This window comes from Halopseudomonas yangmingensis (assembly GCF_900114825.1).
Lineage (GTDB): Bacteria > Pseudomonadota > Gammaproteobacteria > Pseudomonadales > Pseudomonadaceae > Halopseudomonas > Halopseudomonas yangmingensis.
Genome location: NZ_FOUI01000001.1, coordinates 396992 through 452207, shown reverse-complemented (window position 1 = coordinate 452207; position 55216 = coordinate 396992). Strand labels below are relative to the sequence as shown.

At 60.6% G+C, this 55216-nt stretch carries 61 protein-coding genes and 1 tRNA gene (2 of these 62 cut by a window edge); 28 read left to right on the top strand and 34 right to left on the bottom strand.

What is annotated here, in order from left to right; all coding sequences use genetic code 11:
• Together BMZ23_RS02245 and BMZ23_RS02240 are read left to right on the top strand one after the other, a co-directional pair.
• Nucleotides 1-173 carry the final stretch of a type I secretion system permease/ATPase gene (locus BMZ23_RS02245; protein ID WP_281242295.1) on the top strand. It extends 1993 nt beyond the left edge of the window, so 173 of the gene's 2166 nt are visible here — the last part of the coding sequence; its start codon lies beyond the left edge, outside the window; it ends in the stop codon at nt 171-173.
• On the top strand, nt 157-1542 hold the full coding sequence (locus BMZ23_RS02240; RefSeq protein ID WP_093472060.1) for an HlyD family type I secretion periplasmic adaptor subunit: 1386 nt from the start codon (nt 157-159) through the stop codon (nt 1540-1542). Before BMZ23_RS02245 ends, BMZ23_RS02240 begins: the two co-directional genes overlap by 17 nt.
• On the opposite strand, the gene BMZ23_RS02235 is transcribed toward BMZ23_RS02240, so the two are convergent.
• The 7 genes from BMZ23_RS02235 to BMZ23_RS02205 form a co-directional block, all read right to left on the bottom strand.
• Nucleotides 1543-1875, bottom strand: coding sequence for a DUF6122 family protein (locus BMZ23_RS02235; protein WP_245748086.1), 333 nt, complete (start codon nt 1873-1875; stop codon nt 1543-1545).
• Nucleotides 1869-2501: a DsbA family protein gene (locus BMZ23_RS02230; RefSeq protein ID WP_093472057.1), complete on the bottom strand. Its 633-nt coding sequence runs from the start codon at nt 2499-2501 to the stop codon at nt 1869-1871. The genes BMZ23_RS02235 and BMZ23_RS02230 overlap by 7 nt, the downstream gene beginning before the upstream one ends.
• A gap of 13 nt (nt 2502-2514) precedes the next feature.
• Nucleotides 2515-3453 carry an oxygen-dependent tRNA uridine(34) hydroxylase TrhO gene (trhO, locus tag BMZ23_RS02225; protein ID WP_093472055.1) on the bottom strand — a complete coding sequence of 313 codons (939 nt, stop codon included), beginning with the start codon at nt 3451-3453 and terminating at the stop codon, nt 2515-2517.
• Between the two features lie 85 nt (nt 3454-3538).
• Nucleotides 3539-3856 carry a BolA family protein gene (locus BMZ23_RS02220; RefSeq protein WP_093472052.1) on the bottom strand — a complete coding sequence of 106 codons (318 nt, stop codon included), beginning with the start codon at nt 3854-3856 and terminating at the stop codon, nt 3539-3541.
• Entirely contained in the window at nt 3856-4410 is a 555-nt protein-coding gene (locus BMZ23_RS02215; RefSeq protein WP_143069548.1) for a DUF2059 domain-containing protein, read from the bottom strand. Before BMZ23_RS02215 ends, BMZ23_RS02220 begins: the two co-directional genes overlap by 1 nt.
• Nucleotides 4411-4503: 93 nt before the next feature.
• Entirely contained in the window at nt 4504-5484 is a 981-nt protein-coding gene (locus BMZ23_RS02210; protein WP_093472046.1) for a DMT family transporter, read from the bottom strand.
• Nucleotides 5485-5602: 118 nt separating this feature from the next.
• Nucleotides 5603-6958, bottom strand: coding sequence for a DEAD/DEAH box helicase (locus BMZ23_RS02205; RefSeq protein WP_093472043.1), 1356 nt, complete (start codon nt 6956-6958; stop codon nt 5603-5605).
• Nucleotides 6959-7154: 196 nt separating this feature from the next.
• On the opposite strand from BMZ23_RS02205, the gene BMZ23_RS02200 reads away from it, so the two are divergent.
• The 3 genes from BMZ23_RS02200 (at nt 7155) to BMZ23_RS02190 (ending at nt 10263) form a co-directional block, all read left to right on the top strand.
• Nucleotides 7155-8003, top strand: a complete 849-nt coding sequence (locus tag BMZ23_RS02200) for a pirin family protein (protein ID WP_093472040.1) — start codon at nt 7155-7157, stop codon at nt 8001-8003.
• Nucleotides 8004-8165: 162 nt separating this feature from the next.
• The gene (locus tag BMZ23_RS02195; RefSeq protein WP_093472037.1) at nt 8166-9362 is read left to right on the top strand and encodes an acyl-CoA dehydrogenase family protein; all 1197 of its coding nucleotides are present in this window, start codon (nt 8166-8168) and stop codon (nt 9360-9362) included.
• A 136-nt stretch (nt 9363-9498) separates the two neighbouring features.
• On the top strand, nt 9499-10263 hold the full coding sequence (locus BMZ23_RS02190) for an SDR family NAD(P)-dependent oxidoreductase (protein ID WP_093472034.1): 765 nt from the start codon (nt 9499-9501) through the stop codon (nt 10261-10263).
• Nucleotides 10264-10295: 32 nt separating this feature from the next.
• Here BMZ23_RS02190 and BMZ23_RS02185 read toward each other — a convergent pair whose 3' ends face one another.
• Genes BMZ23_RS02185 through cobT form a run of 3 tightly spaced genes read right to left on the bottom strand, consistent with a single transcriptional unit; the run spans nt 10296 to nt 12648 of the window.
• On the bottom strand, nt 10296-11027 hold the full coding sequence (locus BMZ23_RS02185; protein WP_093472031.1) for an adenosylcobinamide-GDP ribazoletransferase: 732 nt from the start codon (nt 11025-11027) through the stop codon (nt 10296-10298).
• Nucleotides 11018-11593, bottom strand: coding sequence for a histidine phosphatase family protein (locus tag BMZ23_RS02180; protein ID WP_093472029.1), 576 nt, complete (start codon nt 11591-11593; stop codon nt 11018-11020). Before BMZ23_RS02180 ends, BMZ23_RS02185 begins: the two co-directional genes overlap by 10 nt.
• Nucleotides 11590-12648, bottom strand: a complete 1059-nt coding sequence (cobT, locus tag BMZ23_RS02175; protein WP_093472027.1) for a nicotinate-nucleotide--dimethylbenzimidazole phosphoribosyltransferase — start codon at nt 12646-12648, stop codon at nt 11590-11592. Before cobT ends, BMZ23_RS02180 begins: the two co-directional genes overlap by 4 nt.
• Before the next feature lie 353 nt (nt 12649-13001).
• Here cobT and BMZ23_RS02170 point away from each other — a divergent pair, with 353 nt between their 5' ends.
• Nucleotides 13002-14657 carry a long-chain-fatty-acid--CoA ligase gene (locus BMZ23_RS02170; RefSeq protein WP_093472024.1) on the top strand — a complete coding sequence of 552 codons (1656 nt, stop codon included), beginning with the start codon at nt 13002-13004 and terminating at the stop codon, nt 14655-14657.
• Between the two features lie 16 nt (nt 14658-14673).
• Here the strand turns inward: BMZ23_RS02170 and BMZ23_RS02165 are convergent, their stop codons facing one another.
• Together BMZ23_RS02165 and BMZ23_RS02160 are read right to left on the bottom strand one after the other, a co-directional pair.
• Entirely contained in the window at nt 14674-14919 is a 246-nt protein-coding gene (locus BMZ23_RS02165; protein WP_093472021.1) for a hypothetical protein, read from the bottom strand.
• A gap of 2 nt (nt 14920-14921) precedes the next feature.
• Nucleotides 14922-15539, bottom strand: a complete 618-nt coding sequence (locus BMZ23_RS02160; protein ID WP_143069547.1) for a hypothetical protein — start codon at nt 15537-15539, stop codon at nt 14922-14924.
• Between the two features lie 179 nt (nt 15540-15718).
• Between BMZ23_RS02160 and BMZ23_RS02155 the strand changes: the two genes are divergently transcribed.
• The 3 genes from BMZ23_RS02155 to htpX all read left to right on the top strand — a co-directional run bounded on the left by BMZ23_RS02155 (nt 15719) and on the right by htpX (nt 18385).
• A complete protein-coding gene (locus tag BMZ23_RS02155; RefSeq protein WP_093472015.1) occupies nt 15719-16930 on the top strand; it encodes a pyridoxal phosphate-dependent aminotransferase in 1212 nt (403 codons plus the stop codon).
• 7 nt (nt 16931-16937) lie between these two features.
• Nucleotides 16938-17375 carry a hypothetical protein gene (locus BMZ23_RS02150; protein ID WP_093472012.1) on the top strand — a complete coding sequence of 146 codons (438 nt, stop codon included), beginning with the start codon at nt 16938-16940 and terminating at the stop codon, nt 17373-17375.
• A 119-nt stretch (nt 17376-17494) separates the two neighbouring features.
• Entirely contained in the window at nt 17495-18385 is an 891-nt protein-coding gene (htpX, locus tag BMZ23_RS02145; protein ID WP_093472009.1) for a protease HtpX, read from the top strand.
• Between the two features lie 83 nt (nt 18386-18468).
• Here htpX and BMZ23_RS02140 read toward each other — a convergent pair whose 3' ends face one another.
• Entirely contained in the window at nt 18469-19605 is a 1137-nt protein-coding gene (locus BMZ23_RS02140; protein WP_093472006.1) for an ATP-NAD kinase family protein, read from the bottom strand.
• Between the two features lie 310 nt (nt 19606-19915).
• Between BMZ23_RS02140 and BMZ23_RS02135 the strand changes: the two genes are divergently transcribed.
• Entirely contained in the window at nt 19916-20104 is a 189-nt protein-coding gene (locus BMZ23_RS02135; protein ID WP_093472003.1) for a PA1571 family protein, read from the top strand.
• On the opposite strand, the gene pdxB is transcribed toward BMZ23_RS02135, so the two are convergent.
• Both pdxB and BMZ23_RS02125 read right to left on the bottom strand, forming a co-directional pair.
• Nucleotides 20094-21236, bottom strand: a complete 1143-nt coding sequence (gene pdxB, locus BMZ23_RS02130) for a 4-phosphoerythronate dehydrogenase PdxB (protein ID WP_093472000.1) — start codon at nt 21234-21236, stop codon at nt 20094-20096. The two genes, BMZ23_RS02135 and pdxB, sit on opposite strands and share 11 nt — an antisense overlap.
• A 13-nt stretch (nt 21237-21249) precedes the next feature.
• The gene (locus BMZ23_RS02125; RefSeq protein ID WP_093471996.1) at nt 21250-21786 is read right to left on the bottom strand and encodes an elongation factor P hydroxylase; all 537 of its coding nucleotides are present in this window, start codon (nt 21784-21786) and stop codon (nt 21250-21252) included.
• An 85-nt stretch (nt 21787-21871) separates the two neighbouring features.
• Here BMZ23_RS02125 and BMZ23_RS02120 point away from each other — a divergent pair, with 85 nt between their 5' ends.
• Nucleotides 21872-23272, top strand: coding sequence for an MATE family efflux transporter (locus BMZ23_RS02120; RefSeq protein WP_093471992.1), 1401 nt, complete (start codon nt 21872-21874; stop codon nt 23270-23272).
• Between the two features lie 194 nt (nt 23273-23466).
• Here the strand turns inward: BMZ23_RS02120 and BMZ23_RS02115 are convergent, their stop codons facing one another.
• From BMZ23_RS02115 to BMZ23_RS02105, 3 genes are read right to left on the bottom strand one after another with little or no spacing between them, the layout of a single operon-like run.
• Nucleotides 23467-23985 carry a GDYXXLXY domain-containing protein gene (locus tag BMZ23_RS02115; RefSeq protein WP_093471989.1) on the bottom strand — a complete coding sequence of 173 codons (519 nt, stop codon included), beginning with the start codon at nt 23983-23985 and terminating at the stop codon, nt 23467-23469.
• Complete coding sequence (locus tag BMZ23_RS02110) at nt 23982-25046, bottom strand: DUF4401 domain-containing protein (protein ID WP_177197194.1); 1065 nt, start codon at nt 25044-25046, stop codon at nt 23982-23984. The genes BMZ23_RS02115 and BMZ23_RS02110 overlap by 4 nt, the downstream gene beginning before the upstream one ends.
• On the bottom strand, nt 25046-26008 hold the full coding sequence (locus BMZ23_RS02105; RefSeq protein WP_093471983.1) for a DUF2157 domain-containing protein: 963 nt from the start codon (nt 26006-26008) through the stop codon (nt 25046-25048). Before BMZ23_RS02105 ends, BMZ23_RS02110 begins: the two co-directional genes overlap by 1 nt.
• Nucleotides 26009-26148: 140 nt before the next feature.
• Between BMZ23_RS02105 and BMZ23_RS02100 the strand changes: the two genes are divergently transcribed.
• Nucleotides 26149-27192 (top strand): DUF3080 family protein, encoded by a 1044-nt coding sequence (locus tag BMZ23_RS02100; RefSeq protein ID WP_093471980.1) that lies wholly within the window; start codon nt 26149-26151, stop codon nt 27190-27192.
• Between the two features lie 6 nt (nt 27193-27198).
• Here BMZ23_RS02100 and tusA read toward each other — a convergent pair whose 3' ends face one another.
• The gene (gene tusA, locus BMZ23_RS02095) at nt 27199-27447 is read right to left on the bottom strand and encodes a sulfurtransferase TusA (RefSeq protein ID WP_093471977.1); all 249 of its coding nucleotides are present in this window, start codon (nt 27445-27447) and stop codon (nt 27199-27201) included.
• A gap of 105 nt (nt 27448-27552) precedes the next feature.
• Here tusA and BMZ23_RS02090 point away from each other — a divergent pair, with 105 nt between their 5' ends.
• Nucleotides 27553-27837 carry an antibiotic biosynthesis monooxygenase family protein gene (locus BMZ23_RS02090; RefSeq protein WP_093471974.1) on the top strand — a complete coding sequence of 95 codons (285 nt, stop codon included), beginning with the start codon at nt 27553-27555 and terminating at the stop codon, nt 27835-27837.
• A gap of 22 nt (nt 27838-27859) precedes the next feature.
• On the opposite strand, the gene rlmM is transcribed toward BMZ23_RS02090, so the two are convergent.
• Complete coding sequence (gene rlmM / locus BMZ23_RS02085) at nt 27860-28915, bottom strand: 23S rRNA (cytidine(2498)-2'-O)-methyltransferase RlmM (protein WP_093471971.1); 1056 nt, start codon at nt 28913-28915, stop codon at nt 27860-27862.
• A 70-nt stretch (nt 28916-28985) separates the two neighbouring features.
• Here rlmM and BMZ23_RS02080 point away from each other — a divergent pair, with 70 nt between their 5' ends.
• From BMZ23_RS02080 to BMZ23_RS02065, 4 genes are all read left to right on the top strand, one after another.
• Entirely contained in the window at nt 28986-29912 is a 927-nt protein-coding gene (locus BMZ23_RS02080) for a LysR family transcriptional regulator (protein ID WP_093471968.1), read from the top strand.
• Between the two features lie 173 nt (nt 29913-30085).
• A complete protein-coding gene (locus BMZ23_RS02075) occupies nt 30086-30946 on the top strand; it encodes an alpha/beta hydrolase family protein (RefSeq protein WP_093471965.1) in 861 nt (286 codons plus the stop codon).
• A gap of 107 nt (nt 30947-31053) precedes the next feature.
• Nucleotides 31054-31809, top strand: coding sequence for an SDR family oxidoreductase (locus tag BMZ23_RS02070; RefSeq protein WP_093471962.1), 756 nt, complete (start codon nt 31054-31056; stop codon nt 31807-31809).
• 90 nt (nt 31810-31899) lie between these two features.
• Nucleotides 31900-32526 (top strand): QsdR family transcriptional regulator, encoded by a 627-nt coding sequence (locus BMZ23_RS02065; protein WP_143069546.1) that lies wholly within the window; start codon nt 31900-31902, stop codon nt 32524-32526.
• 6 nt (nt 32527-32532) lie between these two features.
• Here BMZ23_RS02065 and BMZ23_RS02060 read toward each other — a convergent pair whose 3' ends face one another.
• Genes BMZ23_RS02060 through acs form a run of 5 tightly spaced genes read right to left on the bottom strand, consistent with a single transcriptional unit; the run spans nt 32533 to nt 37354 of the window.
• Nucleotides 32533-34116, bottom strand: coding sequence for an ATP-binding protein (locus tag BMZ23_RS02060; RefSeq protein ID WP_093471956.1), 1584 nt, complete (start codon nt 34114-34116; stop codon nt 32533-32535).
• Entirely contained in the window at nt 34113-34817 is a 705-nt protein-coding gene (locus BMZ23_RS02055) for a response regulator (protein WP_093472152.1), read from the bottom strand. The genes BMZ23_RS02060 and BMZ23_RS02055 overlap by 4 nt, the downstream gene beginning before the upstream one ends.
• A 15-nt stretch (nt 34818-34832) precedes the next feature.
• Nucleotides 34833-35261: a universal stress protein gene (locus BMZ23_RS02050; RefSeq protein ID WP_093471954.1), complete on the bottom strand. Its 429-nt coding sequence runs from the start codon at nt 35259-35261 to the stop codon at nt 34833-34835.
• Entirely contained in the window at nt 35236-35376 is a 141-nt protein-coding gene (locus tag BMZ23_RS14950) for a hypothetical protein (RefSeq protein WP_177197193.1), read from the bottom strand. The genes BMZ23_RS02050 and BMZ23_RS14950 overlap by 26 nt, the downstream gene beginning before the upstream one ends.
• A 16-nt stretch (nt 35377-35392) precedes the next feature.
• Nucleotides 35393-37354 carry an acetate--CoA ligase gene (gene acs / locus BMZ23_RS02045; protein WP_093471951.1) on the bottom strand — a complete coding sequence of 654 codons (1962 nt, stop codon included), beginning with the start codon at nt 37352-37354 and terminating at the stop codon, nt 35393-35395.
• A 218-nt stretch (nt 37355-37572) separates the two neighbouring features.
• Here acs and mnmC point away from each other — a divergent pair, with 218 nt between their 5' ends.
• Nucleotides 37573-39558: a bifunctional tRNA (5-methylaminomethyl-2-thiouridine)(34)-methyltransferase MnmC2/FAD-dependent 5-carboxymethylaminomethyl-2-thiouridine(34) oxidoreductase MnmC1 gene (gene mnmC, locus BMZ23_RS02040; protein ID WP_093472149.1), complete on the top strand. Its 1986-nt coding sequence runs from the start codon at nt 37573-37575 to the stop codon at nt 39556-39558.
• 202 nt (nt 39559-39760) lie between these two features.
• Nucleotides 39761-42475, top strand: a complete 2715-nt coding sequence (locus BMZ23_RS02035) for a hybrid sensor histidine kinase/response regulator (RefSeq protein ID WP_177197192.1) — start codon at nt 39761-39763, stop codon at nt 42473-42475.
• Here the strand turns inward: BMZ23_RS02035 and BMZ23_RS02030 are convergent.
• Entirely contained in the window at nt 42445-43203 is a 759-nt protein-coding gene (locus BMZ23_RS02030; protein ID WP_093471945.1) for a sulfite exporter TauE/SafE family protein, read from the bottom strand. The two genes, BMZ23_RS02035 and BMZ23_RS02030, sit on opposite strands and share 31 nt — an antisense overlap.
• A 56-nt stretch (nt 43204-43259) precedes the next feature.
• Here BMZ23_RS02030 and BMZ23_RS02025 point away from each other — a divergent pair, with 56 nt between their 5' ends.
• From BMZ23_RS02025 to BMZ23_RS02015, 3 genes are all read left to right on the top strand, one after another.
• The gene (locus BMZ23_RS02025) at nt 43260-43511 is read left to right on the top strand and encodes a YheU family protein (protein WP_093471942.1); all 252 of its coding nucleotides are present in this window, start codon (nt 43260-43262) and stop codon (nt 43509-43511) included.
• 1 nt (nt 43512) lies between these two features.
• A complete protein-coding gene (locus BMZ23_RS02020) occupies nt 43513-44031 on the top strand; it encodes a methylated-DNA--[protein]-cysteine S-methyltransferase (RefSeq protein ID WP_093471940.1) in 519 nt (172 codons plus the stop codon).
• Nucleotides 44032-44105: 74 nt separating this feature from the next.
• Nucleotides 44106-44321, top strand: a complete 216-nt coding sequence (locus tag BMZ23_RS02015) for a hypothetical protein (RefSeq protein WP_093471937.1) — start codon at nt 44106-44108, stop codon at nt 44319-44321.
• 6 nt (nt 44322-44327) lie between these two features.
• Here BMZ23_RS02015 and dcd read toward each other — a convergent pair whose 3' ends face one another.
• The 4 genes from dcd to BMZ23_RS01995 all read right to left on the bottom strand — a co-directional run bounded on the left by dcd (nt 44328) and on the right by BMZ23_RS01995 (nt 47977).
• A complete protein-coding gene (dcd, locus tag BMZ23_RS02010; protein WP_093471934.1) occupies nt 44328-44894 on the bottom strand; it encodes a dCTP deaminase in 567 nt (188 codons plus the stop codon).
• Nucleotides 44895-44994: 100 nt separating this feature from the next.
• The gene (apbC, locus tag BMZ23_RS02005; protein WP_093471931.1) at nt 44995-46083 is read right to left on the bottom strand and encodes an iron-sulfur cluster carrier protein ApbC; all 1089 of its coding nucleotides are present in this window, start codon (nt 46081-46083) and stop codon (nt 44995-44997) included.
• Nucleotides 46084-46172: 89 nt separating this feature from the next.
• The gene (locus BMZ23_RS02000; protein WP_093471928.1) at nt 46173-47000 is read right to left on the bottom strand and encodes a CheR family methyltransferase; all 828 of its coding nucleotides are present in this window, start codon (nt 46998-47000) and stop codon (nt 46173-46175) included.
• Between the two features lie 35 nt (nt 47001-47035).
• The gene (locus tag BMZ23_RS01995; protein WP_093471925.1) at nt 47036-47977 is read right to left on the bottom strand and encodes a chemotaxis protein CheV; all 942 of its coding nucleotides are present in this window, start codon (nt 47975-47977) and stop codon (nt 47036-47038) included.
• A gap of 115 nt (nt 47978-48092) precedes the next feature.
• On the opposite strand from BMZ23_RS01995, the gene flgA reads away from it, so the two are divergent.
• From flgA to BMZ23_RS01975, 4 genes are all read left to right on the top strand, one after another.
• Nucleotides 48093-48803, top strand: a complete 711-nt coding sequence (gene flgA / locus BMZ23_RS01990; protein WP_093471922.1) for a flagellar basal body P-ring formation chaperone FlgA — start codon at nt 48093-48095, stop codon at nt 48801-48803.
• Nucleotides 48804-48973: 170 nt separating this feature from the next.
• On the top strand, nt 48974-49294 hold the full coding sequence (gene flgM, locus BMZ23_RS01985) for a flagellar biosynthesis anti-sigma factor FlgM (RefSeq protein WP_093471920.1): 321 nt from the start codon (nt 48974-48976) through the stop codon (nt 49292-49294).
• A gap of 14 nt (nt 49295-49308) precedes the next feature.
• Complete coding sequence (locus BMZ23_RS01980) at nt 49309-49779, top strand: flagella synthesis protein FlgN (RefSeq protein WP_093471917.1); 471 nt, start codon at nt 49309-49311, stop codon at nt 49777-49779.
• 72 nt (nt 49780-49851) lie between these two features.
• Nucleotides 49852-50595 (top strand): flagellar brake protein, encoded by a 744-nt coding sequence (locus BMZ23_RS01975; RefSeq protein ID WP_093471914.1) that lies wholly within the window; start codon nt 49852-49854, stop codon nt 50593-50595.
• A gap of 15 nt (nt 50596-50610) precedes the next feature.
• On the opposite strand, the gene BMZ23_RS01970 is transcribed toward BMZ23_RS01975, so the two are convergent.
• Both BMZ23_RS01970 and BMZ23_RS01965 read right to left on the bottom strand, forming a co-directional pair.
• Nucleotides 50611-51951: an MFS transporter gene (locus tag BMZ23_RS01970; protein WP_093471911.1), complete on the bottom strand. Its 1341-nt coding sequence runs from the start codon at nt 51949-51951 to the stop codon at nt 50611-50613.
• A gap of 39 nt (nt 51952-51990) precedes the next feature.
• Entirely contained in the window at nt 51991-52410 is a 420-nt protein-coding gene (locus BMZ23_RS01965) for a hypothetical protein (protein ID WP_093471908.1), read from the bottom strand.
• A 70-nt stretch (nt 52411-52480) separates the two neighbouring features.
• On the opposite strand from BMZ23_RS01965, the gene BMZ23_RS15350 reads away from it, so the two are divergent.
• On the top strand, nt 52481-53680 hold the full coding sequence (locus BMZ23_RS15350) for an NnrS family protein (protein ID WP_093472147.1): 1200 nt from the start codon (nt 52481-52483) through the stop codon (nt 53678-53680).
• On the opposite strand, the gene BMZ23_RS01955 is transcribed toward BMZ23_RS15350, so the two are convergent.
• Nucleotides 53639-53715 (bottom strand) — tRNA-Arg (locus tag BMZ23_RS01955). The genes BMZ23_RS15350 and BMZ23_RS01955 overlap by 42 nt on opposite strands.
• 348 nt (nt 53716-54063) lie before the next feature.
• Between BMZ23_RS01955 and BMZ23_RS01950 the strand changes: the two genes are divergently transcribed.
• The gene (locus BMZ23_RS01950; RefSeq protein ID WP_093471905.1) at nt 54064-54384 is read left to right on the top strand and encodes an Arc family DNA-binding protein; all 321 of its coding nucleotides are present in this window, start codon (nt 54064-54066) and stop codon (nt 54382-54384) included.
• A gap of 141 nt (nt 54385-54525) precedes the next feature.
• Here BMZ23_RS01950 and BMZ23_RS01945 read toward each other — a convergent pair whose 3' ends face one another.
• Nucleotides 54526-55216: the 3' portion of a sodium ion-translocating decarboxylase subunit beta gene (locus BMZ23_RS01945; protein ID WP_093471902.1), read on the bottom strand. 446 nt of this gene lie beyond the right edge of the window; only the last 691 of its 1137 coding nucleotides appear in the window; its start codon lies off the right edge, out of view; its stop codon occupies nt 54526-54528.

Sequence of the window (55216 nt, the reverse complement as noted above, 5' to 3'; positions counted from 1 at the left end):
TCATACCAGTGCTGGCCAACAGCACATTGCTACTGGTGACACACAGAGCCTCCATGCTGTCACTGGTTGAACGCCTGATAATCATTGATGGCGGCAGGATAGTGGCCGACGGCCCCAAGGAAAAAGTTCTGGATGCCCTGAAAAAAGGACAAATCAATGTCACGCGCCCCTGAACCTGCTTCTGCTCCCGCTGCAACAACAGGTCATGTGCAACTGAAAACCAGCCGGAAGTCTGCGCAGACTGAAGTCCCCTTGCCTGATCTGACTGAAGCCATTCTGGAAGACTCGCCACGTAACTCAAGGATGCTGCTCTGGGCACTGGCAGCCCTGGTGTTGAGCGCCCTGTTATGGGCCAATTTTGCGGAAGTGGAAGAAATCACCCGAGGGCAAGGAAAAGCCATTCCTCCTGGAAAACTGCAACGCATCCAAAATCTTGAAGGGGGTATTGTTTCGGAAATTCTGGTGCGTGAAGGCCAGATCATCAATCAAGGCGACCCTTTGCTACGCCTTGATGACACTCGCTTTGCCTCGAATGTCCAGGAAAGCCGTTTTGAGCGACTGGGCAAAATGGCCCGGCTGGCTCGCCTGAATGCCGAGATGGAAGAGCGGGAGTTGCTGATGCCCGATGAGGTCATTAGCGAAGCTCCTGAGCTGGCTGCGGCTGAGCTGGCATTGCATCAGGCTCGCACCAACAAACTGCTCAATGAGCGCAGCATACTTGACGAGCAACGTCAGCAGCGCCAACAGGAACTGGACGAGTTGAAATCACGTCAGCAGCAATTCCGCAACAGCTTGGCACTGCTACGCCAGGAACTCAACATGTCGGCACCGCTGGTGGCTGACGGTGCCATTTCTGAAGTCGAAGTGCTTCGTCTGCGGCGTGCCGAGGTCGAAACCCGCGGCAATCTGGACAGCGTCACCCTGTCCATTCCCCGAGCAGAATCCGCCCTGCGTGAGGTTGAACAACGTATTGAAGAGGTACGCAACCGTTTCCGTGGTGAAGCACTGGCAGAGCTGAGCCAGACCCGGATTGATCTTGAAAAGACCGAAGCATCCGGTCTGGCGCTGGAGGACCGGGTCCGCCGCACACTGGTGACCTCACCCGTCAACGGCATAGTTCAGCAACTGCTGGTTAACACCATTGGCGGAGTCATCCAGCCTGGCAGCGATCTGGTGGAAATCATTCCTCTTGACGATACGCTTCTTTTCGAGGCGCGTATCCGCCCCCAGGATATCGCCTTCCTCCATCCCGGCCAGCAAGCCATGATCAAGATCACTGCCTATGATTTCACCATTTACGGGGGACTGAAGGGCGAGCTGGAGCACATCAGCGCCGATACCGTGGCCGATGACAAAGGAGAAAGCTACTACCTGATTCGCCTGCGCACCGATCAGAATCACCTCGGCACCCCTGAAAACCCACTACTGATCATTCCAGGCATGGTTGCCAGTGTCGACATTATTACCGGCAAAAAAAGCATCCTCAGCTACCTACTGAAACCGGTATTGCGCGCACGCGCCGAAGCACTAAGGGAGCGTTGATCAGAACAGGACAAACCCTGCCATACGCCAGCAATCGCTGGCGTCCACCAGCATGTGAATCAGCAGGCCGAGTGCCACGATCCGTGTCACCGGCCACAGCAGCGCCAGCGCATAGACGGCAATTGCCGGGTAACTGTGCAACGGGTGAAAGCCGATCGAGCAACGGTTCGGATCAAAGATCGGATCTGCCAGCAGATGATCCAGATCGACCAGCATGGTCAGCAGCATGATGACCCAGGCGCGCTGCCAGACCGGACGAAAAAACAACAGTGCCACAACCAGCGGCAACAGCAGATGCAGCGCCATATGCACACCACCGGCCAGACTCAGCACCCCGCCTGCCCCGCCGCATGCCAGCGCTGCAACAACTCCAGAACCGCTGACGGCGGACGATAACCGTTGGCCAGCAGCGCCAGCTGACCATTGCGCTGCGCCAGCAAGGTCGGGAAGCCGGCAATCCCCAGATCACGGACCCAGGAAAAGTCCGCTGCCAGCGCCGCACTGGCCTGCTCGCTGTCGTAGTGCTCGGCAAAGCTCTGCGCGGCATAGCCAACCTCTGCAGCCAGATCGACCAGCCGTGACGGTCGGGTGACATCCTCCAGATCGGCATAGAACGCCTGCTGGATTCGCCGTACTAGCGGCCAGCTGAGCGCCGGATCCAGCGTGCGCGCCGCCACCAGGGCGCGACAGGCCGGCTCGGTGTTGTAGAGAAACTCTGCAGGCAACTGCTGTGGCTGGCGGAACGGCTGACCGGAGGCTTCGGCCACCGCCTGCCAGTGTTCCTCCAGACTGGCGCACAAACTGGCATCCAGTGGCCGCCCGGGGGCCGGACGCAGTCCGCCGGCGACCAGATGCAAGGATAACTGCGGGTAATCCTGACAAATCGCATCCAACACCGGGGCAAAGCCCCAGCACCAGGAACACAGCGGGTCCATCACGTACAACAGGCGTTGCTGCATGGTCGACTCCCGATCAGTCGGCGGAGGATGCCTCGCCGGAGCCCGGCCCCAGTGGGCGCGGCTGGTTGCGCTGACGTGCCAGCTCGATCTGCTGCTGGCGTTCTTGTACGCGCTGACGGGTCTTCTCCGGCAGCCGGTCATGGCAATGCGGGCAGCTCAGCCCCTGGCGGTAAAGTGCCGATTGCTGCTGCCCGGCACTGACCGGTTGACCACAGGCATGGCACATCACATGGCTGCCCTGTGTCAGATCGTGATTGACCGTCACCCGCTCATCAAACACAAAGCATTCACCCTGCCACAGGCTCTGCGCCTCAGGCACCTGTTCCAGATAGGCGAGCACGCCGCCCTTGAGGTGATAGACCTCGTCAAAGCCCTGCTCAAGCATGTAGCTGGAGGCCTTTTCGCAGCGAATACCACCGGTACAGAACATCGCCACCTTGCGCTGGCGCGCCGGATCGCAGTGCTCGCGCACATAGTCCGGAAACTCGCGAAAGCTCTGGGTCTGCGGGTCGATCGCGCCACGAAAGCTGCCGATACGCACCTCGTAGTCGTTACGGGTATCAATCAGCAGCACGTCTGGATCACTGATCAGTGCATTCCAGTCGGCCGGTTCGACATAGCTTCCGACACGGCGGGTCGGACTGATACCCTCAACGCCGAGGGTGACTATCTCGCGCTTGAGCTTGACCTTGGTGCGCAGGAATGGCGGCTTGTCACAGAAGGATTCCTTCCAGTCCAGATCCGCCAGCCGGGGGTCGGCGCGCATCCAGCCGAGCAAGGCATCGACTCCGGCGCGCGAGCCGGCAACGGTGCCGTTGATACCCTCCTCGGCCAGTAACAGGGTGCCGCGTACTTGGTTGTCGAGCATGCATTGCAGCAGCGGCTCACGCAGCTCGCGGTAATCCTCAAGGGTGACGAACTTGTAGAGTGCCACCACCACGGTATTGCCCATAACCTACCTCACAACCCGGAAAATGCCGCCAGGGGGACCCGGCGCAGGGCGGCAAGTCTACCATCTGTGCTTAGGGAAACGCTGATCATTCCCCTTGATGTTTGCCGCCGCCCATGCAGTTTGGCGAGTCTGGTGCCTGGTTGAGCTCGACCCATTCCTGCGGTGTGTAGGTATGCAGCGCCAGCGCGTGGATGCGCTGCATCAACGGGCCCAGCGCGGCATACACCGCCTGGTGCCGGCGCACCTTGCCCTGCCCATCAAATTGGGCACTCACCAGCACCGCCTTGAAGTGCGACTCCGAACCGGGCGGCACATTGTGCATATGGCTTTCATTGAGCAATTGCAGGTGGCTGGGTTGCAGTGTTTGCAGGGCCTGTTCAAGGGCGTGCTGAACGGTACTCATCAGGGTTGCTCCGGGGACTCTTGGGCTGGGGTAACAGGCAGACCGCCCACAGGCGCCTGCCGTTGTTCAATCTCATCGGCCATCTGCTCAAGCAGATCCTGCATGCGCGGCGCCAGCCGCTGTTCCCAGCGCTGGTTGACCAGCGCCATCGACTCGCTGCTGAGCATCTGCAGGTTGTCCATCAGCCGGCGCCCCACCTCGGACTCATAGAAGGCCGACAACTGCTCAAACTCCTCGGTGGTAAACAGCGGCAGGTACAGCTCGATCAACGGCTCACGCAGTGTCTCCCAGGCCAGCTCCTGATCCAGCAGGGCTCGCGCCTGTTGCTGGTAGTCACGCAGCACGTCCTCGTATTGCAGGGAGCCGCCAAGCTGGGCAAAACGGGCATGCATCAGCCGGCCGACCTGATCATACAGCGGCGCCGTCATACCCTCGGCACGCGCCAGCCGCAGAAAACGTTCGGCGGCGGCACGCTGCGCGGCATCGGTATCCGCGGCATGGGCGGGCGACGCCAGCCACAGGACTGGTAACAGGCAGAACAGCAGTTTGGTCATGGCAATGGGCAACAACTGGCCAACGGGGTGACTATAGTGACAGGCCGCTGCCGTGCGGAAAACCCTTGTCCGGCATTGCCGGCCAACGCCGGCTCAGGAGCCGGCGGGAGGTGGCGTCATACTCAGGCGACGCAAGCGTCTGTTGCGAATATTTTGCAGCAGGCTGGGCGCCAGAGCGATCAGCGCTGACCCGCCCACCACCATACAGGCCCCGACCAGTGCCAGCATATCCAGTTGCTCGGGCTGCACATGTTCAGGCCAGACGGATGCAGCCAGTGCAACCATGACAAAAGTCATCAACGGTGTCACCGCCACAGTAGCGCTGACCCTCGAGGCCTCCCAATGCACCAGCGCCTCGGCAAAAGCACCATAGGCAACCAGCGTATTGAGGCAGCAGCCGGCCAGCAGCAGCACCTGCACAGAAGACAGCTGAAATAGTTGTAGTGGCTGGGCCAACGGCAGGATAAGCACACTGCAGGCCAGATAGATAACCATCATTACCGACACCGACGACCAGACACTGAGCAATTGTTTCTGCGCAAGGCCGTAAAGCGCCCAACACAAGGCGGCTGCCAGGGCTATTAATATGCCTATTGTGTACTGACCAAGACTGCCAAAGAGTTCGTCCAGTCGCTGATTGAAGAACAAACCAAAGCCGCTCAGCAGTATCATCAGGCCAAGCAACTGGCCTATTCCGAAGCGTTCGCGGAACACCAGAAGACTGCCAAGCATCAACATCACCGGAGCAATCTGGATGATTAGCTGCATGGTTCCCGGTGTCAGCCGGTCTAGCGCCATGAGATACAACACATAATTACTGCCCAACCCGAGCACTGCCAATACCATCAGGGTGCGATACCCCGCAGACAGTCCACGCAATGATGGCAGGCGTCCACGCGCGCCCAGCCAGAGCAGCAGCACCATTCCGGCGCTGGTAAGCCGGTACCAAGTCACGGTGTAGGCGTCCATGTCACGCAACACTTCCTTGAGCATGATCGGCAGTACGCCCCACAAAACGGCGGTAGTCAGCGCCAGGGCAAAACCGTATAGCCAACGGCCCGAAGCCACATGCATCGGTGCATCTCCAACAACATAAAAGGGAAGGAATTCAGCTAAAGATTCTAGGCTGGCGGAGCCAACCGTCACAGATACAGCTATGCCGGCATTGCGCCGGCAACTGTTCTGTCCAGGGTCACTCTGCCGCTGGTGGCGAGCGTCTGCGTTTGGGCGGCGCCAGCCCATCACTGCTGGTAATCACCTCACCCGCCGGCACCTTTGGCCGGGAGGGTCTCGGCTTGCCGGCCTTGGCCGACTTGGGGCTCTTGCTGCGCGCGCCCGACTTGCCGTCCTTGTCCTTCTTTTTCTTCTTGCTGCCGACCGGCTTGCCGGAGGCCTTGAGCTTCTTCGGTCCGGTAAAGTTGCCTGCCAGCTCCTTGATCAGGCGACGCTCGAACTGCCGGCGCAGGTAGCGTTCGATGCTCGACATCAGGCCCCACTCGGTGGACAGCACCAGGGATACCGCCAGCCCCTCGGCGCCGGCACGGCCGGTACGGCCAACCCGGTGCAGGTAATCGTCACCACTGCGCGGCATGTCGAAATTCACCACCATGTCGACCGCCTCGATATCCAGCCCGCGCGCGGCCACATCGGTGGCCACCAGCACCGCCTTGCCGCCATCGCGAAAGTGCGCCATCACTGCCTTGCGCTCCTTCTGGTCACGCTCGCCATGCAGCGTGTAGGCACGCAGACCGGCAGCGCGCAGCACCCCGCCAAGGCGTTCGGCCGCCTCACGGGTGTTGGTGAAGACCATCGCCTTGCCCTGGCAATCGTGCTCCAGCAACCACTTCAGCAGGCGCTCCTTGTGCCCACGGTCATCGGCGGCAATCACCTGCTGGCGGATCTGCGGGGTATCCTCGCGCACATCGCTGAGCGCCAGCCACTGCGGCTCGCGCATCAGTGCGCGGGCCACCCGCTGCAATCCGGCATGCCCGGAGGTTGCGGAAAACATCAGCGTTTGCCGGCCCGGCGGGCAGGCCGCCGCGAGCTTTTCCACATCCTCGCTGAAACCCATGTCGAGCATGCGGTCAGCCTCGTCGTACACCAGCGCCATCACCTCGGACAGGTCCAGATTGCCGGCGGTCAACTGCTCTACCGCACGCCCGGGGGTGGCAACGATCAGATCGGGGTTCTTGCGCAGGCGCGCCGCCTGCACCTTGAAATCCTCACCGCCACAGACCAGCTCGCTGCGCAGGAAGGTAAAGCGCGCCAGCGCCGTCGCATCAGCCACAATCTGCGCTGCCAGCTCGCGGGTCGGCGCCAGAATCAGCACCCGCGGCGCCAGCACCCGCCGCTCATCGAGCAACAGCCGCTGCAGCAACGGCAACAGGTAGGCGGCGGTCTTGCCGCTGCCGGTGCGGGCAATCACATACAGATCCTGCCCCGACAGCGCCGGCTCGATGGTCGCCTGCTGCACGTCGGTGGGTTGCTGGAATGCCAGTGCGTCGAGGGCCTTGTGCAGGCGCTCATGCAATACGAAGGATCCGAACACGCAATTACCTCAGAAACGGGATACTGGCGGCCGGACGGCCGCCGCACAGTCCGGCAGTTTAGCAGCAAAGCGCTATCCGGACTGCGCCAATGCACCGATCGAATCCTTCGATAAATCCCTGCAAAGAATGCGACTGGACCCTGCCCCGCCGGCCATCGACAATCCTTGCATGTGCAACCACTACCGGAGACAGCCCATGAGCAAGCGCCAGATCCGCCAGGTCCTGGTCGGCCGCCCCACCCGCGACGGTGATGGCGTAGCCCTGACCCGGGTGTTCGACAGCCGGCATGCCGCGCTGTTCGACCCCTTCCTGATGCTCGACGAGTTCGGCTCGGACGCCGCCGATGACTATATTGGCGGTTTCCCGCCACACCCGCACCGCGGCTTCGAGACGGTCACCTACATGCTCGAGGGCCGCATGTTGCACGAGGACCACCTGGGCAACCGTGGCCTGCTGGAACCGGGCGGACTGCAATGGATGACCGCCGGGCGCGGCATCATCCACTCGGAAATGCCGCGCCAGCAGTCCGGACGCATGCGCGGCCTGCAGTTGTGGGTCAACCTGCCGGCGCGTGACAAGCTGCAGCCAGCCGGCTACCGCGACCTGCCGCCCGAGGCACTGGTTGAGCACCGGCGGTCTGACGGCAGCCTGCTGCGCCTGCTGGCTGGCCGCCTGGACATTGATGGCCAGCAGTTGCTCGGCCCGATCAGCGACCGCCCGAGCCAGCCACTGTTGCTGGATATCCAGCTGAGCGCCAATGGCGAACTGTGCGTGCCGCTGCCGGAGTCACTGAACGCCCTGCTGTATGTGCTGGATGGCCAGCTGCGGGTGGATGGCCGACCGCTGCGGGCACAGCAACTGGCGCACCTTGGGTCCGGCACACAGCTGCAACTGGACAGCCCGGACAGCGCGTCGCGGGCACTGCTGATTGCCGGCCAGCCGATTGGCGAGCCAATCGCCCAGTACGGACCCTTCGTGATGAACACCCGGGAGGAAATCGAACAGGCCATCAGCGACTACCGTCATGGCCGCCTGACAGGCTGATCTCGCCCTGGCAAATAAAGGCGATACACCTTCATCATACATGCTTATGGAGACGCATTCCGCACGCCAGACATGATTCCGTCCCGCAGGGTTTGACTATAGGGTCACGCCATCGACCACCGGTCGGTGGCCACTTTCAAGTCAACCACAGGGACACATCACATGTTCGAACTCAGCCCCCGCGTGCAGGAACTCAAGAACCAGCTCGACGCCTTTATGGATGAGCACATCTACCCCAATGAAAAGGTCTTCTACGAGCAGGTAAAACTGAACAAGTGGGGCCACCCGCCGATTCTTGAAGAGCTGAAGAAAAAGGCCCGTGCCCAGGGCCTGTGGAACCTGTTCCTGCCGGAATCCGAGCGCGGCGCCGGCCTGAGCAACGAGGAATACGCCCACCTGTGCGAAGTCATGGGCCGGGTTTCCTTTGCCGGCGAGGTGTTCAACTGCAATGCGCCGGACACCGGCAACATGGAAACCATCGAGCGCTACGGCAACGAAGAGCAGAAGGAAAAGTGGCTGAAGCCGCTACTGGCCGGTGAAATCCGCTCCTGTTTCTCGATGACCGAGCCGGATGTTGCCTCCTCCGACGCTACCAATATCGAATGCGAAATCCGCCGTGAAGGTGACGAGTACGTAATCAACGGCACCAAGTGGTGGTCCTCCGGCGCGATGAACGAGCATTGCAAGATCGCCATCGTGATGGGCAAGACCAATCCCGACGCACCCAAGCATGCGCAACAGAGCATGATCCTGGTACCGCTGGATGCACCCGGCGTGACCATTGTGCGCGACCTGCATGTGTTCGGTTATGACCATGCCCCGCACGGCCACGCGGAAATCCGCTACGAGAACGTACGGGTGCCGGTCTCCAACATTCTGCTGGGCGAGGGCCGTGGTTTCGAGATCGCCCAGGGTCGCCTTGGCCCGGGCCGTATCCACCACTGCATGCGTGCCATCGGTCAGGCCGAGCGCGCCCTGGAAGCCATGTGCCGCCGCGCCGCCGAGCGGGTTGCCTTCGGCAAGCCGATGTACAAGCTCGGCAGCGTGCCGGAGATGATCGCCCGTTCGCGCTGCGAGATCGACCAGGCCCGCCTGCTGACCCTGCATGCCGCGCGCAGCATGGACAAGCACGGCAACAAGGTGGCCCGTCAGCAGATCGCCATGATCAAGGCAGTCGCGCCGACCATGCTGTGCAACGTGATCGACCGCGCCATTCAGATCCACGGTGCCAAGGGCGTTTGCCAGGACAGCTTCCTCGCCTCCTCCTACGCCAAGGCGCGCACCCTGCGTCTGGCCGACGGCCCAGATGAGGTGCACCTGAACGCCATCGCCAAGATGGAAATGGCGCAGTACCTGTAAACCAGGCCTCTGCCACTGCAACCTCAGAACCAATCTCGTCATCCCCGGCGCAGGCCGGGGATCCACAATGCTGGATACCGGCCTGCGCCGGTATGACGAGCGTCTGAGAATCCACCCCCACTGACAGGAGTTTGCCATGGGCGCTCTATTCGATCTGACCGGCAAGGTCGCAATCATCACCGGCTCGACCAAGGGCATCGGCAAGTCGATCGCCGAGGAATATGCCAAGGCCGGCGCCAGGGTAGTGATTTCCAGCCGCAAGGCCGAGGCCTGCGAGCAGGTAGCCGGCGAGCTGCGTGCCCAGGGCTTCGAGGCATTGGCGGTGGCCTGCCATGTCGGCGACAAGGTCCAGCTGCAGAATCTGGTCGAGCAAACCCTGGCAGCCTTCGGCAAAATCGACATTCTGGTGTGCAACGCCGCTACCAACCCGGTATACGGCCCAACCCACCAGGTCAGTGACGAGGCCTTTGACAAGATCATCGGCACCAACGTCAAGGGCACCTTCTGGCTGTGCAACATGGTTATTCCGCACATGGTGCAGCAAGGTGGCGGCTCCATTGTGCTGCTGTCGAGCATTGCCGGGGTGCGTGCCAGCGCCAATATCGGCGTGTACGGCATGTCCAAGGCCGCCGAGGCGGCACTGGCGCGCAACCTGTCACTGGAATGGGGACCGCAGGGCATTCGCGTCAACAGCATTGCCCCGGGGCTGATCCGTACGGACTTCGCCCAGGCCCTGCTGGATGATCCCGAGCGTCTGCGCAAGGTCGAGGAACGCCTGCCGCTACGCCGGGTTGGCGAGCCGGTGGATATTGCCGGTGTGGCACTGTTCCTGGCCTCCTCGGCAAGCGCCTACATGACCGGTCAGACGCTGATTGCCGACGGTGGCGACACCATCTGCTGAGTCAAGCGCCCCGGCACCCTGCCGGGGCTGCCTCAGAACACCAGCAGCAGCCCCAGCAATGCCAGCACTTCGATGATTTCCAGCAGTGCCCCGGCGGTATCCCCGGTGGTGCCACCGAGACGCGCCAGCAACTGACGCCGCAGATACCAGAACACCACCAGCAGCAGCCCCAGCAACAGCAGCAGCGACCAGCCAAACAGCAGCATCAGCAACCCATGCAGGCCCAGTACCCAGGGCAGTTCGGCCCGCGGCAGGTGCTCGGCCAATGCACTGCCCAGCCCGCCGGGCCGCACATAGGGCGTCAACGCAAACAGCAATGGCAGGCTGCAGCGGCCCAGCCAGGGTGCCAGCAGCAAGGCCGAGAGCATCTGCTGCTGCAGCAGCGCGTGCAGCGCCGCCCACTTCAGCAGCAACAGCAACACCAGGGTGATTACCCCGATCGGTCCGCAGGCCGGATCCTTCATGATGCGCAGGGTGCGTTCCGGATCGCCGTAGCCACCAACCCAGGCATCAGCCGTGTCGGCCAGTCCGTCAAGGTGCAGGCCACCACTCAGCCAGACCCACAGTGCCAGCAACAGCGCCGCCAGCAACAACGGCTCGACATGCCCCTGCAGCAGCCAGCCGGCCAGCCACAGCAAGCCACCGAGCAGCAGGCCGACCAGCGGATACCAGAGCAGCGAACGTCCCTGTTCATCGGGCCGGGGCATACGCCACAGCGTCACCGGCAGGCGCGTCAGAAACTGCAGGGCAATCATCAGGGGCATTCGTGCAAACCTCCGCGCGCATCGCGCTCCAGTGTCACCAGCTGGCCGTGGCTCACCTCGACCTGCAGCAGGTCCGCCGCAGGCAGTCCCCGGGCAAGCGCCAGCAACAGCCGCATCACCCCACCGTGGGTCACCAGCAGCAGAGACTGCCCTGAGTAACGCTGTTGCAACTGTTCCAGGCTGTCCAGTACCCGTTCGCGGAACTCTATCAGCGGCTCGCCGCCCGGCGGGGTAAATCCGTAGGGGTCCGCCCAGAAGCGCCCCAGCGCCTCGGCCTGATCCGCCATCAACTCGGCCGCCGAACGCCCTTCCCAGTCACCAAAATGCAGTTCGCGCAACCCCGCGCAAAGTTCAAGCGGCACGCCGCGCTGGCTGGCCAGTTCAGCGGCAAAGGCCGCGCAGCGCTGCAGCGGCGAACTGACCAGCCGATCCCAGGGACCGGCATCGGCGCAGCGCTGGCGCATCTGCTGCCAGCCTGCGGCGGTCAGCCGATCATCCAGACTGCCGCGGAAGCCGCCGCCCAGCTCGGTTTCACCGTGGCGCAGCAGCTGCAGTTGCAGGTTCATGCGTCAGGGCCGGCGACACCGGCCTCGGCAAAGGTGGCCATGCGGTTATGCAGGGCGCAGGCGCTGCGCAGGATCGGCAACGCCACCGCCGCCCCACTGCCCTCACCCAGACGCATGCCCAGATCCAGCAACGGCTGCGCCTGCAAGGCCTGCAGCAAGGCGACATGCCCGGGTTCGGCACTGCGGTGGCTGAATAGCAGCCAGGGTCGGCACTGCGGATTCAGCCGCACCGCGCAAAGCGCCGCTGCCGTGGTGATATAGCCGTCCACCAGCACCGCCATGCGTTGCTCGGCGGCGCCCAGAAAGGCCCCGGCCAGCGCAGCAATTTCCAGTCCGCCGAGACGTTGCAGGGCATCCAGCGGCCCCTGCAATGCCGGGCCATGCAGGGCCAGCGCGCGCTCGATCACTGCAGCCTTGTGCGCCAGCGCAGCGCCCTGCAACCCGGTGCCGGGGCCGACCAGTTCGGCTACCGGCAGCTGTAGCAGGGCGCTGGCCAACGCACAGGCGCTGCTGGTATTGCCAATGCCCATCTCGCCGCCAATCAGCAACTGACAACCAGCAGCTGCCGCTGCCTGTGCCTGCTCACGCCCGGCCTGCAGCGCCGCCAGACACACCTCCAGCGGCATGGCCGGCTGTTCGGCAAAGTTGTCGGTGCCCGGCATCAGTTGCAGATCCTCCACCCCCGGCAGCCCGCAGGGGCCGCCAACCAGCCCCAGATTGACCAGCCGCAGTTCGGCCCCCCACTGGTCGGCCAGTACGCTGATGGCGGCGCCGCCGGCGGCGAAGTTGGCCAGCATGCTGGCGGTCACCGATTGCGGAAACGCCGACACCCCTTCCTCCACCACGCCGTGGTCACCGGCAAACACGCAGATCCGCACGCGTTGCAATTGCGGGTCACGGCGCCGCTGGCAGGCCGCCAACTGCGCCGCCAGTTGCTCCAGTTGCCCGAGCGATCCCGGCGGCTTGGTCAGCTGCAACTGCCGCTGCCCAGCCGCCTCGGCAAAGGCCATATCCGGAACCGGCAACGCCTGCTGCCACCAGTAATCTGTACTCATCAGGGGGATCCTGTTTTTAACACGGAGATTAAAGGGCCATCGGCACCCATATCAGGGAGCCCGGAGGGTAGAAGCTTTGACTGTAACGGTCAATTTACGTCAAGGCACAACTCAGAACACCCCCGAGCCGCTCATAACAGCGTGTCCGGAACAGGTCATCGGTTGCTGCGTTGGCACGTCAGCTATTTGATCAGCGTTTCCAGGCTCCGTGCAGCTAATCAAGGCAACCCGGATTAAACCCGCCCACTATTTACCTGATACCCAATCAACACCGGCATTTCTATCGCTTCCGCAACCCGCACCGCGCCGCTATGGTGAATGCACAACGACAAGCACAATGGAGTATCAGTCGCATGTTCGACCGTCATCTCGGCGTCTGGCCGGCCCAGGTTCCGCATCAGCTGGAACTGCCGCAGACCAGCCTGTACAGCAACCTCAGCGTCTCGGCGCTACGCTACCCGCAGCACCCGGCCATCATCTACTACGGCACCCCGCTCAGCTACGCCGAACTGCAACGTCAGGCCGAAGCGCTGGCCGGCCACCTGCAACAGGCCGGCGTCAGGGCCGGTGACCGGGTATTGCTGTACATGCAGAACAGCCCACAGTTCGTCATCGGCTTCTACGCCATCCTGCGCGCCAATGCCGTGGTGGTCCCGGTCAACCCGATGAACCGGCATGCCGAGCTGGAATACCTGCTGCAGGATACCGACGCACAGGTTGCCCTGTGCGGACTGGAACTGCTCGAACACATAGCACCGCTGGTCGGCCAGCACGGCCTGCGCGAGGTGGTTGCCAGCGCCTATGCCGAATACGTCACCCAGCCGATCGACCTGGAACTGCCGGAGGCCGTACGCCTGGCGCCAGCGATTCCCGCGTTACCGGGCGTCACCCCCTGGCAGCAGGCGCTGGCTGCCGGCCACAGCCCCGGCCCACTGACCGCCGGCCCGGATGACCTGTGTGTGATCCCCTACAGCTCCGGCACCACCGGCAACCCCAAGGGCTGCGTGCATACCCACCACAGCGTGATGGCCACCACCCTGTACTGCTCGGTGTGGGGCAACGCCCAGCATAATGCGGTGCAACTGGTCTCGGTACCGATGTTCCATGTCACCGGCATGCAGGTGTGCATGAACGCCAGCATCTACATCGGCGGCACCCAGGTGGTGATGACCCGCTGGGATCGCAAGGTCGCCGCGCAATTGATCCAGCGCCACCGCATCAGCAGCTGGCGGAATATCTCGACCATGGTCATCGACCTGCTGTCCGATCCTGAAATCGACAGCTATGACCTGTCCAGCCTGACCGCAATCGGTGGTGGTGGCGCCGCCATGCCGGCTGCGGTGGCGCACAAGCTGCTGGAAAAGACCGGACTGGAGTACGCCGAGGGCTATGGCCTGTCGGAAACCATCAGTGCCACCCACATGAATCCCTACCATGCGCCCAAGCCGCAGTGCCTGGGCATTCCGATCATTGGCGTGGACTCACGGGTGATCTGTCTGGACAGCCTGCAGGAAGTCGAGGTCGGGGTTATCGGGGAAATCGTCATCCATGGCGAGCAGGTATTCCAGGGCTACTGGAAACGCCCCGAGGCGACCGCCGAGGCCTTTATCGAGCTGGATGGCAAACGCTTCTTCCGCACCGGCGATCTCGGCTATTACGACGAACAGGGCTATTTCTTCCTGGTCGACCGGGTCAAGCGGATGATCAATGCCGCCGGCTTCAAGGTCTGGCCGGCCGAGGTCGAGGCACTGCTGTACGGCCATCCGGCAGTGCGCGAGGCCTGCGTGATATCCGCCCCGGATGCGCGGCGCGGGGAAACCACCAAGGCAGTACTGGTACTGGCCGACGGCCAACAGGCCAGCGCCGACGACATCATCGACTGGTGCCAGCAGAACATGTCGGCGTACAAGTGTCCGAAACTGGTCGAATTCGTCGATGCGCTGCCCAAGTCGCCGACCGGCAAGGTGCTCTGGCGCGCCCTGCAGGATCAGGAGTGGGGACGCGGCTGAGGCCAGGCTGCCGGCGTCAGCGCCTGACGCCGGCATCCCATTGCGCTGATTGCTCACGCAACCACGATTCAAGCTGCTGCTTGCGTATTTTCTGCCGGGTGGCCTGTTGCAGGCACTCAAGCATCCATGCACGCTTTTGCGGATCATCCCCGGCCATCGACAGGGCCAGATCGCGCCGCACCCACAGCTGAATGCGCCGATAGATCCACCAGTGAAAATACAACCCGCTGAAACTCACCACGCCGATAATCAGGTAATCCATCACTATTCACCCCGGCGCATACTGCCAGCCGGCAGATTTTCACAACGAACACTACCACGCAGCAGGCTTGGCGACTCCAGCTGACCCGCATGGCCTGCCTGCCAGTCGGCAGTACTGCCGGTCAGGAGGGCACAGTTCTGCTGATGACGCCAGTCATTGCGCGGAAAACGGCACAGGCTCAGGGTCTGGCCGTCAAAGCGTGCATAGCCGTAGCCATGGTATCCAGGTGACTCAGTGCTCGGCTGGGTCAGGGCAAAACGCTGCTCGACATCCTGTTGCAGTTCCAGCAGCAAGGGTTCGGCAGGCTGCCATTGGCCGTTCAACCAGGCCTGCTGGGGGGCAACCGCACAGCGTATTGCTTGTCGCGGTGCAACCTGGGGAATCGACAGGGACTCTTCAGCGAGCTGCGACCGGGACGGCTGCACGGCAGTGGCCAGCTGCGGCGGGCGAGCTTCGGCCTCGGCATCCATCAGTGCCAGCTGTTCACGTGCGCGCTGCTGCTGAGCTGGTGTCAACAGTTGCCATTGCTGATCGGTAATGCCCGCCGGCTTGCTGCTGCAGCCTGACAATAACAGCAGTAACGCCAGACAACTGCCAGCACTCCACCACCCTGATTGCATGACTTTCTCCCAACACCGGTTTAAACACGCAGTCTGACGCCGGCGCGGACGCACATCAAGCCTGTGGCAGGACGACGGAAAACCCCGTCAGACAGCCACCTGCGGACTTTTCCTGTAACACCGCAGCACGTATGATGCTCGTTTAAGTCAAGGGCAGCCCGCCATCTCAGGAATCCACCATGCAGGTTAGCAAATCCAACAAACTGGCCAACGTCTGCTATGACATCCGCGGACCCGTTCTGCAGCATGCCAAGCGCCTCGAGGAAGAAGGTCACCGCATCCTCAAACTGAACATCGGCAACCCTGCCCCGTTCGGCTTCGAGGCGCCGGAGGAGATCCTTCAGGACGTGATCATCAACCTGCCTACCGCACAGGGCTACAGCGATTCCAAGGGCCTGTTCTCGGCACGCAAGGCGGTGATGCACTACACCCAGACCAAGGGTTTCCAGGGCGTCACCATCGAGGACATCTACCTCGGCAACGGCGTCTCCGAACTGATCGTGATGGCCATGCAGGCCTTGCTCAACAATGGTGACGAGGTGCTGATCCCGGCTCCCGACTATCCGCTGTGGACGGCGGCGGTCAGCCTGTCCGGCGGCAAGGCGGTGCATTACCTGTGTGACGAGCAGTCCGACTGGTATCCGGATATTGACGATATCCGCAGCAAGATCACGCCGAACACCAAGGCCATGGTGCTGATCAACCCGAACAACCCGACCGGTGCCGTGTACCCGCGCGAAGTGCTCGAACAACTGGCCGAGGTGGCGCGCCAGCACAACCTGCTGGTGCTGGCCGACGAGATCTACGACAAGATCCTGTATGACGGTGCCACCCATGATTCCTTTGCTGCGGTGGCGCCTGACCTGTTGTGCCTGACCTTCAACGGCCTGTCCAAATCCTACCGGGTAGCCGGCTTCCGCTCCGGCTGGATGATCATCTGCGGACCCAAGCACAAGGCCAAAAGCTATATCGAGGGCATCGACATCCTGTCGTCGATGCGCCTGTGCGCCAATGTGCCCTCGCAGCATGCGATCCAGACCGCGCTGGGTGGCTACCAGAGCATCAACGACCTGGTACTGCCGGGAGGGCGTCTGCTCGAGCAGCGCGACACCGCCTGGGAACTGCTCAACGAAATCCCCGGGGTCAGCTGCACCAAGCCCAAGGGCGCGCTCTATCTGTTCCCGCGACTGGATCCCAAGGTCTACCCGATCCACAACGACGAGAAGATGGTGCTCGACCTGCTGCTGCAGGAAAAAATTCTGGTGGTTCAGGGCACCGCCTTCAACTGGCCGTGGCCCGACCACTTCCGTATCGTCTCGCTGCCACGCAAGGATGATCTGGAAATGGCCATCGGCCGCATAGCCAACTTCCTCAAGGGCTATCGCCAGTAGGCAGCCCATGGCCGATCTGCATATCGAGGACTTCCATCAGGACGTGGCGCGGATACTGCTGGCGCTGTATGCCAGCTTTCCGCGCCCGGCCACGCTGTTTGTCAGCGACCTGATCGGCGAGCATGAGCCGGACGCCTTTGGCGTGCCGGCAGTGCGTCATCAGGCCTGTTTCAGTGCCATGCTGTGGCTGGCCGACGAGGGTTTTTTGCGATTTCAGAGCACCATCCGCCAGGAAGCCATTGACCAGTGCTGCCTGACCGAGCGCAGCTTCCGTTTGCTGGCTGGCCCAAGCGGGGTCGAGGACCCGATCCTTGGGCAACTGCCGCCAAGCGTTGCGCGCCAGCGCGCCAGTCTTGCCCAGCACCTGCGCGATGCACTTGCCAGCGGTTCTTCCCACCAGGTCTGTATGGCCGTGGTCCGCTGCTTCGAGCGCAAGCCCGGTTGACGGTTACACGATTGGAAACAGAGCACCACTTGCAAGCCGCACAGGATGACCCAATATTGCCAGCAAATCAGGCGGGCTCACGCCTGTGCCTGACCTTTGACACTTATATGGAGTAAACCATGCGCATTCTGTTGTTCCTTGCCACCAACCTGGCCATTCTGGTGGTTGCCAGCATCACCCTGAGCCTGCTCGGGGTCGGCAGCGTGCATGACGGCCAGGGCGGCATGAACCTGCAGTCCCTGCTGATTTTCTGTGCCGTGTTCGGCTTTGTCGGCTCTTTTATCTCGCTGTTCCTGTCCAAATGGATGGCCAAGCGCAGCACCGGCGCACGCGTCATTGAACAACCTCAGACCCGTCAGGAACAGTGGCTGGTTGAAACTGTCGCGCAGCTGGCCCGCGAGGCCGGTATCGGCATGCCCGAGGTAGCGATTTTCCCCTCGCGTGCGGCCAACGCCTTTGCTACGGGCTGGAACCGCAACGCTTCGCTGGTCGCGGTATCCGACGGCATGCTGCAACGCTTCAGCCCGAACGAAGTGAAAGCGGTCATGGCCCACGAGATCGGTCACGTGGCCAACGGCGACATGGTCACCCTGAGCCTGATCCAGGGCGTGGTAAACACCTTTGTGATGTTCTTCGCGCGCATCTTCGGCAATTTTGTTGATCGTGCCGTGTTCAAGAATGAAAGTGGCCGCCCCGGTATCGGGTACTTTATTGCCACCATCTTTGCTGAATTGGTGCTGGGCATTCTGGCGAGCATTATCGTCATGTGGTTCTCGCGACAGCGCGAGTACCGTGCCGATGCCGCCGGTGCGCAACTGGCCGGTGCCGGCAGCATGATTGCTGCGCTGGAGCGTCTGCGTGCGGAACAGGGTATTCCGGTGGAAATGCCCGGTGAGCTGACCGCCTTTGGTATCAACGCCAACCTGAAGAACGGTCTGGCCGGCCTGTTGATGAGCCACCCGCCACTGGAGCAGCGCATCGCTGCCCTGCGCGCCGGCAACTACCGCTAAAAAGACAGGCAAGCCGCCGAAGGCTGAACGCTCCACGCGTCAGCCTAGCGGCCTTGCCAACAAGGTGCGGCAACAGGTTTTTTTCAGTTCTCCGCCTTCCAACTCACCGGATACAGCATCTCTTCCCGATAGCCACTGAGCACCCGGCGCAGGCCGGTGAGTTGCTGATCCAGTTGACTGTCACCACTATCGACCAGAAAGGGCCGGCCATCCAGACTGCGCAGTTTGGTTTTGGTGGCCACCACCTGCAGATTGTCCAGCCCGACCCGACGCAGGATGCGCGGTGAAATCTGCTGATTGCCGCGCCCGAGAATGTGCCCCTGCCCGCCAATCGCGGTGACCAGTATGTGCCAGTCCCCGGAGTGCTGCTGCATCAGCTTCCACAGCTGCGGCTCGCTGACGTCAGTCGCCAGCAGTTGCCCATCGCAGAGCAGATCGACGCCCAGCAGGGTACCCTGCAGGCCCATCGCCTCCAGCAGGCCGAGGGTGGTCGAGCCGGGACCCAGTATCCAGTAACTGTCCGGCGCCTGCAGCTCCTGCAGCCAGGCGGCGATATCGTCGAGCACCAGGGTTTCCACCTCACGGCCGCCCTGCTTGACCTGCTGCACGAAGCGCCCCTCGCTGGGCACCGCCAGCTCGCCGAAATGCCGGGTGCGCACCTGCCCCTGGCGGAACGCCTGCTCGTCGATGTCACGCACTTCTGCTTCACTCAGGCGCACCAGTTCGCCGCTGGCAAGCATGGCCACCAGCTCACCGGCAGCCCGTGGATTGACCGCATAGACGCCGGAGTGGATCTTTACCCCGGCGGGAATGCCAAGCACCAGTTGCCCGGCGGGCAAGGCGGCGCAGATATCCCGGGCGGTGCCGTCGCCACCGGCAAACAGCAGCAGGTCAATGCCCTGCTCGTGCAACTGCAGGGCCAGCCGGCGAGTGTCCTCGGCGCTGGTCTGCGGCCCGTCGAGCTGCCCCACAGTGTCCACGGCAAAGCCCATCTGCCGCAGCAGGTCGCCTCCCATGGGGCCGGGGGCGGCCAGCCAGTGCAGACGCTCGCGCAACGGCAACAACTGCTCCAGCGCAGTGCGTACCCGCGCCGTGGCGCGCGGCTCAATGCCCATTGCCAGTGCCTGCTCGGCCACGCCATCGGAGCCCTTGAGCCCGGCCTGCCCGCCCAGTCCGGCCAGCGGATTGATCAGCAGCCCGATTCGAAAACCTGTGTGCATTGCTGTAAGTCCTTAAGGGAAAGGCTGTTGGGGAGCTGGGAAATACTGATCAACTGCAAAGAGTATCCGTAACGCGGTAACCGATGACCCGTTCCGGACCGTCGATGCCCTGGACGGGCATCGCCGAGCTTACAGGGATGTATTTACAGCGTGTCCGGAACGGGTCATCGGTTATCGCGTCAGCACGCAGCCTGCTTGATCAGTATTTCCCAAACCAGATTGCCAGTATCCGTCACATTCCCGTCATCTGACCTGCCTATGCTGCAGGCCAACAGCACAGGAATGTTCAACGCCACCAGAGAGTCTGCCGATGAATGCCGCTGCCCGCTCTACCCGCAACAGCCTGCCGTTCAACCCGCTTGCCAGCAGCCCCGCAGCCGCTGGCTGGCTGCTCGACAGCGAAGGCCGTGAGCGCGAGATCACCGAACAGATGATCCTGCAGGCCTGCGAACAGCTCGAGCAACTGTGCCTGCGCGCGCAACCGGCACTCAGCAACTGAAACCGGCCGCCCGCAGCAGCTGGCGTGCTGCAGGCGGCAGCTCACCCTGCAAATCCAGTGCCGCGCACTCGCGGCGCAGCGGATAGTCCCGCCGCAACCGATCAAAACCAGACCGCCGCTGTGCAGCCTCAGTTGCCTGGCCAAGCATCGCGCGCATCCGTGCATCATCATCGCGTACGTCGTATACCCAGCGCAGTGCCCGCGCCAGCAGCCAGTCAGCCTCGCTGCCGGCGGCCACCTGCAAACAGGTATGGCCGCTATCCGGTGCCAGTTGTTGCAGGCTGAGCGAAGCCGGCTGCTGCAGGTGCTGGCACAAGGCCCGGTAAATCATGTCGCTGCCACGCAGCTTGCCGTCGAGGCTGTAGCCGGCGATATGCGGGGTAGCCAGCGCACAGCGCGCGGCCAACTGCGGGTCAACCTCGGGTTCGTGCTCCCAGACATCCAGCGCCACCTGCAGGTCCGGGCGCTGCTGCAGACAGGCCAGCAGTGCCGCATTGTCGACCACCGGGCCACGACTGCTGTTGATCAGCCAGGCACCCGGGCGCAGTGCCGCCAGCCGGCCGGCATCCAGCAGATGGCGGGTGGCGTACGCGCCACTGCTGGTCAGCGGCACATGCAGGCTAAGCACATCGGCTTCGGCGATCAGTTGATCCAGACTAACAAAACCTGACTCGCCCCGCTCGGCACGCAACGGATCACAGCGCAGGCAGTCAACGCCCAGCGCCTGCAGTGTGGCGTACAGCCGTCCGCCCACCTCACCCACACCGACAATGCCGATCCGCTGGCGGCGCCAGTCGGTGGCCGTACGTTCGCCGAGGGTCAACAGGCAGCTGAGTACATATTCGACCACCCCGCGGGCATTGCAGCCGGGGGCACTGGCCACGTGGATGCCGGCGCTGGCCAACCAGTCCAGATCCAGATGATCGGTGCCTATGGTGCAGGTGCCGACAAAACGCACCGGCGTACCCTCCAGCAGCGCCCGGTCAACCCGGGTCACCGAGCGCACCAGCAGCACCTCGGTATGCTGCAGGTCGGCACGACTGATCTGTCTCCCGGGCAGGCGGCGCAGGCTGCCGAAGCCGGCAAAGTACTCATCGAGCAGCGGAATGTTCTCGTCGGCAAGCAGTTGCATGGGCAGGCTCCGGCTAGAGTTGATCAAGGGTGAACTGCGCACGGTTCAACTGCTCGCCGGGGCGATAAAAAGCCAACAGCGCCTCGACAAAGCGATCAACGCGGGGCGGCAAACCAGTGTCGAACAGCTCATGTACCTGCGCCAGTACCTTGCGGCAGAACGGCTCGGCATCACCCGGCTCGCCATTCAGGTTGTCCAGGCTGACCCGGAACGGATGCCCGGCGGCGGCACAGAACAGCCACTCGAAGGCCTGCGGGCGCACTTCTACCTGCTCGAAGGCGCGCTGCTGCTCGGCATTGCGCCCGTCTGGGGCATACCAGTAACCGAAATCGGCCAGCAGCCGGCGCTCGGGACCGGCCACGCACCAGTGGGCAATCTCGTGCAGGGCGCTGCGGAAAAAACCGTGGGCAAACAGGATCCGGTGCTGCGGATGCGCGGCATCCGCCGGCAGGTATTCGGGTTCGCCGTCACCGGCTACCAGCCGGGTGTTGTAATCGGCCTCGAAGCATTCGGCAAACAGGCGGATCAGGTCGTGGTAACTGTGCGGCATCAGGACTGGACAACCGGCGGCGAGTTGATAGCATGGGGCGCTTTTGCGCGGGCAACCCCCTGTGCACATTCGAGGTATGAGCACCATGCAGTCGACCACGCGCTGGCAGCGCAGTGTAACAGAATTGCGCAGCCTGATCCGGCTGTCGCTGCCAATCATGGCCGCCCAGCTGGCACACACCATGCTGGGCTTTGTCGACACGGCGATGGCCGGCCGGGTCAGTGCCGATGACCTGGCGGCAGTCGCGCTGGGCAATGCTTTCTGGGTGCCAACCTTCCTGTTTCTTTCCGGCGTGCTGATGATCGTCACCTCCAAGGTGGCGGCGCTGAACGGTGCCGGCAAACTGGCTGAAACCGGCCCGCTGGTACGCCAGGGTATGTGGCTGGGGCTGCTGATCGGCTGTCTGTGTGCAATATTTCTGTTACTGATGAAGCCGGCACTGCAGTGGATGCAGATCGAGCCCGATCTCACCGAATTGACCATGGGCTACCTGATAGCGGTGGCGGCGGGCTTTCCCGCAGTGGCGCTGTTCCTGGCCCTGCGCGGTCTGAGTGACGGTCTGTCGCAGACCCGCCCGACCATGCTGATCAGCTTTGCCGCACTGCTGCTGAACATCCCGGCCAACTATGTGCTGGTCTACGGCAAGCTGGGCCTGCCGGCCTTCGGCGCTATCGGCTGTGGTATCGCCACCGCATTGGTAATGTGGTTCATGCTCGGCTGCATGCTGGTCTATCTGCGCCGTTCGCGGCGTTACCGCGACTGTGGCCTGTTTGCCCGCTTCAGCTGGCCGCAATGGCCAGATCAACGTCATCTGCTGGGTCTTGGGCTGCCGATCGGCATCGCCCTGTTCGCCGAGACCAGCATGTTTTGCATCATCGCCCTGCTGATCGGCAGCCTCGGCTCGGTGGTGGTGGCCAGTCACCAGATAGCCCTGAACTTCTCCTCGCTGGTGTTTATGGTGCCCTACAGCCTGGGCCTGGCAATCACCGTACGGGTTGGCCACAACCTTGGCTCGCATGGCGCGCGTGCCGGCCTGTTCGCCGCCAAGGTCGGCATAGTGGCTGCATTGAGCTTTGCCCTGCTGGCTTCCAGCCTGATCCTGCTGCTGGCCTCGGAAATTCCGCGAATCTACACCGCCAACGCCGAGATCATTGCACTGGCCGCCAGTCTGTATGTACTGGCCGCCTTCTATCAGTTCTCCGATGCGGTACAGGTCGCCTGCGCTGGTGCTCTACGCGGCTACCAGGACACCCGTGTGCCGATGCTGCTGACGCTGATTGCCTACTGGCTGGTGGGCCTGCCCACCGGCTACCTGCTGGCCCTGACCGACCTGCTCGGGCCCGCACGTGGGCCGGCGGGTTTCTGGATGGGCCTGATCGCCGGACTCAGCGCCGCCGCCATTCTGCTGTCCTGGCGACTGGCTCGGGTAGGCGCCCGGCGCAAGCGCGACGAGCAGCGCTACCGGCGCTCGCCGGGTGTCGGATAGCAAGCAGAGCAATCATCTGTACCTGCTCTGCAGTCGAACCGATGCGTGCTGTCAGGCAGCTGATTCCGGACCGTCGATAGCCAGGGATGGCTAGCGGCGAGCCCCCAGGGATGGGTTTACGGCGTGTCCGGAAGCGGCTGCCTGACAGTACGCTTGCACACACCCTGTACCCTGATGTTTGGTGCAGAAATACCCTACCGCTTCTGCTCCCCCAGCACCTGCAGCTGCTGGTCATACAGCGCCGTCAGCAGGGCCGTGCCATCGGCCGCCACACGGAAAGCACCCCAGCGCGCCGCCTCAAACACCTCGGCCTGCCCTTCCTCGAAGAAGAACGCATTCGGCCCAAGGCTGTAGCCCGCCTCGACCCGGCGTACCCGCATCGCCAGCACATCACCCGCTGGCGGCAACTGATCGCCCACCGCCACCAGCTCGGCACGCCGCTGCTCATCCAGCCGCAACCAGGCATAGCGAGGCACCCCCGCCTTCGGCTGTTCAGGCCAGCCGGACTGCGCCGACAACTGCCGGTCAACCGCAAAACGCAAGGCCATATAGTCACCCTGCATCAGCGAGCGCGGGTCCACCGGCGCCAGCTCCAGCAACACCAGTTGCCCCTCGCGCAGGGTACGTTCATGCCCCGTCACCGCCCACAGCGCGGCCAGCATTACCAGCAGCCAGGCACCCGACAGTGCCCATCGAAAGCCGACCCGACTCATCGCCACCCCCGCATGCCACAGGCCATCCAGCCGCGCACAGCCAACAGCAACACACCCACGCCCATCAGCAGCAAGGATTTGTGCAGCAGGGTCATATGCAGGCTGTAATAGAACTCACCGAGATAGGCCAACGCCGCCAGCAACGCCAGCCAGCTCCACAGCCGACTGCCACCCTGCCAGGCCGCCAGCCCCAGTGCGGCACTGATCCAGAAACCCGGCGCGGCATGGGTAAACCAGCCAACCATCGCCAATACCAGCAGCAGCAATAGCCGCTGCTGTAGCGACTGGGTGCTGCTCAGCCGCCAGACCACTGCCAGCAGCAGGACAACCGCCCCGAGGCGATAGAACACCGGCAACCAGTGCGTCACAGTGCCGCCAGAGTAAAACTGCCAGAGCCGTTCCTGCAGGGCCTGATGACCGAACAGCATCAGCCCCAGCGCCACCAGCCCCAGCGCATGCAGGGTCGGCTTGATAAACCGCGCCTGCGGCCAGACGCACCAGTCAGCCCGGCTCAACCAGCCAAACGCGGTCAGCCCAGCCAGCAGCAGGGCATAGACTGCCAGCCCGTTACCGGCCTCGATCAGTACCGCCAAATTGCCCAGTACCAGCAGGCTGCACAGCAGCCGGTGCAACGAACTGGCTGGCAACCACCAGAGCATAGCGGCCAGCACCGCAGCCACACTGGCCAGCGTGCGCAGATCGAACCGCTGCTGATCTGACAGCTCCACCAGTGGAAAGACCAGCAAGGCCTGACCGGCCAGCGAGAACGCCAGCGCCAGCTGCTGCACAAAGGCGCCAGGCTGGCGGAACAGCCAGCCACAGGCGATCAGCAACAGCACGCCAAACAGCACCCGCACACCCGGCCCATTACCAATCAGCAACAGCGGCGCCATCAGCGAACTGAGGATGAACAGTGCCGCCACCCAGGCAGCCAGCGCCAGCAGCAGCTGCAGCCACCAGGCAGTGGGCTGCTCACCCTGTAACTGCGCCTGGCGGTCGGCATCAAGCAACCCATCCTGCTGCAGACCTGCCAGCAATTGCTGGCGTTGCTGTGGATTCATCAGTGTTGCTCCCGATGCAAGCGCTGCAACCATACCGATACCAGCACGCTGCCGAGGATCACCCAGAGCGCCAGCCCGTTGAACAACAGAAAACCGTCCAGCGCCTCCAGCACACGGCCCAGTGCCGAGGCCACCACCGCCACGCCACTGAACAGTTGCACAGCCAGCAGCGGCAGGTCACGCCGCCCTTTCAGACACCAGGGAATGCCCAACGCACAGAGCCCGCCCCAGGCCAGCAGTTGCACGATGAACGCGCTATCCCAGAAGGCCATCAGCGCCCCCGGCAGAACACTCACCAGTGCCAGCAATCCGGTCACCCGCACCAGCCACAGCCGGGGCTGCTGTAACAAGCGGGACGACTGGCTTTCAAACAGCAGAAACAGCAGCAGATTCAGGGCGACCGGCAATAAAACCAACTGATCGGACGGTCGCCAGAAGCCAACTGCATGCAATGCAAGCCAACGTCCCAGTGCCAGGTTCAATACCAACACCCAGAGCAGCCAGCAAGCACTGGAGCGCGCCAGCAGCGCCCAGGGCAACATCAAAAGCGCCCAAACGGCAAATAACTGCCAAACATCCGCGCCGGTCTGGTAAATCTGCCCGATCAGTGCCAGCAGCGCGCCAGTTACCAGCGCACAGCCAAACAGGACTGCCCTGCGGGCAAGCAAGCTGTCAGCCAGCCAGGCCGCCATCAGGGTCATGCCGGTGAGCAATCCAGCGGCCAGGCCAAGCTTTAAAAAACGCGACATATCCGCCCAATTGAAGGCGAGAAAGAAGATCATGCCGCTACCCAGCGCCATGGCGCCCGCCCAGACACTGAGCTGTTGCAATAATCCGCGCCACTCATCCGAATCCGGCTGCAGCCGATTATGCTCCCGCAGTTGCTGCCACTCATCCGCCGTGAAGAAGCCTTGCTCGGCCCAGCGCTGAAGCTGATCTCGCTGTTCCAGTCGAAATCTCATCCCTATCCTCCTGCCCGACACACGGCGACCATCACACTGATTACCCTTTATGCCCTGCGATCAGAGCGAACATGGGATGACAGCATAGCCGTTGCGAGAGACACTGCAATTCAGCCTTGGCCAGCACAGGAAGACCGGCAATGGGCAAGCTCTGGCTTGTAATACTGCTGCTTTTGACAGGCTGCCAGCCGCAACCACCGGCGGCACGCCAGATGGATGATTACCTGCAACGCTTGTCACGGGTGCTGGAGGTTCCCCATACCCCCTTTGCCGAACAGGATCTCAGCGAATATCGCCTGCCCGAGCGCCGTCAGCGCTTGCTGGAGGTTCCTCCGTTACGTATGGGCCTGTTTGAGCTGCTGGTTGAAGCTCGCCACTGCCGCGCCCTGCAACAGCACCTCAGCCAGCGCAACAGCAGTCTCGGGCGCATGATGCCCGCCAGTCATCGACTGGCGGCTGACGGTGAACTATTACACAGTGTCAATGACTGCCTGCAGCGACTGCACGGACAAACCGAAAACGCTGACCTGCAGCAACAGCTGCAACACATTGCCCAGCAGCGCAGGGAAAGCCTGCATCGGGTTTTCTGGAATGCCCTGAATGGCAGTAGCGAGTTTGAACAGTTCCTGCGTTTTGCCGACCAGCCACTGCCGACCGAAGTACCTGCAGTCGATCTGGGTGTGCAGGCGCTACAGCATCTGGCCGACACCGGAAAAGGGCTACCTGCCCGCCCCCCAAGGGATCAGGCCGCCATGGATATGCTCTTTGATGCCATGCAGCGCAGCCGCAGTGGCGAACTGATTCACAGCCTGCTGCGGCTGCGCCACACCCTGCAGCAGGCCTCAGCGCTGCTTGAGTCACCCCGGGCCGCAAGACTATGTCCGCAAGGACGCCCCACACCCAAAGCACAGGTCATGCTGAATATTCTCAACGGCCCCTGGGCCGAGCAGATACAGCCTCAACTGGCCAATCTGCAGCGTCTTGGCGAGCCTTGGGCCAGGGCTCTGGCAGACCTGCAGGCGGTTCCCGACATACCCCCTGCCACCGACAATTATCTGCGACGATTGCAGGGTAATGAGCAGGCCTTATGGGATGGCTGGCAGATTGAAGTGACCCGACACACCCGCAACTGGCAACAACTGCTGGAGCAGTGCGGCCTGCAGCCGGGCCGACAAACACCCTGAGACAGATCAGACGCCCTTGCGGATCAGGTAGCGATATTCACCCTCTGTCTCCGCCTGCTCGAGCAGGGCGTGCCCGAGAAAACTGCAAAAGCGGGGAATATCCCGCTGCGTTGAAGGATCCGAGGCCAAGACTTCAAGCAAATCGCCGTCTTCAAGATCCCGCACGGCATTGTGCAGCATCATCACCGGCTCGGGGCACAAGAGTCCCCGAGTATCCAACTGAACCGTCATAGCATTTTCAGCACGTTCAACCATTGTCAAATACCCGTCCAATGAAGCAGGATTATCCCTGTAAAAACCGATGCTTGCCAATTGCCCAACGTATCGGACGGCCCACCTGCCCAGCCCCAAGGAACCACCATGATCAAAGTGCTGATCGAACGCATCATTGCCGAAGGCCTCGAACAACCCTACGAGGAAATCGCCCGCAAGGTGCTGCAGGCCACCCTTCAATCTCCGGGTTTCATTTCCGGCGAGTCATTCCGCGATATTCAGCGTCCCAATCATCGGGTAATCATGGTTACCTGGCAAAACCGTCACTCATGGGAACGCTGGGAGAACTCTCCAGAGCGTCTCGAATACATCAGCCTGTTTGCAGCCATGCTGCAGGAACCCGAGCGCATTACCCTTCTGGAGCCGCTGTGATCTGCCATAGACTACGTGCGCCCTACTTCAACCTGCGGGCGTGACAGGTTACCTCTTCCCTGTCGGTATACAGCTGCCGACAGTTCAGCTCAGCGCGCATACCTGACTGCTCCAGCGCCTCGTGCACATGCTCGAGGCAACGCTGTACTTCAAGGTAACGTTGTTTCATTGGCAATTTGAAATTGATCACCGCCTCACGGCACCAACCGCGGGTCAGCCATTGGGCCAGCAGGGCACTGCTGCGTGCCGGCTTCTCGACAATGTCGCACACCATCCAGTCAACCGCCCGTCGCGGCCGGTACAGATAGCCATCCGCCTGGACATGCTCAACCTGACCGCTATCCATCAGGCGTTTGTCCATAGGGCCATTATCAACCGCCACCACCTTCATATGCCGGTTCACCAGCTGCCAGGTCCAGCCACCGGGGGCTGCGCCAAGATCCACAGCCGTCATCCCCGGTGCCAGACGACTGTCCCACTCATCGCGTGGAATGAAATGGTGCCAGGCCTCCTCCAGTTTCAGGGTTGAGCGACTGGGAGCCTCGCGAGGCATACGCAGACGCGGAATACCCATCGGCCAAGCCGCCGCGTTGTCAGCCCAGGACCAACCAACAAACAACCGCACCCCCGACTCGGCCAAAACATGCAGGCGTGGCAACTCTTCCCGTTTTGGCCGCACAAAGCGGGTTTTTTCAAGGTGACGGGTCAGCGGCCCTTCAAGCTTGTGCAGCAACGCGGCCATGGCTTTGCCCTCATTGCTGTCAGCGGTTTCCAACCACAGGCAACTGGCCAGCGGCCCGCGGGCGCAAGCCTGGATGATAGGCGTGATACGGTCGGCAGGATCTACCTGCAGCCAGCTGCCACGGGCCCACTGACGGATAAAAATCAGCCGGCGAAACTCAAGCGAGCGCATCAGCAATTCTGCATCTGCCGCATCAGCACAACACACCTCTACCAATGCGGCACCCTTGCGCTGGCGTGTTTGCACGGAAATACCACAGGCAGATGCCCGGCCCTCAATCTCTGCCGCAGCCTCGATCTCGAACCCGGGACGACAATGCAGTAGCAACTCGTTCATCAACACCTCATTAATGAAAATAATTCAACATGATACCCTTATGCATCTAATTCTCTCATGGTAGATCATCATGCTGGAAATTCGTCACCTGCGCACCCTGACCACCCTGCGTGAAGCCGACAGTCTGGTCGAGGCCGCCGAGCGATTACATCTGACCCAGTCAGCGCTTTCGCATCAACTGAAGGACCTTGAAGAACGCCTGGGCCTGCCACTGTTCGTGCGCAAAACCCGACCTGTGCGTTTTACCAGCGCCGGCCTGCGCCTGCTGCGTCTTGCCGACAACCTGCTGCCACAAATGCGCCAGGCCGAACGTGACCTGCAACGCCTGGCCGGCGGCCAGGCCGGCCGACTGCACATGGCCATCGAATGCCACAGTTGCTTCCAATGGCTGATGCCGACGATCGATCAGTTCCGCAATGCCTGGCCAGAAGTAGAGGTGGATTTTGCCTCCGGTTTCTTTTTTGCACCATTACCGGCACTGGCGCGCGGCGATCTGGACCTTGTGGTCACCTCTGACCCGCAAGAACTCGCCGGAATCAGCTACGTCCCGCTATTCACCTATGAAGCATTACTGGCCATCAGCAACCAGCATCCGCTGACAAGCCGCCAGTGGGCAGAACCGGCTGATCTGGCTGGCGAAACACTGATCACCTATCCGGTTGAACGCGATCGACTGGATATCTTCAAGCAGTTCCTTGATCCGGCAAATGTCGAACCGGCAGCAGTTCGCACCGCCGAGCTAACCGTCATGATGCTGCAACTGGTAGCCTCCGGGCGCGGCGTGAGCTGCCTGCCCAACTGGGCACTGGCAGAGTATCTGCAGCGTGGGTATGTCAGCGCCGTACCGCTAGGTGACAAGGGGCTCTACGGCACCCTGTACGCCGCCGTTCGCGAAGACATGCTTGAAATGTCCTACCTGCAGGATTTTCTTCTGACAGCCAAGGACACCTCATTCGCAACGCTTGAAGGTGTCAGTGCCAGGTCACCTGTCTCCTGACTGTCGCCTGGCGTGACATGACACTGCCACTTCACACATTCAGGCGAATTGCATCATGCAAAACAAAAGATACATTCTGACTCACCCTGAGCCTTAAACTTGCCATGCAGTCAGACAGGTGGGTCTCGGGTACAGCTGTTACAACAACCACAATGTCAGCAAGGTACCCTTCAATGAAATATCACGCTTTTCTCGTCGCCGGCCTGAGTGCCGGCTTGCTTCTTTCCAGCCAAAGTCACGCCAGCAACCCTGACACCGGCACACCCGGCAGTGGCGGTTCGGATTTCCCTGCCGTCAGCGATTTCAGCCGCAGCGGCCCTTTCACAACCACCTCTGAAAGTGCCGGGCGCGATTGCACTGTCTACCGTCCGCGCACACTCGGCGAAAACGGACGCCTGCATCCGATTATTGTCTGGGGCAACGGCACAGGCGCCTCGCCCAGCGGATATGGCGCACTGCTGACCCACTGGGCCAGTCACGGATTCGTTGTGGTTGCAGCCAATACCAGCAATGCCGGGACCGGGCAGGAAATGCTTGGCTGTGTTGACTATATGGTCAATCAGCACAACCGCAGCACAGGTACCTTTGCCGGCAAACTGAACATTAACCGGATTGGCGCAGCCGGCCATTCGCAGGGCGGGGGCGGCACCATCATGGCCGGCCAGGATCGTCGCATCAGCGTCACTGCCCCCTTCCAGCCCTATACGCTGGGGCTTGGCCACAGCAGCAGCTCCCAGAGGCAACAGAATGGTCCGATGTTCCTGCAGACCGGAGGTCGCGACAGCATCGCCTCCCCTACCCTGAATGCCGCCCCTGTCTACCGCAATGCCAACGTGCCGGTCTTCTGGGGTGAGCTGAACAGTGCCGGACACTTTGAACCAGCCAATAACGGTGGTGGCTATCGCGGCCCGGCAACAGCCTGGTTCCGTTACCATCTGATGAATGACAGCAACGCCCAAAGCCTGTTCTACGGGACCCGCTGCGGCCTATGCAGCGACCGCGCCTGGACCGTTCAACGCAAGGGTATCAACTGAAACAACCGGCTTTACCGTGCTCCTCTGGCCGCAGCAATGCGGCCATTTTTTTGCTGCAGACAGACTGGGGTATGATGCGCCCTCATCCCACCAGGCGGAGACCTTTCATGCACCATCCGAAAGTTGCCCTGATCACCGGTGCCGGCAGTGGCATCGGCCAGGCCTGTGCGCTGGCACTGTTGCAGGCCGGCTGGCAGGTAATGCTCTGCGGCCGTAACGCCGCAAAACTTCAGGCCACGCTGGGAAAAGCCGGGCCATTGGCTGGCAATGCTGACTGGCAGGTTACGGATATTCGTGATGCCGACGACGTCGGCCGATTGTTCGAGCATACCCGCACCCGTTTTGGCCGACTGGACCTACTGTTTAACAACGCGGGCACCAGTGCACCGGCAGTGGCTCTGGAGGACCTGAGTCCCGAACAATGGCAGCAGGTACTGGACACCAACCTGACCGGCGCCTTCCTGTGCACCCAGGCCGCCTTCAGACTGATGAAGGCGCAGAGCCCCATGGGAGGCCGCATCATCAATAACGGCTCGATTTCGGCACAGGTGCCACGCCCCAACTCTGCCCCCTATACCGCCAGCAAGCATGGCATGACAGGCCTCACACGTGCCACTGCGCTGGACGGACGCAAGTACAACATTGCCTGCGGCCAGATCGATATCGGCAACGCGGCCACAGCGATGGCTGAACCGATGCAGCAAGGCATTCCCCAGGCCAACGGTCAACTGGCGGTCGAGCCGGTCATGGACGTCGCGCATGTTGCTGCCGCCGTGGTACAGATGGCCGGACTGCCCCTGGAAAGCAATGTGCAATTCATGACACTGATGGCTACTCAAATGCCTTACATAGGACGGGGGTGACCAGCAGCCCGAACACTTTCATTCATGGTATCGCTGCTGGTAAAATTCTCGCGCCAATACAATCTGCACACTTGAACAGGTTCTGATGCAATGACCACTCCGTCTACACCCCTTGCCATGGCTCTGGCGCAAAGCAAATCTGAAGAACGCGCCACACCGCTGTCAGCCTTCCGCATGGCACGACGCTGGTGGCTGGAAGGTCGTCGACTGAACCTGTCACTGCTGGCCGAAGAACTCGGTGTGGGACGCGCCACCCTGATGCGCTGGGTCGGCAACAAGGACCTGCTGATGGGCGAAATTCTCTGGTCGCTCTACAAAACAGTCTATGACGAGACAATCGACAACGCGCGGGCCGTACCCGGACTTGAAGGAGTAGACTTTCTCACGCGCATCTATTCCGATATCAATCACGCCCTGCTGGAAGCAAAACCCCTGCACGACTTCCTGCACAATGAACCCCAGTGGGCACTGCAACTGCTGACCTCGAACATCTCCGGTTTGCAAGACCGGCTGATCGAGACCTGGCGACGCCTGCTCGAAGAGCAGATAGCCGCAGGCAATATAGCGCCGGAAATGGATGCCGAGAATCTGGCTTTCTACATCATCAAGATTGGCGAAGGGCTGATTTATTGCGACATGATTTGCGGCCGCAAGCCCAATCCGGGTCCCGCCGCCACAGCCTTCCGCCTGCTGGTCAGTGGTCGCGCACCCAACTGATTGCCATTACTGCTGACGCTGCGGCAAGGCCAGTACAAAGCAGGCCCCGCCCAGTGTCGCGGACTCCTCGACCCATACCTGCCCGCGATGCCAGAAGGCGATACGGCGTACGATCGCCAGACCCAGTCCGTACCCGCCCGATGCACGGGTACGACTGTCATCCAGGCGCAAGAAAGGTGTAAAGATGCGGGCGCGCTGCTGTTCCGGAATGCCAGGCCCGTCGTCTTCTATACGCAACTGGCACTGTCCGTCCAGCAACTCGGCACTGACTGCCAAACGCGCTGATGCATGGCGCATCGCATTACCAACCAGATTGGCAATAGCCCGTTGCAGATAGCGCGGCTCGGCATCCACCCAGATGTCCGGTATCTGGATCAGTAACTGCAGATCAGCACGCAAGGGCTGCATCTCGTCAGCCAGTGTTTCAGCCAGCTTGCGCAGATTCACCGCCTGCATGCGCATCGCAGGCGCACCTTGCTCCAGCCGGGCGTAGGTAAGGATTTCGTCAACCAGCCCGTCCAGATCACTCAAATCACTATCCATTCCTCGCGCAAACCGCTGGCGGTCAGACGAACTGTCTGCACACTCGAGCATTTCCAGCCCAAAGCGCAGGCGAGCTATCGGTGTACGCAGCTCATGCGACACGGCACTGATCATTTCCCGCTGGATAGCCATCAGCCCCTGCAAGTGACTGGCCATATCGTTAAAGCTGGTTGCCAGTTGACCAACACTGTCGGCTCCGGCCACATCAGCCCGTGCATCCAGATTGCCCCGCGCAATGTCCACAGCCACCCGCTCAAGCCCCCTCAGCCGCTGTTCAAGCTGGCGCACCAGCAGATAAATCAGCAACCCGATCAATGTCAGGGCCAGCAGTACAGTTGGCAGCAACAGACTGGGCGGATACTCGGACATCTGGTGCAAAGGCCCGAGCCCCAGCACCCAGCGGGTATCGGGAATCTTCATAAACAGCAACAGTGACTGACTGTCCGGCCCCAGTGTCAGCACCGTATCGCTTTCTTCCAGGCGGCGACGCTGTTCAACATCCAGATCCACCTCGGCCATATCAAACAGCCGCAACGGATAGCCAAACGCCTTGTCACGGGCAAGGGCAGCCAGCTGCGTTGGCATCTGCGATTCGGGATGGCGCACCAACTCATCGGCGATCAGGAACAATGTGGCGCGCCCGAGCTGCTCGGATATCTGCTGGATGTTCGCCGTCAGCACCAGCTCAGCACTGTTATCGGCCATCACAAACACATTGACAGCGTCCTGACCCGCAGGTCTTACCAGCACCTGGCCACGTTGCAAGCGGCTGGCAACCGAGGATTCGAGTCCAAGCGTCGGCAGGTAACGCAATTCCAGCGGCACACCGACCAGCCGGGTCCAGAGCGCCAGCATTTTACTGCGCTGGGCACGTTCCAGCGGAGCCAGGTTATCGGCCATCAGACGAAAGGTACCGTGCGCGATCTGCTCGCGATACTGCTCGATACGCAGCCCGTTAACCATCTGCACGCCCAGCAATGCAAGCAGCGAAACGCCCACAAGCACCAGCAGGATTCCACCGTAGATCCGCAGAAAGATCGAGTTCACAGGGAGCCTGCAACAGGCGGCACAAACATATACCCCTTGCCGCGCAGAGTCTTGATCAGACGGGGGTGCTCGGGGTCATCACCGATCCGCGGCCGGATGCGTGAAATCCGCACATCCACCGAGCGGTCCTGACCGTCATATTCTATTCCCCGAAGGGCACTGAAAATCTCCTCACGGCTGAGCACACGACCGGGATGCGTCGCCAGCAGCCAGAGCAGATCAAATTCGGCAGCCGTCAGATCTACCGGCTGCGAGTCCAGCCACACCTCACGCCGCCTGCCGTCCATTTGCAGCCGCCCGAAATCGAGCAACTCGGTAGTGACCAACACCGCATGACGGCGCAACAGGGCGCGCACTCTGGCCAGCAATACCTGAGGCCGGACCGGTTTGCTGACATAGTCATCGGCACCGGCATCAAAGCCACGAATCTGTGCCTCATCCTCACCCAGAGCAGTCAGCATCAGCAGCGGGCGCTGGTACCCACTGGCACGCAATCGCCGACTGATACTCAGACCATCCTCAACGGGCAACATCAGGTCCAGAATCACCAGATCCGGCTGGCTTGCCAGAATATACTCAACCGCTGCCCGCCCTGAATCCAGGCAGGACACCTGAAAGCCCTGAGCTTCCAGAAACTCACCGATCAGTGAGGACAGGCGCGGGTCATCTTCGACGATCAGCAGGCTTTCTGCTGGTGGCACAGGCGGGTTCACCGGTTACTTGACCAGCAGCACCGGCACCGGAACATCATGCACCACGCGGGTCGCCACCGAACCCATGACCAGATTGCCAAGGCCACCCATTCCACGAGTGCCCATAACCACGCTGTCACAGTCCAGACGGCTGATAGCCTTGGATATCTCAGCAGAAACATCACCAACCACCTGATGGCAAGCATGCGTAATCCCGGCCTCGGCAAGCACTGCGGCAGCCTTGTCGGTCAGTTCACGGGCATGATCAAGCGCACCGGCATTCAGCTGCTGCAACATGCTGGCAGATACATAGTTGCCATACAGCTTCGGTTCGGACTGGACATTCAGCACCTCGACCTGCAAATCTCCCAGCCGGCGCTGCAGGGTAACCAGATAGTCAAGCGCACGACGGGCGCTGGGTGAACCGTCAAACGGCAAAAGAACTTTCTGCATGATCCTGATCTCCTTTTAAGGGTTTCACCGGATTATCCGCAATCCCGCCGGCCCGGCCAATCACTATAAAATAAAAAAAGCCGCCCGAAGGCGGCTGCAATGCTGGAACAGTCATGCCTGTCCCGGGGAACTCAGGCGGACTTGCTCATCATCGCCCGGTGCTCATTAATCAGATCCTCGACGACACCCGGCTCGGCCAGCGTCGAGATATCACCCAGCCCCTCATATTCGCCCACCGCAATCTTGCGCAGGATGCGCCGCATGATCTTGCCCGAACGGGTTTTCGGCAAACCTGGCGCCCACTGGATACAGTCTGGCGTGGCAATAGGTCCGATCTCGCGGCGAACCCATTGACGCAGTTCCTGACGCAACTGCTCGCTCGGCTCAACGCCCTCGATCAGGGTTACATATACGTAGATGCCCTGCCCCTTGAGATCATGGGGCACGCCCACCACGGCGGCTTCGGCAACATGTCGGTGTGCGACCAGCGCGCTTTCAACCTCGGCGGTCCCCATGCGATGTCCGGACACATTCAGCACATCGTCAACCCGACCGGTAATCCAGTAATACCCGTCTTCATCACGGCGCGCGCCGTCGCCAGTGAAGTAGGTGCCCTTGAATGTTTTGAAGTAGGTTTCGACAAAGCGCTCATGGTCACCCCAGATCGAACGGGACTGTCCCGGCCAGGAATCCAGTAACACCAGATTGCCTTCAGTCGCACCCTCCAGAACATTGCCAAGGTTATCCACCAGCGCCGGCTGCACGCCAAAGAACGGACGGGTTGCCGATCCGGGCTTGAGTGCCGTAGCTCCCGGCAGCGGGGTAATCAGAATGCCGCCGGTTTCTGTCTGCCACCAGGTGTCGACAATCGGGCAGCGGCTCTGGCCAACCGTTTCGTAATACCAGTGCCAGGCTTCCGGGTTGATCGGCTCGCCCACCGAGCCGAGCAGGCGCAGGCTGCTGCCGTCAGCACCCTCCACCGCTGCCTTGCCAAGCGCCATCATCGAGCGGATAGCTGTCGGCGCGGTATACAGGATGCTGACCTTGTGCTTGTCGATAATCTGCGCCAGACGGGTAACGTCAGGGTAATTGGGTATCCCTTCGAACATCACTGTGGTCGCGCCATTGGCCAGCGGCCCATAGAGGGTATAGCTATGCCCGGTTACCCAGCCGATATCGGCGGTGCACCAATACACCTCTCCCGGTTGATAATCGAACACATACTGGTGGGTCAGCGCGGCATACAGCAGATAGCCGGCCGTGGTATGCATGATACCCTTGGGCTTGCCTGTCGAACCCGAGGTGTACAGGATAAATAGCGGAGCTTCGCTGTCCATCGGGTCAGGCGGACAAAAGTCATCGGCCTGCTCCATCAGCACGGTGTAGTCACGATCACGGTGCTCATGCCAGCGGATATCAGCACCGGTTCGGCGAACCACAATCACCCGCTCTACGCTCTTGATTTCCGGATTGGTCAAGGCCTCATCGACGTTGACTTTCAGCGGAATGCTTCGGCCGCCACGACGCCCCTCATCCGCCGTAATCACCAGATTCGACTTGCAGTCAAGGATACGACCGGCCAGCGCCTCCGGCGAGAATCCGGCAAACACCACCGAATGCACAGCACCGATACGGGTACACGCCAGCATCGCCACGGCAGCTTCCGGAATCATTGGCATATAGATGGTCACCACATCACCCTGGGCGACCCCCTGGCGCTTGAGCACGTCGGCAAAGCGGCAAACATCACGGTGCAGTTCGCGGTAGGTGATACTGCGCGACTCACCCGGTTCATCCGCTTCCCAGATGATCGCCACCTGATCACCACGCTCGGCAAGGTGCCGGTCTAGACAGTTGGCGGAGACATTCAGGTGCCCGTCAACAAACCAGTTGATATCCACGTTATGATCGTCGAAGGAGGTCCGCTTGACCTTGCGGAACGGCCGCATCCAGCTCAGACGTGTCGCCTGCCCGGCCCAGAAACCCTCCGGATCATCGATGGATGCCTGGTACATCTGCTGGTACTGCTCGTCATCGATCAGCGCATTGCAGGCAAAGTCCTGGGGGACTGGGTAGAGTTGTTCGGCACTCATTCTGGGACACCTCGGTAACCGTTTTCGATTTGTGGGAACAGTCTCACCGCCTCGTCTTATCGACACCATTCGACCAACGTATTACCCAGCTTAGACCTTGGTTGGATACCTGCCCGGATTCTGCTGCGCTGATTGGTCGCGCAGCCCTCCCGGGAATACCGGCTCGAGCGGCTCGCATGCAGGTTACAATGACTGCTTTTGCCTGCAGGGAAATCGCCATGAGCAATGAAACACAGTTTGCCGAACTGATCTGGGACGCCGACGGGCAACCAAGCTCAGGCCGTTTCGGTGACGTCTATTTCTCGCGCGTCAACGGCCTTGCTGAAACCCGGCATGTTTTCCTGCAACACAACCAATTGGCCGAGCGCTGGGCTGCACTGGCGGAGGATGCCAATTTCAGCATTGCCGAAACAGGCTTTGGTACCGGCCTGAATTTTCTCTGCGCCTGGGAGCTCTGGGAGCGTAGTGCGCCACGGGGCGCACGCTTGCACTTCATCAGCTGCGAGCGTTTTCCGCTGCATCCTGACGACCTGCGCAAGGCATTATCCCTGTGGCCTGAACTGCAGCCTCTCAGCGACACACTGCTGGACAGCTATCAGGCATTGCCCCCAGGCTGGCAACACTTCAGTTTTTCCGGTGGACGAATCAATCTGACCCTGCTGATTGGCGATGCCGTGCAGATGTTCGAACAACTGGATGCACAAATAGATGCCTGGTTTCTGGATGGCTTCGCTCCCGCCAAAAACCCCGATATGTGGCGACCCGAACTGTTCGAGCAAATGGCCAGGCTATCAGTGCCAGGCACCAGCATGGCCACCTTCACCTGCGCCGGCGATGTCCGTCGCGGACTTCAGGCTGCCGGCTTCCAGTTGAACAAGGTTCCCGGCTATGGCAGCAAGCGCGAAATGCTCTGCGGCCACCTGCAGCACCCCGTAACGCAGCAATGGCAAGCCCCCTGGCTGTGCCGCCCCGAAGCCGACCTTCAGCAGCCGCGTACCGCATTGGTAATAGGTGCCGGACTGGCTGGCATCAGCAGCGCCTGGGCGCTGGCCCGACGCGGCTGGCAAGTAACCTTGCTGGATCGCCACAGCGAGCCGGCCAGCGAGGCGTCAGGCAATCCCCAGGGCATACTCTATGTGCGCCTGTCTCCTCACAGCACACCTTTGTCACGCTTTGTCGAAAGCAGTTACGGCCATTGTCTGCGTCACCTGCAGGCGTTGTTACCCGATGATGGTGTAAACCGTCAGGCGTGCGGCGTATTGCAATTGCCAACCGACGAGGCCGAACTCAAGCGATTGCAGGCGCTGGGCGAGGCCGGCTACCCGCCAAGCTTTCTGCAACTGCTGGATAGCCAGCAGGCCAGCGACCTTGCCGGGGTTGCCATCAACACTCAGGCCCTGTTATTTCCGGCTGCTGGCTGGGCCAACCCGCCGGCTCTCTGCCGGGCCATGCTTGAACAGCCGGGTATCCGCCTGCTTGGCAATAGCGCCGTGGCACAGCTCGATCACCGGCAAGGCCAGTGGGCGGCTCTCGACGCTAACGGCCAGCACCTCGCAACAGCCGGTGTAGCTGTAATCTGTGGCGCCGTAGACAGCCTGCAACTGGCACAGAGTGCACAGTTGCCGTTAAAACCGATTCGAGGACAAATCACCCATCTACCGGCCACACCGGCCAGCCGAAGCCTGCGAACGGTACTGTGCGGCGCCGGCTACATATCGCCGGCTCGCCTGGACGAACATCATGTGGGAGCCAGCTTCCGTTTTGATCGTTTCGACAGCGAACCCAGCGAAGAGGAAAATGCTGGCAACCTGGAGATGTTGCGCGGACTCAGTCCGGACATGGAGTCACTACTGGCATTGCAGCAGCTGCAACCGGCAGCGCTCAAGGCACGTGCAGGGCTGCGCTGCAGTACACCCGATTACCTTCCGGTGATTGGCCCGCTCGCTGATGCCGACGCCTTCTTTGAGGATTACGCCGAACTGGCCAAGGATGCCAGCAAGAAGCCTGACACAATCACACGCACCTACCCCGGACTGTTCGTGAACACCGGGCACGGCTCACGCGGCCTGGTAAGCTGCCCATTGAGCGCTGAACTGCTGGCCGCCTGGGTGTGCAATGAGGCTTTCCCGCTCCCCCGGGATCTGGTTGATGCGCTCCACCCAAGCCGGTTCCTGCACCGCCGGTTGATCCGGCGGCAGCAATAAAGCAAGAACCGGAGCCTGTGCTAGCATTCTGATGTAGTCGATGCGGGAGCACGCTTTCGCGCAGCCAGAACAATCACAACAGCAACCACCAGGAAATGCCGGCATGGACAGTCGCTGCAATCCACCCTTGCCGGGGCGTGCGCCTTGCGCATGCCCCAGACCACCGGTGCTGTGCCGACCAGGATTGCTGCGCTGGCTACTGTTGTACCTATTCATCTGCAGCACACCCGCCCTGGCAGCCAGCCCCCTACTGGTCCTGGAAACGCCCCACCAGCATCTCAACCTTGCACCCTGGCTGGAGTTTCGTGAGGACCCGCAGGCCACTCTGGGCTGGCAAGAGGCATTGCAAGACAGCGCCGACTGGCGAGCCGTTCAAGGCGTGCATGCCAACAAGGGCAAGAACCAGTCCGTCTGGTGGTTTCGTTTCAGCGTTCAATTGAATCAGGCAGCACCAGAACCCATGGTGCTGCAGCCAGGCTACCCCTTGCTGGATGACCTGCAACTCTGGCACATCCCAGCTGATGGCGACCTGCGCATGCTGCGCAGCGGGGACCACCTCCCGCTTGCCGATCGCCCTGTCATGGTCCGCAACCCGTGGCTGCCGGTTCAGCTGGAGCCCGGCATCAACCAGTTCCTGTTGCGTGTCGACACAACCTCAACCGTCAGCCTGCCGCTGCATCTGGTCAGCTGGTCAACCAGCGCCAGCCAGCAGGAACGCCTGATGCTGTTCAATGGCAGCTTCTATGGCGTGGTGTTCGGCTTATTCTTTTACAACCTGTTCCTTTTCCTGTCGCTACGCGAAAGCAGTTACTTCTGGTATCTGGTCTACAACATCAACATGCTGCTGTTTATTGCCAGCTTTGACGGCACCCTGTGGTTGTTTGGTGGTCCGGGCGGCATGCTGCAATCCAGCATCATTTACATGCTGATGTTCAGTCACTGTATTGTCGCCACCCAGTTCAGTCGCCACTTTCTGCACACAGCAACGGAATTCCCCCAGCTTGAGCGGCTGTTGCGAGCAAAGATGGCCATCATGGCGGTTTTTCTCGTCAGCCTTCCGGTGATCGGTCTGCATGCCTACAACACCCTTGCCAGCCTGGCCGTTCTGGTCAGTTCGATAATACTGCTGGCCAGCGGCATCCACGTATGGCGCAGCGGCTTTCGCTACGGTTCTTTCTACACCCTGGCCTGGGGGTTGCTGCTGGTTTCCCTGATCATCAGCACACTCAACTCCCTTGGACTACTGGTCAATGTCAGTGCCGGCACTCTGTGGATCAAACTGGGCGTCAGCTGTGAACTGGTATTGCTCTCCCTGGGCCTTGCCGACCGTATCCGCGCCCTGCGCGAAGAGCGCCAGCAGGCCGACGAAAAGGCACTGCAGGCACAGCTCGAACGGGATGCACAGAACCGCTTCCTGGCCCGCATGAGCCATGAAATCCGCACACCGCTCAATGGTGTTATGGGCATGCTGCAATTACTGCGTGACACCCCGCTGAACGAGCGACAGCGCCACTACCTGGATACTGTCAACGGATCAGGCAAGGCCTTGCTGAGTATCATCAACGACATTCTCGACTATGCCCGGATCGAATCCGGCAATCTGCAGCTGGAGCAGATTGCCTTTGATCCTGAAGAACTGCTGTCAGACAGCTGCAGCCTGTTTACCGCCCAGGCGCTGGACAAGCAACTTGACATGCACTGCTGGGTCAACAGCAACATTCCCTCGCAGCTGATTGGCGACCCCACCCGCATCAAGCAAATCCTGCTTAACCTGTTGAGCAATGCTTTCAAATTCACTGACCGAGGCGGCGTCAGTCTGCACATTGAAGGCCAGCCGGCAAAGCAGTCGCACGGAAACTGGTCGCTGCGCTTTGTGGTGCGCGACAGCGGTATCGGGATTGCTCCGGAAGCGGCCCAGCACCTGTTCCGCTCCTTCGTCCAGGCAGACAGCTCAACCACCCGGCGTTACGGCGGCAGCGGCCTTGGACTCGCTATTTGCCAGGAACTGGCGGGCATCATGGGAGGACGCGTCACTCTCGAGAGCCAGCCACAACACGGCTCTACATTCACTCTTGAACTGGAGTTGCCCGGCCGTTCTATCCCCTGCCCTGAGCCAGCCCCGTTATCCGCACTGGTGATCCGGGAGCAACCGGCAGAGCACTTGCAGCAACTGCTGCAGCGCAATGGAATCACCATCATCGGCTACGCCCGAGATCTGCCACAGAGCATTTGCGAATCTGCCCGCCTGATCATACTGGACAGTACCGGCATGCCCCTTGAACAGCTATCCCGAGCACTCTGGTCACTGCATGACAAGAAGCTGCCAAGCCTGATCCTGCTGGATCGGCAGCATCAGGTCCGACAACGTCTGCCAGCACACTGCAAGCTGTTGCACCTGCCGATCACACCCGGCCATTTACGTGACGCGCTGCATGAACTGCTGACACATCAGCTACCGCTTGCCGAGCCTGCACAGCGCCAGTCAATGGCAAAGCGAGACCTGCGCATCCTGGTAGCCGAAGATAACCCGGTCAACCAGATGGTAATTCGCGGCATGCTGCACAGCCTTGGCTACCAGTGCGAACTGGTTGGCAACGGTGCAGAAGCTCTGGCCGAATACCGTGCGCGTCCGACACACTGGCAGTTAATCCTGATGGACTGTGAAATGCCGATGATGGATGGCTACGAGGCCACACAAATGATCCGTCTTTTTGAACAGGAGCAAGACCTTCCGGGCATCCCTGTTCTGGCACTCACCGCACACGTGATTGATGGCTACCGTGATCGTGCCAGCGCCGCAGGCATGCAGTGCATGCTCGGCAAACCCCTGCAGCGGGATGAACTGGCACAGGCGCTGGAGCTCTGGGGAAGGAACTCATCAAACCGTCAAAATAACAGCAGCTCGGACACCCCCTGATACAGCAAGCGCAACCCGGTGATCATCAAAAACAGGTAGCACAACCGGTAAATCAGTTGCTCGTTGCTGTGCTGCAGCATCCAGAACCCGAGCCTGACGCCGATCGGCGCCAGCGGCAACAGCACCAACGACGCCAGCAGATTGGACGTATCGAACTGACCCAGATAGACATAGGCAGGCAACTTGGCCAGATTGACCACGGCAAAGAACACCGCGATGGTGCCCATCAACAGGGTCTTGTCCAGCCTTTGCGGCAGCAGATAGACATTCACCGGTGGCCCGCCAGCATGGATACCGAAGCTGGTAAAACCGGCTACCGCGCCCCAGAAACCACCGCGCAACCGATCCACTCCGCGCACTGACGGCTCACCGCGACGCAGCCAGTAATTGAGGGTAAACACCACCGCAATCAGACCGATCAGCAACTGGATATGCGCATCACTGAGCAGACGGAAACTCAAGGCCCCGAGCAGCACGCCAAACAGGGCCGCAGGTATCAGGATACGCAAGTTCTCGCGGTGCCAGCGTCCGCGAAAGGTGCGCAGCGCCACCAGATCCATCACGCAGAGAATCGGCAGCAGGATCGCCGCCGCCTGCTGCGGACTCATCACTAACGCCATCAGTGGCACCGAGACAATTGCCACGTTGCCGCCAAATCCGCCCTTGGCAATGCCGTATAGCAGCACCGCCGGAATGGCACACAGGTAGAACAGGGGATCAGTCAGCATGCTTTGGTTGTACAATTCATTTCGTCAGTTCCGAGAAAACCCAGGAGTCCGGAGCCATGCTGATACCCTACCAGATGCTTGAGACCGACACCCTGCAGCGGCTGATGGAAGACTTCGTCACCCGCGAAGGCACCGACAATGGCTGCGATCAATCGCTGGAAAGTCGCGTCGCACAATTGTATCGACAACTGGAGCGCGGCGAACTGTTCATCGTGTTCCACCCGGACAGCGGCGACACCAGTCTTGCACGCAAATCCAGCCTGCCCCGGGAAATACTGCAGGAACTGCTTGCCGGCCAGGGAGACTGAAATGTCCATTTGCCACCTACAAGTCAGCTGCCAGCCCTGCCGTCTCGGCTGGTTGCTGATTGCCGCCGACCAGCAAGGACTGCGCGCCCTGTTGCCCGGCGATGATCCGCAGGCACTGCGCGAGGATCTGCATCAGCGCTTTCCCAAGGCCGAGTTGCAGCCAGCAGGGCCTGACCTGGAGGAATGCCTTGCCAACATCTGTCACTGGCTGGAAAAGCCCTGTGGCGAGATACCCGCAAGCCTCCCGCTGGCACCCACAGGAACCGCCTTCCAGCAGCGGGTTTGGCAAGCACTTCGCAATATCCGCGCCGGCCAGCACTGCAGCTACCGCGATGTGGCGCATGCCGTCGGCCAGCCAACCGCCAGCCGTGCCGTGGCGCGCGCCTGCGCCGCCAACCCACTGGCGCTGCTGATTCCCTGCCACCGCGTGCTACGCAGCGACGGCGGGATTTCCGGCTACCGCTGGGGAGTCGAGCGCAAGCGCGCCCTGCTGGCTGAGGAGCAACAGCTCAACGCCTGAACTCCGACCAAGGTAGGATTGCCGGTCAGCCGGTAATGGCTCAGCCTGCAGAAAATCCTTGCCGGAGAGCCGACATGGCACTGCTACGAACCCTGGGTTGGTGTTTCCTGTTGGTCATGGTACCGCTTGGCGCGGTCATGGCTGCCTGGCCGGACCAGCTGACCGGCCTTCTGAGCCAGCTGAGCGGACTGGATATCACTCGGGGTCAACTGGCGATAGGCTTTTTGCTAATCGCCGCGCTGTGCATGCGGATCGACCTGCAGATTCGCCGGCGACACGCCGCCGGCTGAACAAGATCAGGTACGCGGCAGGGTAACGCCTCGCTGCCCCTGATACTTGCCGCCACGATCCCTGTAGGACACTTCGCAATCCTCATCGGATTCAAAGAACAGCATCTGCGCCACACCCTCGTTGGCGTAAATCTTCGCCGGCAAGGTAGTGGTGTTGGAGAACTCCAGGGTCACATGCCCTTCCCACTCCGGCTCCAACGGCGTGACGTTGACGATGATGCCACAACGCGCGTAGGTGCTCTTGCCGAGGCAGATGGTCAGCACATTACGCGGGATCCGGAAATACTCGACGGTACGTGCCAGGGCAAAGGAATTCGGCGGAATAATACAAACATCGCTTTTGACGTCGACAAAGCTCTTCTCATCGAAGTTCTTCGGGTCAACCGTGGCCGAATGGATGTTGGTAAACACCTTGAACTCGTCAGCGCAGCGCACATCGTAGCCGTAGCTGGATACCCCGTAGGAAATCACCCGGCTGTTCTCGGCGCCGCGTACCTGACGCTCGACAAAAGGTTCGATCATGCCATGTTCCTGCGACATGCGACGGATCCAGCGGTCTGACTTGATGCTCATGCGTGTGTCCTGCAAAGGGTCGGTCGGTCAAAAGAATCCGGCATGTTACCGGTTATTCGGCAGCGAAAAAAGCTGCCAGCCGTACAGCCGGCGCAATGTCTCAATCGTCACTGATACTGATCTGCGGGGCTGCTGCCTGTGCGGCGCGCTCGGCGATCCGTGCCCCGACATGCCGCGCCATGTCCTGATAGATCATGCTGATCTGGCATTCCGGCTCGGCAATCACTGTCGGCTTGCCGCCATCGGCCTGCTGGCGAATCATCATCGACAGCGGCATCGAGGCAATCAGATCGACGCCATACTGGCCAGCCAGGCGCTCGCCGCCGCCCTCACCAAACAGATGCTCGGCATGTCCGCAGTTGGAGCAGACATGCACGGCCATGTTCTCCACCACCCCGACCACCGGAATGCTGACCTTGCGGAACATTTCGATGGCCTTGCGCGCATCCAACAGGGCAATGTCCTGCGGCGTGGTGACAATCAGCGCGCCACTCACCGGCACCTTCTGCGCCAGCGTCAGCTGGATGTCACCGGTGCCCGGCGGCATATCCACCACCAGATAGTCCAGCTGATCCCAGTCAGTTTGGGTCAACAACTGCAACAGGGCGCCGGAGACCATTGGGCCGCGCCAAACCATCGGCGTATTGTCATCCGCCAGCAGCGCCATCGACATCACCTGAATGCCGTGGGCCCGTGGCGGTACGAACCACTTGCCGTCACGCACCTGCGGCCGGGTGCCCTCGGGCAGCCCCAACATCAACCCCATGCTCGGGCCATAGATATCCGCATCCAGCACCCCGACCCTGGCGCCCTCCCGGGCCAGCGCCAGCGCCAGATTGGCGGCGGTGGTGGACTTGCCGACACCGCCCTTGCCAGAGGCCACGGCAATGATATTGCGCACCCCGGCCAGCCCCTCAAGATTGCCCTGCACCGGCGCTGCCTGCACGTCGCAGTCAACCACCACCTGCGCCGAGTCAACGCCCGGCACTGCTTCAATAGCGAACTGCAGCATCTGCGCAATCCCGGCTGTCAGGCTGGTGGCAGCATAGGGCAGCCGAATTGCCACCTGCACACGCGCCCCCTGGATATCCAGCTGACGGACAAATCCGGCGCTCAGCAGATCGGCTTTCAGGTAGGGATCCTGGTAGCCGCGCAGGGCGGCCTCTACGGCACTTCGATCAGGGGACATGGGGGCATCCGGCTATACAGTTGCGGGACGCCCATGCTAATGGAAGGGGGGGCGGGTTTAAAGGGCTGACAGCAGATCACTGACAGCCTTCAGCGTGCGCGGTAAACGATACCGGGACTGCACTGCACCATCTGGAACAGCTCAGGCAGTCCGTTCAGGGCCTCGGAAGCGCCAAGCATCAGATAGCCACCCGGCTTGAGCACGCCATGCATGCGTCGCAGGATGTCCTTTTTCACATCGGCAGAAAAATAGATCAGCACGTTGCGGCAAAACACGATATCGAATTTGCCAAGCATGGCGTAGCTGTCCAGCAGGTTAAGCGCACGGAACTCGACGCGGCTGCGGATCGGCGCCTTGACCTGCCAGCGCCCCGGTGCCAACTGGTCAAAATAGCGAGCCAATCGCTCCTGGGACAGGCCGCGGGCGACTGACAGGCTATCGTATTCAGCCGACTTGGCCGCATTCAGAATGCTGCCGGACAGGTCAGTCGCGACAATCTGCGCCCCGGCACGCAGTTGCCCAAGATTGCTGCGCTCGAACTCATCAATGCTCATGCTCAGCGAGTAAGGCTCCTGCCCAGAGGAGCAGGCCGCCGACCAGATCCGCAAACGCTGCCCCGGGTTGTCCTTGATAAACTCCGGAATCAGCTTGGACTTGAGCACCTCAAAGGGATACACATCACGGAACCACAGGGTTTCGTTGGTGATCATCGCATCAATAACTGCCTCGCGCAAACCGGCTCGCGGACTGGCCTGGATACGCCGCACCAACTCTCCCAGATTGCTGATACCCTGCTGCTCCAGCAGCCGATTGAGGCGACTGGCGACCAGATACTGCTTGTTGTCACCAAGCACAATGCCGCTGCTCTTCTCAAGAAACTCGCGGAACAGCTGGAAATCCTGATTCACTGCGGTCACTCAGTGCGCCCCGTTATGCCTGAAACTGCTAAACATCATGCCCTTTCCACCCCTACATTGCCATCCAGCAGATCAATCACACGCTTGGCCAACTCATCCGGCTTGAACTTTGCGAGAAAGTCATCGGCACCAACCTTCTTCACCATGGCCTGATTGAAGACTCCCGATAGCGATGTATGCAAAAGCACATGCAGGCCGCTAAGGCGCGGATCATTGCGCACCTCGGCAGTCAGGGTATAACCATCCATTTCCGGCATTTCAATATCGGAAATCATCATCAACAGGTATTCGGAAAGCTTGACGCCTTCAGCCGCCTTGGCCTGCAGCCAATTGAGTGCCTGGCGTCCGTCGTTCAGTGCTATTACCTCCACACCCACTTCCTGCAGGCAACGGGTAATCTGTTTACGCGCGATCATCGAGTCATCGACTATCAGCACCCGGCGACTCACGGCCCGGGCCTGTACCTGCTCATTGACCACACCGGCAGAAATACTCTCGGTGACCGGAACAACCTCGGCGAGAATCTTCTCCACATCAATAATTTCGACCATCTGGTCATCGACGCGGGTTACGGCCGTCAGATAATGCTCACGTCCGGTACCTCGTGGCGGCGGATGAATCTCGGACCAGTTCAGGTTGACGATACGCTCGACCGAACGCACCAGAAAGCCCTGAACCTGATTGTTGTATTCGGTGATGATGACAAAGGCGCCGCTGATATCATCCAGTCCCGGACCGCCCGTAGCCCGATTGAGATCAAGTATCGGCAAGGTACCGCCACGGATATGCGCCACACCACGCACAACCGGCGGCAACTTGGGCAACATCGTCAGACGGGGGCATTGCAGGACTTCCTTGACCTTGAATACGTTGATTCCGTAAAGCTGATTGCCCGCCAGACGGAACAGCAGCAACTCAAGTCGGTTCTGACCAACCAGCTGAGTACGCTGGTTAACCGAGTCCATTACGCCAGCCATAAGAAACTCCTGAAACGGTGGCAGCCTCCCCGCAAAGTGCGGGCACGATTATTGCTTTAATCACTGAAGACGACAGAAATCCACCGACTCAGTGTCACTACCCTAGGTCAATTGTATGCGTTTTATCAGAGCCTGCACGTTGCTGCTCGGTTTTTTTTCAGGCGCAGCCACAGCCAGCCCCTTGATTGACCAATTGGTCGGCAGCGCCGAATCATTTCTTCAGGGTGCCATTGAGGAACATCTGGCCAGCAGCACGCGTGATGCCAACTACCGGATAGAGATCAGCCGTCTGGATAACCGGCTGCGTCTGCCCTTGTGCGATAAAAACGCCCTGCAGACCACGCTTGAGAGCCCTCAGGTGCCAATCGGCAGGGTAACCGTCAGGGTAAGCTGCAACAGCCCGTCCAGCTGGCGCCTGTTTGTACCGGCACAGGTCAGCCTGCGCCAGTCGGTGCTGGCAACCACACGACCACTACTACGCCACAGCATTCTCGCGGCCGGCGATCTGGCGCTGGTAGAACGCGACATCACAACCACCGCCGACAGCTTCTTGACCAGCCCGGATACGGTAATTGGCTTGCGCCTGCGTCGTGCCCTGCCCGCCGACACGGCATTAACGCCCCAGCACCTCGAGCAGAATCAGATTATCAGCCGCGGTGACAAAGTGATCATTCGCTCTTCGAACGAGCGTGTCAGCGTACGAATGCCAGGAGAAGCACTTGAAGCCGGGAGTATCGGCAGCCAGATTCGGGTACGCAACAGCCGCTCCGACCGGGTGATTCATGCACGCATCACCGGCCCGGGAGAAGTTCGGGTTGGTCCATGAACAGCCTTCTTCGAGCATCACTGTATACCGGCCACAAGTCGATATATACTTGCCCTCGAGCCTGAGGAAAGACTGATACCGCATACAACTTTTTTGCACAGCAAGGCTAAAGTCTGGTGAAACCCTGCCGATACAACGGTCAGAGGAACATCAAAGCTGAGGACAGGATCATGGTTATCGACTTCAACAGCGCCAACAGCAACGCACGAACCAGCCAGCAGGCCAGCACATCGGCCTCGGGCAAGCGTGACGCCGCTGCTCAGAGCTCAGATAGTCGCGAACAGGCAACACAGGTGGCCAACAAGCCGGCTGATACCGCTGTGCAACTGAGCAATCAGGCACGCCAGTTGCAGCAGGCCGAGGCGCGCCTGCGCGATCTCCCGGACATGGACAGCGAGCGGGTAGCCAGCATCCGCCAGGCTATTGCCGATGGCAGCTACCAGGTTGACAGCGGACGCATCGCTGATCGCTTGCTGGCCACTGAAGGCTGAACACCGACACGCTCATGCCTGTTAATCAACTCTGCGCCCTGCTGAAAACTGCCACTGATGACTGCAATGCCTATATTGCTCTGCTGGATCAGGAGCAACAGGCACTCATAAAATCCGATCTGGTTAATCTGGAAAAGATCCTGCACGAAAAATCGCCCTTGCTTCAGCGTCTTGCCGGGCACGATCAGCAGATTGCCGACTGGTGCCAACACCACGCTGACAACAGTGACCCCAGGCAACTCAAAGCCCTTGTCGTCAGTCTCGATGAGCCGGAGCTGCAGGAGCAGTACGGTTTTTTTGTCACCGCTCTCGAGCTGTGCCAGTCTGCCAACCTGCGCAACGCCCGCCTCATGCATCACAGCCAGAGCAACACCCAGCGACTGCTGGACCTGCTACGCAATCAGGGCGAAACCAGCCGCAACCTTTACGATCGTCAGGGCCTCACACCCAGAGGATCAACACAGCGTCCGATCGACAAAGCCTGACTATCCTCGACACAATTTATTGCAAGTCTGGTGTATATTCGTCCGGTATAGCGTTCTGATCGAGAGAGTCCAGTGGCATCACTATTCCAACAACAGACAGGCCCGCAACCTCCACGTCAGGTTACATCCGCAATAGAAATACAGGCGATCCTCAAGAACCTGCAAAATGCCCGCGATGCCCTGCACATCAAATTCGACGAACGCAGCCTGCAATTTCAAAGCTTTGTTGTTCAGCTGGATGAACAATACCTGTGGCTGGATGAACTGATTCCTCGCGAAGGAGACAAGTTCATGGCTCAGGGCGAAAGCTTCCGGATCGACAGCTGGCATGACGGCGTTCATGTTTTCTGGGACTGCAACAGCGCGGCCTGCGTAGAGCTTGAAGGCGCCCCTGCCTACCGCTTGCCGCTACCGGCAGAGATCACCCACCACCAGAAACGCGGCGCATTTCGCGCCGGCATGCCACCCGGCATACAGGCACAGCTGACGCTGGCAGACTCCCGCTTGAAAAAGAACGCACAGGGTCGTCTCAACGACGTTTCCGCCACAGGCTGTCGCGCCACCTTTGAGGGCGACCTGCAGGGGCTGATAAAGCCTGGCCAGGAGCTTGGGCAAAGCTGGATTGCACTACCGGATGGCGGCCGCCTGAGCGTGACGCTGGAAGCCCGGCATATCAAGCATGACGTTGAGCGCAATATCACACTGCTAGGCCTGGCATTCAAAAAGGTTGACGCGATGACCCAACGCCAGATCGATCGATTCGTCAACTTCCTGCAACGTGAAGCCCGCCGCTTCGAGAGGGAAGACCTGTTCTGAAGCCTCCCTCAGGCTTCAGCCCGGACGATGCTCATCACCATCAGCATCCACAACAACCTCTTCCGCAATATCCCCTTCACGCTGCTGAAGGGCTTCCTCATCCACCATCTGCTCTACCACCATCTGCTCATCCACACGAGGATCCAGCGCGGCAGCAAGCGGCGAACTTGCCAGGTTACCTGCAGCCGGCATGAAGCTCAGCGGAGCCTCATCAACCAGATGCTCTCCGGTTACCTGCTCCGGACGCACGCGCACCATCAGCACCAACGTACAACAGGCCATAAACACATAGAGCATGCCCGGCCCCCACTGCCCCATAAGTACAGAGGCTGCGACCGGGCCAATACTGGCACCCACACCAAAGGTCAGCAAAAGCATTGCCGAAAGCGGCACCCGCTCCTCCTGTTCCACATGGTCATTGGCAAGCGCAACAGCCAACGGGTAGAGAGTAAATGCGAGCAAGCCAAAGATTGCGGTGAGTGCCAGCGTTGCCCCGGAATCGAGCACGCCAAGCGAAATCAACAAGGTGACCCCGGTCAGTATGATGGCATTCAGCTGGATCATACGACTGCGGTCCAGGCGATCGGAGAGCCAGCCTACCGGCCACTGAGCCAACAAGCCCGCCCCCACGGTTACCGCCATAAAAAGACCTACCTCAGCCGTCTGTAAACCGCTCGACGCAGCGAACACCGGAGCCAGACCATAAAAGGCACCGACCAGCAACCCCGAAACCAGCACCGAGGTGAGTGCCTGAGGAATACGCTCGATAAACAGACGCACCTTCAAAGGCGCCGGATGCAGGGGAGCCGGGTGAATTCGCCGGGTCACCGCAACCGGCACCAGACACAGAGAAAAGCACATGGCTACCATCAGCAAATGACGAATATCCAGATCCGGCATTATGGTCAGCACGATTTGACCCAACACAGTGCCCAGGAAGGTCACCACCATATAACTGGCGAACACCATGCCGCGCTGATGTGACTCTGCCTGCTCATTGAGCCAGCTTTCCACCACCATGTACTGGCACATCATCCCCATGCCTACCAACAAACGTAGCAACAACCAGAAACCGGTCGTCTCTAGCAACGCATGGCCAAGCACCGAGGCAGTCACAACACCCGCGCTGGCAACAAACGCGCGTATATGACCGACTCTGGCAATCAGGCGGTGGCCAACCGAGGCCCCGGCAACCAGTCCCAGATAATAAGCAGCCATCATCAGACCGATCCAGAACTCACCCACCCCTTGCTGATTGAGACGCAAACCCAGCCAGGTAGTCAGCAAACCACTGCCAAGCAGCATCAGCAAGGCTGCAAAATACAGCGACGAGAACGCCATTAATGCCTTGGGCATGACTCCTCCGGGGTTAGTAACAAAAACGGACCGCAATCTTCAACCTGTTATCAACTCCATAGGCGCACCACTGCGGTCAAACGTAAGGAAACCCGCCACACGACCAACCTGAATTGAACTCACCATGTTACGCAGCGCCTTGTCACAAGACTCCGGCGCAGCCTCGCAGCCCATCTGACCCGACAGCGCCGCAACAAAAACCACAGCCCACTCCTGTCCGGTCGTCTCCGACTCGGCAACCAACTCGTCAAAGCTGCCAAGTTCATTGGCAGACTTGTCGACACAAAGCACGGGAGCCAAATGACCACCCTGCCCTTCGGCAAAACGCTTTGCCTGTTCTGCCGTGTGCCCTTCAGGCAATTCGGGCCTGGCAAAAACAAACAACAATCGCTGCGGCTCCGACTGTTGCCGCGCTACTGCGAGCAGGTCGGAAAATGATTGAATGCTCGGCTCTTGCATAACGCCACCCTCTTGTAAAATGGTCGTGAATGATTTGCAGGCATGATAGCAGTTGAGACTGCAAAGCCCCATGCTACCCTTTGCCATATCACCGAGAAGATTCAGCCAGCCAATGTTTTTTCAGCCAAACATCTCCCTGTCCGAATGGCTTCACGAACGCGACTGGGCCAGCCATTGGTGGTTCCCTGTTGCCTGCTTGTATGCAGCCATCATGGTTCCTTTGAGTCTGGGCGCCCTCCTGTACCAGATCAACATACCGGCGCTGGCCCAACCCGGCGCGCATGCGCAGCACCTGCTTTCAGGCTTTACCCTGGCTTTGATTACCGGATATCTGTGCGGAAAAACATCTCGCTGGCAATTGCTGGGATTATTGACAGCTTGGGCTACTGCCCGGATTGCGCCACTCAGCGGCTCACCAGACTGGCTTGGCACCGGCGCCCAAACCGTCTTTGCCTGCAGCCTGTTATGGTTATTACTGCCTCGCTTTGCTCGGGCCAAGCGCTGGAGCAATCTGATGCTGGTCCCACTACTGGGATTACTGGCCATTCTGGCGGTGGCCAGCAACTGGCTGATTGCCCAACACAACGGCTGGTATTGGCAACGACATCTGGGCAGCCAGATGCTCTTGCTGCTGGCACTTCTGATGATGTTCATGGGTGGCCGCAGCCTCGCGCCAGCAATTACAACCGCCCACCAGAAGCGCGGAATAGAGATACAGGCCCGACTTCAGCCGGGGCTGGAAGGATGGCTGATAGCAACCATTGGCTGTGCGGCTTTGCTCGGCCACTGGCTACCGGCGCCAGCCGGATTACTGCTTGTTGTTGCCGGCTTTCTATGCCTGACTCGACTTTGGCGCTGGCAAGTGCGCGCACTACTCGGCCATGCATTCATTTCAGGGATGCTGATCGGCTATCTATGGCTCGCAGTGGGGCTGATTGCCTGCGGTCTTGCGCTGATATGCCAGTGGGGGTGGCAAACCAGCGTACACATGATCAGTACCGGAGCACTGGGCACCCTGTCATGCTGCATCATGTTGCGCAGCCTGGCCCAACGACTGAAGCACAGTACTGACTGGGGCTTGCTGGCGTTCCCATGCCTGATGATTACGCTGGCAGCCTGTGCACGCGTCGGAGCGGACCTGCTCGAAAACAGGATACTTTTGCTCTGGATAGCCGCCATATGCTGGAGTCTTGCCTATCTATGGCTGGCATGGAAATGGTCGGGAATTTGGTGCGCAAGGCCGGATTCGAACCGGCGACCTACCGCTTAGGAGGCGGTTGCTCTATCCAGCTGAGCTACAAGCGCAAAAAGGTGTTGATCTGGACTGACGAATGCCTGCGCATTGTACAAAAACACCGGAGAATTCCAAGTCACCTCTGCAGCAAAGCAGGAATTACTCATTACATTAACGACCACGCATGGCACATCAAGTGTGAACCAGCTCACAAAGGGTGACACAAAAACGACGCCATTAAGCCACCACAGCACATCAAGCCTACCCAAAATAGTGAAACAGGAGTAGAGTTTCGTACAGTTGTTTGATTTGCCCCGTGAATATGGCAACATCGACAATGAAATCGCAGTCGTCACGACAAGGTTGTTGTACCAGCACGAGCTGCATCTTCCGCCAATCTCAAGAATGCATCCTTGATTATGAAAACAGCCACCCGAGAGTTTACCAGTCGTACAGCAGACAAGTTCGTCATACGCCTGCCGGATGGAATGCGTGATCACATCGCCGAGGTTGCGCGTAAGCACCACCGCAGCATGAACTCGGAAATTATCGCGCGACTCGAACAGAGCCTGCATGACCTCCCCGTTTTGCCCGTGGGCCTGAGCATCCGCAACATCAGCCAGATCGACGAGCAGCAACTCAGCGTTCCCGAGCGCGAGCTGCTGAATCGCTTCCGTGAAATGAGTCACCGCCAGCAGAATGCCCTGCTCGCACTGCTCAGCCAGGAACAGGCGTCCTGATCCAGACTTTTCGTCCTGCAACACCCGCAAAAGCCCGCCTTCCGGCGGGCTTTGCCTTTTCTGCCAGTAGCTCACCACCCATTTCTACTGCACAACAAAAAGCCCGGACAAGCCGGGCTTTTTGTTGTGGCACCGGGAATCTTAGCCGACGAAGTTCAGCAACACACCCGCCGCCACTGCCGAGCCGATCACACCTGCCACATTCGGCCCCATGGCATGCATCAGCAGGAAGTTCTGCGGATTAGCCTCCAGGCCGACCTTATTGGAAACACGTGCAGCCATGGGTACCGCCGACACACCAGCAGAGCCGATCAATGGGTTGATCTGCTGCTTGCTGACCAGATTCATCAGCTTGGCCATCAGCACACCTGCCGCCGTCCCGCCGCAGAAGGCCACCATACCCAGCACCATAATGCCCAGGGTGGTCAGTTGAAGGAAGGATTCTGCAGACATTTGCGAACCAACTGCCAAACCCAGCGCTATGGTCACAATATTGATCAGCGCATTACGGGCGGTATCCGCCAGACGCTCAACCACCCCACATTCACGCATCAGATTACCAAAGCACAGCATACCCACCAGCGGCGCGGCTGAAGGCAGCAACAGCGCCACAAGTATCATCAGCACGATTGGGAACATGATCTTTTCGGTCTTGCTCACGGTGCGCAGTTGCACCATGGTAATCGCGCGCTCTTTCTTGTTGGTCAAAGCACGCATGATCGGCGGCTGCAGCAATGGCACCAGCGCCATATAGGCATAAGCCGCCACGGCAATCGGACCAAGCAGATGCGGAGCGAGCTGAGACGTCACAAAGATCGACGTCGGGCCATCG

Bases quoted from the DNA above. Each gene is read 5' to 3' on its own strand.
- BMZ23_RS02240 (WP_093472060.1), top strand. From the start codon at position 157: ATGTCACGCGCCCCTGAACCTGCTTCTGCTCCCGCTGCAACAACAGGT.
- BMZ23_RS02230 (WP_093472057.1), bottom strand. From the start codon at position 2,501: ATGCAGCAACGCCTGTTGTACGTGATGGACCCGCTGTGTTCCTGGTGC.
- trhO (WP_093472055.1), bottom strand. From the start codon at position 3,453: ATGGGCAATACCGTGGTGGTGGCACTCTACAAGTTCGTCACCCTTGAG.
- BMZ23_RS02220 (WP_093472052.1), bottom strand. From the start codon at position 3,856: ATGAGTACCGTTCAGCACGCCCTTGAACAGGCCCTGCAAACACTGCAA.
- BMZ23_RS02215 (WP_143069548.1), bottom strand. From the start codon at position 4,410: ATGACCAAACTGCTGTTCTGCCTGTTACCAGTCCTGTGGCTGGCGTCG.
- BMZ23_RS02210 (WP_093472046.1), bottom strand. From the start codon at position 5,484: ATGCATGTGGCTTCGGGCCGTTGGCTATACGGTTTTGCCCTGGCGCTG.
- BMZ23_RS02200 (WP_093472040.1), top strand. From the start codon at position 7,155: ATGAGCAAGCGCCAGATCCGCCAGGTCCTGGTCGGCCGCCCCACCCGC.
- BMZ23_RS02195 (WP_093472037.1), top strand. From the start codon at position 8,166: ATGTTCGAACTCAGCCCCCGCGTGCAGGAACTCAAGAACCAGCTCGAC.
- BMZ23_RS02190 (WP_093472034.1), top strand. From the start codon at position 9,499: ATGGGCGCTCTATTCGATCTGACCGGCAAGGTCGCAATCATCACCGGC.
- BMZ23_RS02185 (WP_093472031.1), bottom strand. From the start codon at position 11,027: ATGCCCCTGATGATTGCCCTGCAGTTTCTGACGCGCCTGCCGGTGACG.
- BMZ23_RS02180 (WP_093472029.1), bottom strand. From the start codon at position 11,593: ATGAACCTGCAACTGCAGCTGCTGCGCCACGGTGAAACCGAGCTGGGC.
- cobT (WP_093472027.1), bottom strand. From the start codon at position 12,648: ATGAGTACAGATTACTGGTGGCAGCAGGCGTTGCCGGTTCCGGATATG.
- BMZ23_RS02170 (WP_093472024.1), top strand. From the start codon at position 13,002: ATGTTCGACCGTCATCTCGGCGTCTGGCCGGCCCAGGTTCCGCATCAG.
- BMZ23_RS02165 (WP_093472021.1), bottom strand. From the start codon at position 14,919: ATGGATTACCTGATTATCGGCGTGGTGAGTTTCAGCGGGTTGTATTTT.
- BMZ23_RS02160 (WP_143069547.1), bottom strand. From the start codon at position 15,539: ATGCAATCAGGGTGGTGGAGTGCTGGCAGTTGTCTGGCGTTACTGCTG.
- BMZ23_RS02155 (WP_093472015.1), top strand. From the start codon at position 15,719: ATGCAGGTTAGCAAATCCAACAAACTGGCCAACGTCTGCTATGACATC.
- BMZ23_RS02150 (WP_093472012.1), top strand. From the start codon at position 16,938: ATGGCCGATCTGCATATCGAGGACTTCCATCAGGACGTGGCGCGGATA.
- htpX (WP_093472009.1), top strand. From the start codon at position 17,495: ATGCGCATTCTGTTGTTCCTTGCCACCAACCTGGCCATTCTGGTGGTT.
- BMZ23_RS02140 (WP_093472006.1), bottom strand. From the start codon at position 19,605: ATGCACACAGGTTTTCGAATCGGGCTGCTGATCAATCCGCTGGCCGGA.
- BMZ23_RS02135 (WP_093472003.1), top strand. From the start codon at position 19,916: ATGAATGCCGCTGCCCGCTCTACCCGCAACAGCCTGCCGTTCAACCCG.
- pdxB (WP_093472000.1), bottom strand. From the start codon at position 21,236: ATGCAACTGCTTGCCGACGAGAACATTCCGCTGCTCGATGAGTACTTT.
- BMZ23_RS02125 (WP_093471996.1), bottom strand. From the start codon at position 21,786: ATGCCGCACAGTTACCACGACCTGATCCGCCTGTTTGCCGAATGCTTC.
- BMZ23_RS02120 (WP_093471992.1), top strand. From the start codon at position 21,872: ATGCAGTCGACCACGCGCTGGCAGCGCAGTGTAACAGAATTGCGCAGC.
- BMZ23_RS02115 (WP_093471989.1), bottom strand. From the start codon at position 23,985: ATGAGTCGGGTCGGCTTTCGATGGGCACTGTCGGGTGCCTGGCTGCTG.
- BMZ23_RS02110 (WP_177197194.1), bottom strand. From the start codon at position 25,046: ATGAATCCACAGCAACGCCAGCAATTGCTGGCAGGTCTGCAGCAGGAT.
- BMZ23_RS02105 (WP_093471983.1), bottom strand. From the start codon at position 26,008: ATGAGATTTCGACTGGAACAGCGAGATCAGCTTCAGCGCTGGGCCGAG.
- BMZ23_RS02100 (WP_093471980.1), top strand. From the start codon at position 26,149: ATGGGCAAGCTCTGGCTTGTAATACTGCTGCTTTTGACAGGCTGCCAG.
- tusA (WP_093471977.1), bottom strand. From the start codon at position 27,447: ATGGTTGAACGTGCTGAAAATGCTATGACGGTTCAGTTGGATACTCGG.
- BMZ23_RS02090 (WP_093471974.1), top strand. From the start codon at position 27,553: ATGATCAAAGTGCTGATCGAACGCATCATTGCCGAAGGCCTCGAACAA.
- rlmM (WP_093471971.1), bottom strand. From the start codon at position 28,915: ATGAACGAGTTGCTACTGCATTGTCGTCCCGGGTTCGAGATCGAGGCT.
- BMZ23_RS02080 (WP_093471968.1), top strand. From the start codon at position 28,986: ATGCTGGAAATTCGTCACCTGCGCACCCTGACCACCCTGCGTGAAGCC.
- BMZ23_RS02075 (WP_093471965.1), top strand. From the start codon at position 30,086: ATGAAATATCACGCTTTTCTCGTCGCCGGCCTGAGTGCCGGCTTGCTT.
- BMZ23_RS02070 (WP_093471962.1), top strand. From the start codon at position 31,054: ATGCACCATCCGAAAGTTGCCCTGATCACCGGTGCCGGCAGTGGCATC.
- BMZ23_RS02065 (WP_143069546.1), top strand. From the start codon at position 31,900: ATGACCACTCCGTCTACACCCCTTGCCATGGCTCTGGCGCAAAGCAAA.
- BMZ23_RS02050 (WP_093471954.1), bottom strand. From the start codon at position 35,261: ATGCAGAAAGTTCTTTTGCCGTTTGACGGTTCACCCAGCGCCCGTCGT.
- BMZ23_RS14950 (WP_177197193.1), bottom strand. From the start codon at position 35,376: ATGACTGTTCCAGCATTGCAGCCGCCTTCGGGCGGCTTTTTTTATTTT.
- acs (WP_093471951.1), bottom strand. From the start codon at position 37,354: ATGAGTGCCGAACAACTCTACCCAGTCCCCCAGGACTTTGCCTGCAAT.
- mnmC (WP_093472149.1), top strand. From the start codon at position 37,573: ATGAGCAATGAAACACAGTTTGCCGAACTGATCTGGGACGCCGACGGG.
- BMZ23_RS02030 (WP_093471945.1), bottom strand. From the start codon at position 43,203: ATGCTGACTGATCCCCTGTTCTACCTGTGTGCCATTCCGGCGGTGCTG.
- BMZ23_RS02025 (WP_093471942.1), top strand. From the start codon at position 43,260: ATGCTGATACCCTACCAGATGCTTGAGACCGACACCCTGCAGCGGCTG.
- BMZ23_RS02020 (WP_093471940.1), top strand. From the start codon at position 43,513: ATGTCCATTTGCCACCTACAAGTCAGCTGCCAGCCCTGCCGTCTCGGC.
- BMZ23_RS02015 (WP_093471937.1), top strand. From the start codon at position 44,106: ATGGCACTGCTACGAACCCTGGGTTGGTGTTTCCTGTTGGTCATGGTA.
- dcd (WP_093471934.1), bottom strand. From the start codon at position 44,894: ATGAGCATCAAGTCAGACCGCTGGATCCGTCGCATGTCGCAGGAACAT.
- apbC (WP_093471931.1), bottom strand. From the start codon at position 46,083: ATGTCCCCTGATCGAAGTGCCGTAGAGGCCGCCCTGCGCGGCTACCAG.
- BMZ23_RS01995 (WP_093471925.1), bottom strand. From the start codon at position 47,977: ATGGCTGGCGTAATGGACTCGGTTAACCAGCGTACTCAGCTGGTTGGT.
- flgA (WP_093471922.1), top strand. From the start codon at position 48,093: ATGCGTTTTATCAGAGCCTGCACGTTGCTGCTCGGTTTTTTTTCAGGC.
- flgM (WP_093471920.1), top strand. From the start codon at position 48,974: ATGGTTATCGACTTCAACAGCGCCAACAGCAACGCACGAACCAGCCAG.
- BMZ23_RS01980 (WP_093471917.1), top strand. From the start codon at position 49,309: ATGCCTGTTAATCAACTCTGCGCCCTGCTGAAAACTGCCACTGATGAC.
- BMZ23_RS01970 (WP_093471911.1), bottom strand. From the start codon at position 51,951: ATGCCCAAGGCATTAATGGCGTTCTCGTCGCTGTATTTTGCAGCCTTG.
- BMZ23_RS01965 (WP_093471908.1), bottom strand. From the start codon at position 52,410: ATGCAAGAGCCGAGCATTCAATCATTTTCCGACCTGCTCGCAGTAGCG.
- BMZ23_RS15350 (WP_093472147.1), top strand. From the start codon at position 52,481: ATGCTACCCTTTGCCATATCACCGAGAAGATTCAGCCAGCCAATGTTT.
- BMZ23_RS01950 (WP_093471905.1), top strand. From the start codon at position 54,064: ATGAAAACAGCCACCCGAGAGTTTACCAGTCGTACAGCAGACAAGTTC.